The sequence below is a fragment of the Euzebyales bacterium genome, assembly GCA_035461305.1.
Lineage (GTDB): Bacteria > Actinomycetota > Nitriliruptoria > Euzebyales > JAHELV01 > JAHELV01.
This window is the reverse complement of sequence record DATHVN010000040.1, coordinates 1-55,614: the sequence shown is the minus strand read 5'-3', so window position 1 is coordinate 55,614 and position 55,614 is coordinate 1. Positions and strand designations below refer to the sequence as shown.

Genomic DNA, 55,614 nt, shown 5'->3' with positions numbered 1-55,614 from the left:
GGCCGAGGCGCAGTACGGCCCGGGCGTCACCTTCCACGTCGGCCGCATCTCGATGGTCGCCAACACCGGCACCTACGTCGACAGCCCGTGGCACCGCTACCCCGACGATGCCGATCTCGCGGGCCTGCGCCTCGACCAGATCGCGGACCTCGACGGGCTGGTCCTCGACGTCGCGAGCAGCGGCCGGCGAGCGGTCGACGTCGACGACCTGCGTGGCCTCGACGTCGGCGGTCGCGCGCTGCTCGTCCACACGGGCTGGGACCGTCACTGGCGGACCCCGGCGTACGGAGTCGACGCGCGGTTCGTCACGAGGCAGTCTGCCGAGTGGCTGGTCGACCAGAACGCCGCGCTGGTCGGCATCGACTCGGTCAACATCGACGACATGGAGGACCCCAGCCGGCCCGCGCACTCGCTGCTGCTGGCCGCGGACATCCCGGTGGTCGAGCACCTGCGCGGACTCGGGCAGCTCCCCGGCGCCGGCTTCCGCTTCCACGCGGTCCCGGCTCCGGTCGAACGGTTCGGCACCTTCCCCGTACGCGCCTACGCCGTGGTCGGGTGACGGGCATCGGAGGCATCCACCGCGTCGGACGCACCCTGCGCCTGCTCGGGCTGCCGCTCGGAACCGTCGCGCTGGCCGTTGAGGGCCTGGCCAGGCGCCGCATCGGTCAGGACGCCGAGCACGTGCGCCGCGAGCTGCGCCGCCGTAACGCCGAGCGCACGCGGCGGGTGCTGGGCGATCTCAAGGGTGGTGCGCTGAAGGCCGGCCAGCTGCTGGCCACCCTCGACGCGCTGTTCCCCGTCGATCCCGACGCCACATGGCAGCAGACGCTGGCGGACGTGCCTGAGCGCAACAGCGTCGTGCCCTTCGCCCGCCTCGAACCCGTGCTCGCCGCGGACCTCGGGCTCGAGTGGCGGCGACGGTTCGCCGCCATCGACGAGCAGGCGCCGATCGCCGCTTCGATCGGGCAGGTGCACCGCGCCACGCTGCCCGACGGCCGCCCGGTCGCGGTGAAGATCCAGTACCCCGACATCGCGGGCGCGTTGCGCTCGGACATGCGCGCGGTATCGGCGATGACGCGCGCCGCGGCGACGGTCGCACCGGGCCTCGCACTGCCGCCACTGGTCGCGGAGATGCGCACGCGGCTGGCCGAGGAGCTCGACTACCTGGCGGAGGCTGATGCCCAGCGCCGGTTCGCGGCCGCCTACCGCAACGATCCCGACGCTGTCGTCCCCGACGTGTTGATCGCGACGCCGCGGGTGCTGGTCACCGAGTGGCTCGATGGCACGCCGTTCGTCGAGGTCGCGGCGGTCGGCACGCAGGAGCAGCGCGACCGTGCGGCGGCGCTGTACATGCGGTTTCTGCTGTCGGGTCCCGAGTACACCGGGCTGCTGCACACCGACCCGCATGCCGGCAACTTCCGGCTCACGGCAGACGGGCGGCTCGGTGTGCTCGACTTCGGGTCGACGCTGGCGATGCCCGACGGCATGCCGCTGACGTTCGGCCGGCTGCTGACCGTGCTGCGGCGCGGGGACAGCGAAGAGATCGTCGCCGGCCTGCGCGAGGAGGGTTTCGTGCGACCCGGCGCGCGCGTCGACGCGGTCAAGCTGCGTGACTACCTCGCGCCGTTCACCGTGCCTGCGGGCCACGACACCTTCAGCTTCAGCCGTACGTGGCTGCGGAGCCAGTTCTCCCGCATCAACGATCCGCGCAACCCGGAGTTCGCCGTCGCGTTGCAGCTGACGATGCCGCCGGAGCATCTGTTCACCCATCGCGTGTGGCTCGGCTGCGTGGGTGTGCTGTGCCAGCTCGAGGCCACCGTCGCGGTCCGCCCGGTCATCGAGCGCTGGCTGCCGGGCTTCGAGGCCGGCTGACCGGACCCGGGGCGCGCCGCTGAGCCGTACGAGATGGCTCAGGCGAAGGCGATCGGCTCGTTCGAACGTCGAAGTGATGCGACGGGGCCCGTCGTCCGCGCACACCGGCGTCGACGACAGAATGGGTGTGATGACAGCCGACGAGCCGACCGTCGATGCGGCCGGCGCGCTCGCCGACGGCCGGTGGGCTGACGCGCGCGACGCGTTCGAGCGGATGCTGGCCAGCCGTGAGAGCGCCGAGGCCTGTTTCGGGTTGGCGATGGCGCTGTGGTGGCTGGGCGAGAACCACGCCTGCGTCGAGCGGTGCAGCCACGCGTACGTGCTGTTCCGGGAGTCAGGTGAAGTCGAGAGCGCGGCGCGGTGCGCGGTGTGGCTCGCGGTCATCCACAAGACGAACTTTGCCAAACCGTGCTGTGCCAGGTGGCCCTCATGTCTTCCTGACCGGGTCACGGCGCTCCGGGAGATGGCCCGCGTGGCGCCGCCGGGCGGCACGGTCGCGGTGCTGGTTCCGAGCAGTGTCGACGCCCAGCCTGCCTACGGACCATTCGTCGACATGGCCGCGCGCCACGCAGGGCCTGAGGCGCGATCCCTGCTCAGCACCTACTTCGCCTGCGGCGACGACCTCACCGGACTGTTCGAGCACGCTGGCCTCCCCGCGACCACCACCGGCACGCACCTCGGCACCGCACGCTTTCCGTCCGTCGACGCGGCCGTGACCACCGAAGTGGACAGCACGCCCTTGGGCGAGCGCATCACCACGGAGGTCTACGACCGGAGCCGCGATGGCGCCCGCGAGGTCCTCGCACCGTCCACACCCGCCGACGGCAGCCTCGAAGCTCCCTTCGAGGTGCACGTCGTAACGGCCCGCCGGCCATGAGCACGTCGACCGTCGCCGTCCATCCCGCTACCCACACGCCACTGCCGCGCTGCTGAGCGCCCGGCGTCAACCACCACCGAACGGGTTGAGGTCCTCGATCAGCTGCTGCAGCCGTTCGACGATGCCCTGGGTCACCTGCTGGTCCCTGGCGAGCTCGTCGATGCGCCGCTGGAGCTCGTCCAGGCGGCTGTCGCCGCCGCCTGATCCATCGCTGTTGCTCTGCAGGGCCTCCTCGAGCTCACGGCGGAGCTGGTCGATGCGCTCCCGGGTCGCCTCATCGGCGGTGCGGCCCCGCCTGAGCAGCTCCTCGAGCCGGTCGGCCCGTTCGTTCAGGCGGTCGATCAGGCTCTGATTGTCGTTGGCACCGTTGTTCTGGTCCTGCGTGTCGGGCGCCGGCTCGGGCGCCGGCTCGGCCGGCGCTTCGGTGACCACCGGGTCCTCCGCGGCGGTCTGTCGGTTGTTGTTGTCAGCCCAGGCCATTGCGAGGACGGCCAGCAGCAGGATCGCCGCGAGCGCGATCGCCACGGCACGGGCGGACAGCCCCCGGCGGCGCCGTCGTGGTTGCTCGTCGTCGTAGGGGCGCGTGTACTCCGGCGGCGGTGCGTCCTGCCACTCGTCGTCGAGCGCCATCGTGGGTTCCTGGGGCATCGCGCGCGTCGACGAGATGATGGTCGCGCCGGCCGGGGCGAGGCCGGCTTCGATGCGGGTCAGGTCCGCCCGCAGCGCCGCAGCTGAGTCATAGCGCTCGTCGGGGTCCTTGGCGAGCGCACGGGTGACGACCCGTTCGAGATCACGGGGGACGTCGGGCCGGAAGCGGGACAGCTCGGGGATCGGCGCATCGATGTGGGCCATCACGACGGCCGACGAGCTGTCACCCTCGTACGGTGGACGCCCGGCGAGCATCTCGAACAGCACGCAGCCCAGGGCGTACACGTCGCTGCGCCTGTCGGACTGACCCCCACGCGCCTGCTCGGGCGCGAGGTAGGGCGGCGAGCCCTGCACCGTGGTGATGTCGCTGCTGGCCGCGCGCGCGATGCCGAAGTCGGTGACCTTCAGCGAGCCGTCGCTGTCGAACAGCACGTTGCGCGGCTTGACGTCGTGGTGGACCAGCCCCCGGTCGTGCGCGGCCTGCAGCGCGTCGGCGATGTTGATCGCCGTGCGCGTCGCCTCTTCGAACGACAGGCGGCCCTCACGTTCGATGATGTCGGCCAGCGTCGGGCCCTCGACGAGCTCCATCACGATGGCGTGCGTGTCGCCCTCGTTGATGGCGTCGTAGACGTTGACGATGTTGGGATGGTTGAGCGATGCCGCGGCCCGGGCCTCCCGGTCGAACCGGTCGATCGAGCGCGCGTCCGACAGCAGGTGCGGCGCGAGCACCTTGACCGCGACCTCGCGATCGAGTCGACGATCGTGGGCGCGGAACACTTCGGCCATGCCGCCGCGACCGAGCCGGGAGTTCAGCTCATAGCGGTCGGCGAGCACGTCACCTGGAGCAGCCATGGGTCCCAATGATCACCCCTGCGACCGTGTGATGCCAACCGTCCACCCGTGAAGTGGCACGGCTGTTGCGGAGTCGTTACGCGGTTGTGTGCTGATCCCGCAGCCAGGCGTGACGCACCGCCACCGCCATGTCCGTGTGGTCGCTGAACACGCCGTCGACGCCCAGGTCGAAGAACCGTCGGTACTCGTCCGGTGCCAGACCCGTCGCGGTCGCGGCGAGCCCGTCGACGTCACCGGCCGCGGCGTGCAGGTCGGCCGGTAGGAAGGCGTGCTCGTTGCGGAACGTCCACGCGTGGACCACCAGGCCAACGGCGTGGGCGTCGTCGACGACCGTGGTCGGCGTGCCGGACGCGCCGTCGTCGCCGGTAGGGACCAGCACGGTCTTGTGCGGGCCGATGCCGTCGGCATACGTGGCGATCTCGGCCAGGCCGGCCACGGTCGCCATGTCGGGGTAGCTGAGATCGCCACCCGCTGCGACGACGTCCGGCGGCTGACCGTCCGACGACAGCAGTTGGACCAACGGCAGGTCGGTCATGGTCCGCAGGCGGCGCAGGTTGTCGACCTCGAACGACTGGATGTAGACGGGCGCGTCGCGGCCGGTGAACCCGGCGGCGTGCAGGGCCGCGACCAGCGGTTCCTCGAGCGCCAGGCCCAGCTCGGCGAAGTAGGTGGGGTTCTTCGTCTCGGGGTAGACGCCGACGTGCGCCGTCGTGGCGAGCGCGAGGACCTCGTCGAGCGTGGCGATCTGGAACATCCCGTCGAAGGCGGTGTTGGCCGGACGCACGTGCGGGATGCGTTCGCGGGCGCGCAGCGTCCTGACCTCGTCGAGCGTCAGGTCCTCGACGAACCAGCCGATCAGCTGCCGGCCGTCGACGGTCTTCGTCGTCTTCCGGTCGGCGAGCTCGGGGCGGTCGGCGACGTCGGTGGTGGCCGACAACTCGTTGTCGTGGCGGACCACCAACGCGCCGTCGCGTGTCGGCACGACGTCGGGCTCGATGAAGTCGGCACCCATCGCGATCGCCAGCTCGTACCCGGCGAGCGTGTGCTCCGGCCGGTGACCGCTGGCCCCGCGGTGGGCGATGATCACTGGTCGGGTCACGATCAGCTCGCTGCAGAGGAAGGTCGAGGATCGGCCAGCGATGCTAGTGCCTCCGGGCGTGGGGAGGCAGGTCACCGGTGTGGTGCGGTGGCTCCCCGGACGGCGGGCACGGGGCGGGTGTGGGGAGGCAGGCTACCGATGTGGTGCGGTGGCTCCCCGGAGGGTGGATCAGGTCCCGTCGGCGTCGCGGTCGATCGAGGCGCGGAAGTCGTCGAGCGTCACCGGGGGCTCGTGCTCGAAGGTGTCATCCAGGGTGTCGATGGACGTGATGCGGTCGACGCGGAAGCTGCGGTGGTCCTGACGCAGTTCGCACCACGCCCCGATGGTCCACTGGCGGCCCCAGAAGAACAGCGCGAGCGGTCGGATGACCCGCTTGGTCGTGTCACCGTCGCCGCGGGTGTAGCTGATGGCCAGCCGGCGCTGGCGGTCGATCGCTTCACGCACGATGCCAAGCGTCTCGCGCGGCTCGTCGGGCACCCAGAACGACACGGCGTACATCGCGGTGTCGGCCACGCGGTGGCGCTGGGTCGGCGGCAGCACGGCCTCGACCTTGCGTAGCGAACTGCGGGCCGCGGTGCGCAGCCGCGGGTCGCCCCAGGCCTCGACCATGCGGGCCCCTAGCACCAGTGCCTGGACCTCCGCCACGGTGAACATCAGCGGTGGGAGCTCGAAGTCGCCGCCCAGCCGGTAGCCGACGCCCGCCTCACCCTCGATCGGGATGCCGGCACCGATGAGGTCCGCGATGTCGCGGTACACCGTCCGCACCGACACCTCGAGGTGCTCACCGAGCTGCGCCGCCGTCGTGACCGGACGGCGGCGTAGCTCGAGGACGATGGAGAACAGCCGGTCAGCTCGACGCATCCTGTGCGGCATCCTCGGCGATGGCGTGGAAGAAATCCAACACCACCCCGTTGGGGTCGCGCAGGACGAAGCTGCGCCATCCCCACGGCTTGTCGGTTGCCTCCGGGGTGTCGACGCCCCGCGTGGCCAGGACCTCGCGGTACTTGTCGGCGTCGTCGACGGCGATCGACACGACCAGGCCACCTCTGAAGACCGGCACGCCGGCCATCGGGCCGCCCGGCGGGTCCGGTGCCATGAAGGCGAGCTCGCGGGTGTCGGGATCGTCGCCGAAGCGGATCTGCAGGTACGCGCCCTGCTCGATGACGACCGTGCAGCCGAGCTCGTCGACGTAGAAGTCGCGGGTCGCCGGCAGTGCCTCGGTGATCAGCAGGGGCACCATGTGGGGATGTGACATCGCGGGTCCTTTCGTGGTCCGTCTGTGCGATGTCGCCACCATCGCCGACCCCTGCTGCCACCTGTGTGGCAGGAGCCCCACCACTGCTGCCACCCTTCTGGCAGTAGCGTGTGGCAGCCGAGCCATGGAGGTGTGATGCGCGGGCTGGTCCTGGAGGGCGTGCGCCGGGTGGTCCACCGGACGAACCTGCCCGAGCCAACCGTGACGGCGCCGACCGACGCGGTCGTCGCAGTGCGCCGCGCCGGGCTGTGCGGCTCGGACCTGCACCCCTACGAGGGCCGCGAGTCGGTGCGCTTCGGCGTCGTGTGCGGGCACGAGCGGTGGGGGAGGTCGTGGCGACGGGCTCGGAGGTCGACGGGATCAGCGTCGGCGATCGTGTGCTGGTGCCCTTCACGACGTCCTGTGGAGCCTGCGGGCCCTGCCGCCGCGGCCTGACCGCCCGGTGCCTGCGGGGCGAGCTGTTCGGCTTCGGTCCCGCCGACGACCCCACCGTCCCAGCGTTGCACGGGTGCCAGGCGCAGTACGTCCGCGTGCCGCTGGCGGGGTCCACCCTCGTGCTGGTGCCCGACGACGTCGATGACACTGCCGCGGTGCTGCTGACCGACAACCTGCCGACCGGGTGGTCCGCCGTCGAGCGCACTGGGACCAAGGCCGGTGACGCGCTGGCCGTGGTGGGGCTCGGCGCGGTCGGTCTGTGCGCTGTCGCGGTTGCCACCGCGACGGGTGCCGGTCCCGTCCTGGCCATCGACCCGGTGGCGGAGCGTCGGGAGGCTGCGGCGCTGCTGGGTGCCGAGGTCGCGACGCCCGACGACGCCGTCGCGATCATGGCGGCGCTGGTGGCCGCCGAGGGTGCGCCGGCGGTCGTCGAGGCCGCTGGCACGACCGCTGCACAGGGCCTCGCGTGTGCCCTGGTCCGACCAGGCGGCACCCTGTCGGTGATCGCCGTCCAGACCGGCACCGCGTTCGGGTTCACGCCGGTCGCGGCCTATGACACGAACCTCACCGTCCGCTTCGGACGGGCGTCGGCGCGGTCGGCCCTCGACCGGGTGCTGCCGCGGGCGGACGACCTGCTGCCACGGGTCGCCGGTGCCGTGCTCACCGGGCCCGTCGTCGACCTCGTCGAGGGGCCGGATGCGTACGCTCGCTTCGCCCGCCACGACGCCGGCACGCCGAAGGTCGTGTTCTCGCCGTGAGGGTTCGGGGCCCCAGAGCTCCCGTCCTCCGCCCTGGGACCCCAGATCGTCAGACCTCATCGGGTCGCGCCGACGCCGACCATCGGTGTCACACCTCACCGGGTCGCGCCGGCGTTGACCATCGGGTGTTGCAGCCGGATCGCGGTCGCCGATGTGCGACGTGCGCGGGCCGACACGACCTCAGAGCACCGACGTGGGCTGCTGATACGTCCGCGGCCGGATCGTCACGTGGCCGGTGAGTCCCGCATCCGGGGAAGGCCGGCACCGCGATCGCAGGTGCTGCTCGCTGCCGGCAGCAGGTCGTGACCGCGTGACGATCTCAGACAGCGCGCCGGTCTGCTGCGCGTCTCGCCGGCGGCCGTCACGGGCCCAGCGAGGCGTTGTCCGACCAGGCGTGCCACCTCTCCCGCCCTGCGCGGGCGCCCAGCGCGTCAAGGTTGGTCGGAAGTGGCCGTCGTCGTCACCGACGGGTCGGGGACGCGGCCAAGTGTGCTATTCACGCGACCCTCAGTCGTCCTCGGGATTGCGAACGCACGGGACGTCAACGGCGCGTCAGATCCCGCGGGTCAGACGGCGTACCGCGTGTGGCCGGCCACGAACGTCGCCCGCACCGTCAGCGCGTCATCGAGCACGAGGAGGTCCGCCGCAGCGCCGGGCCGCAGCCTCCCCAGGTCACGCCGGCCGATGAGATTCGCCGGGACACGCGACGCGGCGTCGACGGCCGCGGGCAGAGGCACTCCCAGCGCGTGGAGGTTGCGCACCGCCTCGACCAGCGTCGCGGCTCCCCCCGCGAGCCCACCGTCGCCGCCCCGGACGACGCTCTCGGTGATGGTCACGGTCCCCTCGCCCAGCGAATAGGTGCCGTCGGCCATGCCAGTCGCCGCCGTGCCGTCGGACACCAGCGCGACCCGTTCCGCGGCTGCGCGCCAGATCAGCCGGACCATGTCGTCATCGAGGTGGTGGCCGTCGACGATCAGCTCGAACGTCACGCCCTCCGCCGTCAGCGCCACCCCGACCACGCCGGGTGACCGGTGGTGCAGTGGGCGCATCGCGTTGCACAGGTGCGTGACAGCGCGGGCGCCAGCCGCGAACGCGGCGCGTGCGTGTGCCGCGTCGGCGCCGGTGTGACCCACCGACACCGTGACGCCGCGGTCGGCGAGCAGGCGCACCAGATCGAGCCCACCCGGCAGCTCGGGCGCGATGGTCACCTCGCTCACCGGGCCGGCGTCGAGCAGCCGGAGCGCCAGTGCTGGGTCCGGATCACGCCGATGGCGCGGGTCGTGCGCACCCAGGTGCGCAGGGGACAGGAACGGCCCCTCCAGGTGGGCGCCCAGCAGACGCGGTCCGTCGGGCACCCGTGCCGCGGCCAGCTCGTCCAGCGCCGTGGCCACGACGGCCGGCGGCGAACAGACAAACGTCGGCTGGTAGGCGGTGACACCGGAGGCCAGCAGCGCGGGCGCCGCTGTCGTATGCCCCGCTGCGCCGTCGGCCAGGAAGTCCACGCCTGCGCATCCGTGGATGTGGAGGTCGACCAGGCCCGGCACGGCGAGCCCACCCCGTCCGGCGGGCCGCCGTCCGGTCGCCACGATCCGCCCGTCGGTGATCTCCACGTCGCCCGGCACGACCGCGCCGTCGACCAGGGCCGCCGCGACGCCCAACCGGTTCATGGCACCACGCCTCCCGACCGGGCCGCGGAGACAGCGTCTCGTCGAGCCGACGGCCGAGCAGCGCATGACCACGTCACGGTCGCGCGCTTGCGCATCCACTCGCCTCCCACGTCGACGCGCGCAGTCCTGCGACCCGGACCGTGATCACGTCGAGCATCACACGGCGGATGATCGCGATGCGCCCAACCCGCGCGGCGACGTGGCGTTGGCCAGCCGCGCCAGCGCCAGTGCGCCGAGCAGCAGCCCGACGTCGCGCAGCGCGATGTCGTAGTAGTCGCCGACCAGCAGCAGGTTGCCGATGATGCAGGCGAGCCAGGCGGCGACGACGTACCCGCCGATGCGCGGGCGGACTGCGACCAGGACGCCCGCGAGGATCTCGACGACGCCGACGAGAAGCATCACGTCGGTCGCGGTGCCGGGCAGCAGCTGATCGACACCGGACCACAGGTAGGCCGGCCAGTCGGCGAGCACGCCGGCAAACTTGTCGAGCCCGAACAGTATCGGCGCGACGGTGAATCCCACCCGCAGCAGCAGGAACGCCTGGCCGGCGGGTTCGGTGAGGTCGGCACGCGCGTCGGTGCGGTGGCTGGTCGTGGTCATGGTCATCTCGAGCACCTCCGGTCTATAATCAAGACGACCTTACTTTAGAGGCCTAGATCTCTAAAGTCAAGCTCTACTATTTTTAGAGGTGTACATGGCAGACGACGCGCTCGGCGTGCAGCTGGCACAAGTGTGCAGCCTGGACGACCAGACCCGGCGACGGCTCTACGACTTCGTGGTCGCACAGCCTGTCCCGGTCAGCCGCGACGAGATCTCGTCGGCGCTGGACATCGACCGGTCGCTGGCCGCCTACCACCTCGACAAGCTCGTCGATGCGGGCCTCCTGACGGCGTCGTTCGCGCGCCGCGACGGCCGTAGCGGCCCCGGCGCCGGGCGCCCGGCCAAGCACTACGCCCGCGCGGCGACCGAGGTCCATGTCAGCCTGCCCGCCCGCGACTACCGGCTGCTCGGCGAGCTGTTCGCCCGAGCCATGCGGGCCGACGGCGACGGCCCGGTGCGCGCAGCGGTCGAAGCCGTCGCGACCAGGTTCGGCCGCGAGCTGGGAACCGATGCGGCCGGCGATCTGACCACGACCCTGGCCCGCCGCGGATACGAGCCCTACCGCGACGGCGACGTGCTGCGCCTGCGCAACTGCCCCTTCCACGCCGTCGCCCGGGAGCACGCCGACCTGGTCTGCGGCATGAATCTCGCCCTCATGCGCGGACTCCTGTCAGCGTGCGACGGCGACGACACGCGCGCCGTGCTCGACCCGGCATCCGACCGCTGCTGTGTCGCCTTCGTCGACACATCGTGACCAGCGCTGCCGATCGCGGCGATCATGGGACCGGCGACATCGCGCGACCGTGACCGACCGGCACCCGGACGCGCCGCCGAGTGGAAGCGGACACGACCACGGAGGACCGATGACCATGGACGTCGGCGATCAGCTGCCATGGCTGCAGAACGTGATCGACGACAGCGGGCGACCGTTGAACTGGCGCGACACACGTCGCAACCGGGTTGTGTTCTTCACACACCCCGGTGAGTGCGCTGCATGTACGAGCTATGCGTGCGACCTGATGGAGCTCCGTGCCCGCCTGGCCACCTGGGACGGCGACGTATGGCTGGTCGGTAGGGCCGCTGATACCTCCAGCCCAGCGGCCGAGGACGTCGTCCGCATCACCGGTCAGGCCGATCACCGCCTCCGCACGCGCTGCGATCTGTCATCGACCGACGCCTGGGTCGCCGTGGCGGACCGGTGGGGTCAGATCTGGCAGACCGCGATGGCCGACGAACACCACACCCTGGTGGACCCCGCTGACGTGATCGAGACCACCAGGTTCATCGCGATCCAGTGCCCCGAGTGCGAGACGCTCGACCAGCCGGCCGCCGACTGGAGCGCTGTCCGCTGACACCTCGGCCAACGCTGACCTGTACGTGCATCCAACTCACCGCACCCTCTGACGGCATGAAAGCTCAACAGTCACTTGTAGCGTGGCTGCATGAGGAGTCACAGGGCGCGAAGGGCGAGGTGTCGAGGGATGGGTTGCGGTCCGTGGCGCGGCACACGCGCCGACCGACGCGCCGCGCCATGACCGCCAGGATCTGGCTCCGGCGCGCCTACGACCCGGCGACACGCAACGACGGCTACCGGGTGCTGGTCGACCGGATCTGGCCGCGTGGAGTGTCCAAGCAGGACGCAGCGATCGATGACTGGGCCCGCGACCTTGCACCCAGCGATGACCTGCGCCGCTGGTTCGACCATGAACCGCAGCGCTGGGACCAGTTCCAGCGTCGCTACCGCGCCGAGCTGGAAGAGCGCCGCGATGCTCTGGACGCATTGGTCGACCGCGTCAAGCAGGGCAGGGTCACCCTGGTGTACGGCGCACGCGATCAGCAGCACAACAACGCCGTCGTCCTCCGCGACGTGCTCGAGGAGCAGCGTGCACCGCGCTGAGCTGCCGCGGACCGGAGCGACGTATCGGCGAACTGATCGACGCCGACGGCACCACCCTGTGTGACCGAGCCACGAGGTGTCACCGCAACGACGATCGCGCCTGGATCGCCGCTGGCGGCCCACCTGCCAAGCTGGCGCCGGTGACCGACCGGGTGGTGTCGCCGACCGGAGGAGGCTGCCGTGCACATCCGACCCATGCGTCCCGACGATGCCGAGCAGGTGTTCGCACTGCGGGTCAACGCGTTCAGCGCCGCCACGCACGCGACCCACGACGCGGACGAGATCTACATCCCCGACGAGCACCGCCTCGTGGCGGTCGACGGAGACCGCGTCGTCGGCCACCTCGGCGCCTGGCCGTTCCACCAGGCGTTCCTCGACCGCGTGGTGCCGATGGGCGGTCTCGGCGCGGTGGCGGTCGCCTACGACCAGCGTGGCGCCGGCATCGGCTCGAGGCTGCTCGCCGCGGGGTTGGACCACATGGCCGACGCCGGCATGGTCATCTCGACGCTGTATCCGTCGACGCCCGTACCCTACCGCCGCTGGGGCTGGGAGTTCGCCGGTGAGCACGTGCGCCGCCGCCTCCCGACGCGAGCGCTGCTCGACGTGCCGGCACCCGCCACGAAGGTGCGCCTGCGCCCGTACGAACCCGACGACCTGGATGCGCTCGCCACGCTGCAGGACCAGGTCGCGGCAGGCGAGCCGGGTGGGCTGCTCGGCGGGCGCCGGTGGCTGGCCAGGGCACTGCAGGTCGACCCGGAGGAGCCGGAGCTGGCCGTGGTGGCCGTCCGTGACGGCCGTCCCGCTGGTCTGCTGCTCGCGGCGAAGACCCCGCCCGACGGCGGGATCTACGGCGTGCACGTGCTGCGCATGTTCGGCGTCGACCGTGACGTCGAGCGTGCGCTGCTGCGTTCGGTCGGCCACCACCACACGATTGCGGACACCACCGTGTTGCGGTCGCGCCCGGCCGACCCGCTGCTGTTCGAGCTGGACTCGCTGACGCGGTCCGAGCCCGGCAGCGAGCACTTCATGACCCGCCTGGTCGACGCGCCCCGGGCGATCGCCGCCCGTGGGTGGCCTCCCGTGTCGGTCACCGTCGAGCTGGAGATCACCGACGACCGGCGCCCGGCGAACCACGGCAGGTTCGTGCTGGAGGTCCACGATCGGGAGGCGTCGCTGACCCCCGGCGGTGCCGGGCGTGCGACGGTCGACGTGGGGGCGCTGGCCAGCCTGTACACCGGCTTCGCGACCGCCGGCGGCCTGATCCGGGCCGGGCGGCTGCGTGCCGGTGCCGACGACGCCACAGCGCTGACCGACGCGTTCACGGCACCTGCGCCGTTCATGCGCGACGCCTACTAGGGTCTGCACCTTGTCCCGGCCGGCATTCGGTCGATCTGCTCCCGGCTCGCGTCGTGGCGGCTCGCGCCGACACACGCCCGGTGTTCGTCGCTCGCGGCGCCCTGCGAGCCGGGCGCACCGGCCCTGGTCACCGTGCCGTACGGTCCCTGGGCCGTTGGGAGTCGAGCGTCAGCGAGACGACCAAGCGCACAACCGGTCCGGGAGACAGCCCCTGGAACCGTCCCGACGTCGTCGATGTCGGGGCCCTGGCTACGCGTTGCTCATCGCGCGACGCCATGTGATCCAGCCGTCGACCAGATCGTCGAGCACGCCGAGGGTGACCATGCCCGACCCGAGGACGGTGTCGTGGAACCCGCGGACGTCGAACGCGTCGCCGAGGGCGTCCTCGGCGTGCGCGCGCAGCCGGCGGAGCTCGAGCTGCCCCAGCTTGTAGGACAGGGCCTGGCCGGGGATTGCGATGTAGCGGTCGACCTCGACGTCGATCGTGTCGAATGGCAGCGGTGTATGGGTCCGCATGTAGTCGACGGCGTCGTCGCGGGACCAGCCTGTGGCGTGCAGGCCGGTGTCCACGACCAGGCGGGCCGCGCGGAACGCGTCGAGTGCGAGCATGCCCAGCAGGTCGCGCCGCTGGCTGTACAGGCCCATCTCGTAGGCCAGCCGCTCGGCGTACAGACCCCATCCCTCGGCGTAGGCCGTCTGCAGGGAGTGCTGCTGGAACGCCGGCACGCCCTCCAGCTCGCCGGCGATCGCGAGCTGCAGGTGGTGGCCGGGGATCGCCTCGTGGAACGCGGTCGCCTGGCCCTCGAAGCGGAACATCGACGACGCGTTGCGTGTGTTGAGGAAGTAGGTTCCGCCTCGGCTGCCATCCTGCGCCGGCTGGATGTAGTAGGCGGGCGGCGCGCTCGCCGCGAGGAACTCGGGCACCGGCCGGACCTCGCATCCCGCCGCGGGCAGGCGGCCGAACCACTGGTCCATCACCGACCGTGCCCGTGCCAGCGCGTCCTCGGCGTCGCGGACCATCTGCTCGCCCGACTGGTAGCGCAGGTCGTCGTCGGTGCGCATACGCTCGAAGATCGCGGCGACGTCGGTGGTGTCGAACAGCTCGCCGCCGAGGGCGGCGAACTCGTCGGCCAGCGGTCCGTCGATGTAGTCCCGTCCCACCGTGTGGACCTGCTCGGGTTCGATGTCGAGTGAGGTCGAGATGCGAGCGAGGTCACGGTACAGACGATCACCGCCGTCGAGCCAGCACAGTCCGGCGTGCTCGTCGTCCCGGCCGTACGGCAGCAGGTCTGCCTCGATCGCATCGCGGTAGCTGCGCATCGCCGGGCGGACGATGTCGGAGGCGACCCGGCGCAGGTCGTTGCGCCAGGCGTCCTCGCCCTCCCAGTCTGAGGGGCCGTTCATCGCCAGCAGCGGGTCGTCGTCGACCGACGACGCGAGGTAGCCGTCGACCTGGGCGAGGACATGTCGCAGGTTGCGGGTGACCGGGGTCAGCCCGCGTTCGAGCCCCTCACGGAACCGCTCGATGGCCTGCGCAAGGTAGGTGTCGGTGTGGCGGAACCGCTCGACCGCCGCGGTGGCCCACTGCGGCGTCGGGAAGGTCATCGACGCGGTCGCCTGGAGCAGCAGCAGGTGCGGCCCGTTCATCTGCGTGCACGACAGCAGCACGTGCGATGGCGCATCGCCGTCGACGCCGCCGAGAGACCGCAATCGGGAGTCGAGCTCGGCGCGCAGCATGCTGACCGTGACGCGGTCGGTGTGGGTGTCGGGTGCGAGCTGCTCGGTCCGCTCGACGAAGCCGGCGAACGCCGATCGCTGCGCCCGCTCGGCCTCGCGCGACAGGTCTTCGATCTCCGCGTCGTGGTCGTGGATGCCGAGCAGCGTCGCCCATGACGGCGCGATCGACAGCAGGTACGACCAGTACTCCTCGGACACGGTGGCGATCGACACGGGCGCTCCTGGCGACGGGAACCGCAGATGCTAGCGCTGCGGTCGGTCCCGACGCCGTCCCCCAGGACTGGGCGATGGCACCGGCGCGTGAGGCCGGTGCCATCGGATGTGCTGTGGGATCAGGCGGCCCTGCTGACGTCGGCGTCCGTGCCGGCTCGGACGTCGAGCTCGGTGACGTTGGCGGTCTGCGAGTCCTGCTCGGCCTGGCGGGCCTGGTAGGCCTGGACCAGCTTCGCGAGCTGCGCGGGAGAGATCATGATGGTTCCTCGTTGTCGAATGCCTGGTGTGGTGACGGGAGCGACGGTACGGCCATCACCGTGATCGCAGATCGGTGACGACCACCTACATTGAGGAGGAGGACGACCTACATCTGATACATCGCCCAACCCCTGTGGGCACCAACCCGCCGTGCCAGGATGGATGATCCGGTACGCGTCCCCGCTGGCACGGCGTGGCACGGTCGAGGAAGCACGGTCGATCCACATGACGGAAGAGCTGCGAGAGGACATCCAACGGCGGGTACGTGCGGTGCAGCAGCACTACCACGACGGCGGTCCGGCGCTGCGCGCCGTCTGGGTGGTGGTCGCGGTCGTCGTGATCGTCGCAGGACTGGCCATGACGGTGCTGCCGGGCCCGGCGACGATCGTGGTCCCGATCGGGCTCGCCATGTTGGCGGTGCGCTTCCGCTGGGCCCAGTGGGCGCTGCGCCAGATGATCGACCGCGGCGTGCGCCTGCAGCGCAGGTTCGTCAAGGCCAGCCCGCTGGTCCGGATGGCGTCGACCGGGCTGTTCCTCGGCGTCGTCGCCGTCCTCGCGTTGGTCGTGCTGCGCTGAGCAGCGGCCCCCGGCTCATCCGGTGACCACGTCCTTGAAGTCCGGCCAGCGTCCCTCGACCAGCAGCCTGCCCTGCGTCGGCCAGCTCGACGGGTCGTGGATCCGGTAACGCGGGCCCGCCCCGGCGAGCACCAGCTACAGGCGCTCGACGTCGGCCTCGGCCAGCGCCCGCCACGAGTCGATCCCGGCGTTGGCCAGCAGACCGGCGATCTTCGGGCCGACCCCCTCCACGAGGGTCCGGTCGTCGTCGGCTTCGGCGCGGGCCTGGTCGAGCTGGGTTGTCAGTCGCGCGCGGTCGTCGTCGGCCGCGGCGCGGGCCTGCTCGAGTGTCGCGGCCTGGGCACGCAGTTCGGTGATCTCGTGATCCCGGGCCTGCAGCTGATCGGCGAGCTCGTCTGCCTGGGTGCGCTGCTCATCCAGCTGGTATATCGATCACCACCCACGCTGGTACCCCACCGTCGACGTACGCCGACGCCGGACGGCCGGGTGGTCACGGCCCGGTCCGATGCCGGCCATGTGCCGCTGCACGGCAGCGGTGACGGCCGTCGAGTGCACCTCCGGAGTGGCGTGCGTACGATCCGGCGCGTGGGACGAGCAGCTGGCACCACTGGCCGTCGTCGTCGGGACGTGGACCCGGCAGGCTGATGCACGTCCGGGTGCTCGGGACGCTCGAGGTCGTCACCGACGACGGCGGACCGGTGCCGCTGCCGTCACCCAAGCTGCGCCGGCTGCTAGCGGCGCTCGTGATCGACGCCGGCTCGGTCGTGTCGGCCGACCGGCTCGCCGACGTGGTGTGGGGCGACGATCCCCCGAAGAACGCCACCGGCGCGCTGCACAACCTGGTCTCGCGCCTGCGCGGCCGGCTGCGTGCCGACGACGCCCGGCCGGTGACGGTGGAGACACGGGCGCCCGGCTACACGGTGACGCTGGCCCGTGACATGCTCGACGCCACGCGGTTCGCCGACCTCGTGGACCGTGCCCGCGCGGCCTCCGGTGACCCCGCGGCGGCCGCCGACCTGTACGACGAGGCGCTCGGCCTGTGGCGCGGGGACGCGTACGCGGAGTTCCGCGACGAGGAGTTCGCCAGAGCCGAGGCGGCGCGGCTCGGTGAGCTGCGGGTCACGGCGACCGAGGAGCGGATCGAGGCAGCGCTGGCGCTGGGACGGACCGACGACGCCGTCGCGCGGCTCGAGGTGCTGAACGACGCGCAGCCACTGCGAGAGCGCCCGCAGGCCCTGCTCATGGTGGCGCTGTACCGCGCCGGACGGCAGGCCGACGCGCTCGCCGCCTACCGCGACTACCGGGACCTGCTGGACAGGGAGCTGGGGCTCGAGCCCTCGGCCGCGCTGCGCTCCCTGGAACAGCAGATCCTGCGCGGCGACCCCCAGCTCGGTGGACCGTCGGTCGCGGCGGACCTGCCCGTCGCGACCGGGCGGAACGAGGACGAAGACGCGACCTCGCAGGGTCCAACGCCGCCCGTGCAGCCCGTGGGGCTGCCTCCCGCGCCGGACCTCGTGGGGCGCGACGATCTCGTCGCGCGGGTCTGCGCCGCGCTGGGAGCCGGCGGCCCCGTGACGCTGATCGGCCCGGGCGGCGTCGGCAAGACCAGCGTGGCGGTGCGTTCGACGATGCTCGTCGGCCCTGGCCACCGCGACGGTCCCTGGTGGTGCGAGCTGGCGTCGATCGACGCCGACGACGCGGTGGCCGAGGTCGTCATGACGGCTCTCGACGCCCAGCCCCGGGCGGGGATGACGACCGTGGAGGGCATCGTTGAGGTGCTGCGCCCGCGTCGCGGGCTGCTGGTGCTCGACAACGCCGAGCACGTGATCGATGGCGTGGTCGCGCTGGTCGGCGCGCTCGTCCGGTCGTGTCCGGGGATCGCGATGCTCGTGACCAGCCGGGAGCGGCTCGGCGTCACGACGGAACGGGTCGTCGAGGTGCCACCGCTGGCGGTGCCGCCCGCCGGCGGCGACAGTGCCACACCCGTGATGAGCCCGGCCGTGGAGCTGTTCGCCCGCCGCGCCGCCGCCGGGGGGCACTTCGCCCTGACGCCGGACAACCTCGCAGTGGTGACCGACATCTGCCGGCGGCTCGACGGCGTGCCGCTCGCGCTGGAGCTCGCGGCGACGCGCATGCGGTCGATGACACCCGCAGACCTGGCGTCACGGTTGTCGTGGCGGTTCCGTGTCCTGCGCGGCGGCCGTCGCGGCGGCGCGGCGCGGCACCGGACCCTGCGGGCCGTCGTCGACTGGTCCTACGGCCTGCTCGACGAGCGGGCGCGCGTGGTCTTCGACCGGCTGTCGGTGTTCGCCGGCACGTTCACGCTCGACGCCGCCGAGCACGTCGTCGCGCTTGGCACTGACGCCGACGTCGAGGCCCGCGACGTCGGTGGCCCTGGCGCGGCGGTTCCCGACGTCGACGTCCATGACGTCGCCGAGGTGGTCGCCGACCTGGTGGACGCTTCGATGGTCGTCGCACACACCGACGCCGACGTCGCGCGCTACGGGCTGCTCGACACCCTGCGTGCCTACGGCAGGGAACGTCTCGAGGCCCGCGCGGAGACACGGGCGGCCCGGCACGCGCACGCCGCCTACCACGTCGACCTCGCCGAGCACGTCACCGCCCGACTGTTCGACGCCGACGATCCGGTGTCCGCTGTCATCATCGACCGGGAGATCGACGAGCTGCGGGCCGCGCACGCGTGGAGCGTCGAGCACGACCTCGAGCTGGCACTGCGGCTGGTGTCGGCGCTGCCGGTCTACGTTGAGCAGCGCGCACTGGGCGAGGCGTTCGCCTGGGCGGAGCGGGTGATCGACGTGGCGGAGCAGGTCGGCATCGACTCGCCCTGGCTGCCGGGGGCGTACGGCGCCGCCGCGATGAGCGCGCGGTTCCGCGGCGACCTCCCCCGCGCCTTGAAGCTCGCCGAGCGCGGCCTCGCGCACGCCGACGGTCCAGACGATCCGGCCGGCTACGTCGCGCGCTACACGCTGTCGGACGTCGCGCTGTACGAGGGCCGCCTCGACGACGTGCTGCGGTTGGCCGACGACCTCGGACGGATGCCGGCGTACGGCCCGCAGCACCTCTTCGGCGTGTGGGTCCGCGCCAACCGGGCGCTGGCGCATGCCTACCGCGGCGAGACCGACGCGGCCGTCGCAGAGGCGGAGCGGTTGCTCGAGGCGGGCCAGCGGGCCAACGCGCCGACGACCATCGCGTGGGCCGCATACGGCCTGGCCGAGACGCTGGTCGAGACGGATCCGCAGCGGGCGCTGTCGCTGGCGGAGGACGCCCTGGCGCGCAGCCGCGCGCTCGACGACCGTTTCCTGACCGGCGTCGCTCTCGTCACGACGGCATCGCTGCTGGCGCGACACGGCGATGCGGCACGGGCCGTGCCGCTGTTCCGCGAGACCGTCGACCGCTGGCACCGCGCCGGTAACTGGACCCAGCAGTGGGTGACGACACGCAGCATCGTCGGCATGCTGCTGCGCCTGCGCGCCGACGAGGACGCCGCCGTGCTGCTCGGTGTGCTGTCGACCCGGACGACCGCGGCGGAGCCGTACGGCGCGGACGCCAGGCGGCTCGCCGAGGCCGCCGAGGAGCTCGGTGGCCGGCTGGGTGCGGAGCGGCTCGCGGCCGCCCGCGCCCGCGGTGCGGCGATGGATGACGATGCGGCGATCGTGTGGTTGCTCGACGTCCTCGCTGCGCTCGACGACGACGGCTGACGGCGACTGCTGACGCACGCGGACGCGGGCGGACCGTTGCGGCCGCCCGCATCCGCCCGGGGGGTCAGCGGTGCAGCTGGTAGAAGCGCCAGAACCCGAAGTCGTCGATCGGCAGCACCTCGACGTCGCGGAACCCCGCGGTCTGTGCGTAGTCCCGCAGGATCGGCGGACGGAACACCGTGCCGGTGCCGGCCGACGGCTGGTGGGACATGCCGTCGGGCAGACAGACCAGCATGCTCAGCCCGTACATGAGACGCTCGACGTCGTCGCCGGGTGCGGTGAAGTCGTCGCCGACGGCCTCGTCCATGACGACCACGACACCGTCGGGGCGAACGATGCGGTTGGCGGCGGCCAGCGCCTCGACGGGGTGGGGCATGTCGTGCAGGCACTCGAAGAAGCAGACCGCGTCGTACTCGCCATCGAGCGTCGCCACGTCGGCGTGGGTGAAGGTCACCCGGTCGTCGACCCCGGCGTCGACGGCGTTGCGGCGTGCCATCTCCACCGACGCGGCGTCGGTGTCGAAGCCCTCGACCGTGACCTGGGGGTAGGCACGTGCGATCGCGATGCTCGACCAGCCGGCGCCGAAGCCGACGTCGGCGACCGTGGCGCCCGGCCGGCGCAGCACCTCGTCGATCGCAGGGGTGGTGGCGAACGCCCTCGGCAGCTCGTGCTCGAACCAGGGCCGGTTCATGTCGGCCTGCGACTCACGGGCGTCCGCTCCGTACTGCTGCCACGACACGCCGCCGCCGGTGCGGTACGCCTCCAGCAGCTCGGGGACCTGCACGAACGCACCCAGCATCCGCGCGAGCGGCGCGAGGTAGAGCAGGCTCTGCTCGTCGGTCAGGACCTCCGCGGCTGCAGGCGACAGGTGGAAGCGACGCGTGTCGCCTTCGTCGGTCACGTCGACCCAGCCGATGACGGCCTGCTGCTCGAGCCACTCACGGGTGTAGCGGGGGTGCGTGTCGGTGCGCTGGGCCAGCTCGTCAGGCGTGGCGCTGGCCTCGGCCAGCGCCCGATACCATCCGAGCCGGTCGCCGATGTAGGCGCCCATGATCTCCAGCGCGTGGTTGGCCGCGCCGAACACGTGCTCGGCGAAGGTGTCGGCGTCGCTGGTGATCGATGGCGTGGTGGTCGTGGTCATGACGTGCTCCTTGCTCGTCTCGTGGTTCAGCGGTGCTGGGGGGACGGACTGGGGTATCGGGTGCGGTCCTCTCGTCACGAGGCCGGACGAGGGCGGTACCAGAGCGTGAAGCGGGTGATCGGCAGGAAGTCGAGGCGCTCGATGCCGGGGCGGCTGTCGTCGCTGAAGATGCCGCCAGCGAGCAGGTGTGGTGCGGCGAGCAGGCGTTCGCGCACGAGTGCGTACCAGGCACCGCGGCCACGGGCCTGAGGCGCGTCGTGGCCAGGGCGAGCTGGGCGATGCCGAGGTCGGTGAACAGGGTCCCGGCGGCCGCGGGGGCGCGGTGGTCGTATGCGACCCAGAACCGCCAGCGCGGGTCGTCGAGCAGGCGCTCGTCCACCAGGCGTGCGCCGGGCCGGTGCTGCAGCTCGCGCAGGGGGAATCCTGCGATCACGGTCCGCGTCCAGTCGTCGAACGTCGGCCGGTCGGTGACCTCGACGACGTCGATGGTGTCGACCGCGGCCGGCACGGGACCACTCGATGGGCGAACCAGCAGCGGGGGGTGACCCTCGAGGTGCCAGCTGCGCCGGCTCAGGTCCGGCGTCGGCCACGGGCTCCACAGCAGCACGGTGCCGGTGCCCGACGTAGCGTAGAAGGCCTCGACGTGGTCGAGCAGGTCATCCCAGCCGTCCGGTGGCGGGGGTCGCAGCAGCACCGCCGCGTTGAAGAACCCGGTCGGTCGGCCGCTGTCTGCGCAGAGGAGGTCGACGGTGCGCTCTACCCGGCCACCCGCGGCCTCGGCCGCTGAGGCGAGCTGGGCGGCAAGGTGCAGCACGTACTGCCGCAGCACGGTGTCGCCCGGCGCGACGTCGGGCTCCCATCCGGTCGTCAGATGGACGGTCGGGGCGGCGATGTCCTGCATGGGACAACCATGCGGGGGGCCGCTCCCATCCGCCTGTCATCCGCCTGTCACGGTCACGCCCGGCCTGTCAGGCGCGCCGGAGCGCCGGGTACGCTCGACGGCGACAGCGATGTCGCGGGAACCGAGCGTTCCACCGGGACGTCCAATCGACGGACGGCGGCGTCGACGGAGGGCACATGGCGCACAGGCGAGCGCAGACGATGGTGCGAACGATGGTCGTTGCGGCCTGCCTGCTGCTGGCCACCGCCTGCGGAGCGGCGCAGGAGGTCGGGGGCAGTGCGCAGGACGTCACGTCCGAGGACGTGGCGGTCGCGGCGACAGCACCTACCGAGCAGGACGCAGCTCCACGGTCCGACGATGCCGCGACACCCGACGATCTCGCGAACGCGGATGATGACGACCGTCCGGTGGAGCGCAGCCTGCGTCCGGTCGTGGACGAGGCTGTCCGGGACCTGTCCGAGCGCGCCGGCGTGCCGCCCGGTCGGATCGAGGTCGTGCTCGCGCAGCGCGTGACGTGGCCCGACGATGCCCTGGGTTGCCCGGTACACGGCGGCCGAGGGCTCGGTGACCCCCATCAGGGCACCCGCGTGCACCTGCGGGTCGACGACCAGCTCTACCGGTACCACACCGGTGGCGCGCAGGAGGAGCCGTTCCTTTGTGATCCGGCCGCCGTGAAGTCCGAGGAGTACGCGGACCGCATCGAGCCCTGACATCACGGCGCGTGGACGGTCGTGCGCCGACGTTTGTCGGTCGCGGTGGCGGATACGCGACGTGTGACCGCTGGACTCCCGAGCGTCGGAGGTGCGTCGCGAGCGTGGTGCGCCGCGGGGAACCGCCGGTCAGCAGATGCGGGGCAGTGGGTCGCCGACGAGCATGTCGATCATCCGGTGCCCGCCGAACGTCGTGCGACCCAGCACACGGCCCTCAGGTTCGTCGCGGACCTCGCCGATGATCGCCGCGTCCGCACCCGCGGGCTGCGACCGCATCGCTGCGAGCGCCGCGCCGGCCTGCTCGGGCGCCACGAACGCGATCAGCTTGCCCTCGTTGGCGACGTAGAGCGGGTCGATGCCCAGGATCTCGCCGGCGCCGACGACCTCGGGGCGTAGCGGCAGCCGCTGCTCGTCGATGACGATCCCTAGCCGCGTGGCCAGCGCGATCTCGTTGAGCACGGTCGCGACGCCGCCGCGGGTCGCGTCGCGCATGCAGTGGACCGCCTCCTCGCAGGCGTCCAGCGAGGCCGACACCAGCGGCCACAGCGACTGCGTGTCGCTGCGGACGTCGGCGTCGATGTCGAGCTCCCCGCGCGCCAGCATGATCGCGATACCGTGGTCGCCGATGGTCCCCGACACCAGCACCTTGTCGCCGGGCCGGACCAGTTCGGGGGCCAGGGCCGCCCCCGTTGCCCTGGCCCCCAGTCCCGCCGTGGTGATGTAGAGCTTGTCGGCCTTCCCGCGCTGGACGACCTTGGTGTCGCCGGTCACGACCGTCACGTCAGCGGTCTGCGCTGCCGTGGCCATCGCCTCGACCTCGGCGGTCAGCACGTCGGCGCCCAGGCCCTCCTCGAGGATGAGCGCGGCCGACAGCCACAGCGGTTGGGCGCCCGAGACCGCCAGGTCGTTGACGGTGCCGTTGACCGCGAGCTCGCCGATCGAGCCACCGGGGAAGCGGATGGGCTGCACGACGAACGAGTCGGTCGTGAACGCCAGCTGGACGCCCGCACCGTTGCCGGCACCGGCCCGGGCCGTGATCGCTGCCGCGTCGCCCAGCGGGGCCAGCGTCGGGTTGTCCAGCAGCGGGACGATCAGGCCCTCCACCAGCTGCCTCGACGCCTTGCCGCCGGCCCCGTGCGACATGGTGATGTGCTTGTCGATGAACCGTGGCCGCCGACGGCGCATGTCCTCTATGCGCTCGATGACCTCGTGCTCGGTGAACTGCTTCGGCATCGCGTCACACCTCGACGTGCAGGCGCTTCTTGGCGTAGCGCCCGTAGTTGTAGTACGCGGCGCACGCGCCCTCCGACGACACCATGCACGTGCCGATCGGCGTCTCGGGCGTGCAGGCGGTGCCGAACACCTTGCACTCCCAGGGCTTGAGCACGCCCTTGAGGACCTCGCCGCACTGGCACGACTTGGGATCGGCGACGCGCACGCCGGGCACCTCATAGCGCAGTTCGGTGTCGAAGTCGGCGTAGCGGTCCGAGACCTTCAGCGCCGAGTGTGAGATGAACCCAAGGCCCCGCCACTCGAAATGCGGGCGCAGCTCGAAGGTGTCGGCCATCACGCCCAGGGCCTGCGGGTTGCCGTCCCACGGCACGACCCGCGTGTACTGGTTCTCGACCTCGCAACGGCCGTCGGCGAACTGCTGCATGATCCAGGCGATCGACTCGAGCACGTCGAGCGGCTCGAACCCGGCGCACACGACCGGCTTGCCGTGGCGTGCAGGGACGAACTCGTACGGCCGGCAGCCGATCACGGTGGATACGTGGCCCGGACCGATGAACGCGTCGAGGCGCAGGTCCGGTGAGTCGAGGATCGCCTTGATCGCGGGGACGATCGTCACGTGGTTGCAGAACACGGAGAAGTTCGTGATGCGCTCACGCCTGGCCCGCACCAGCGTCAGCGCCGTCGACGGCGCCGTGGTCTCGAAACCGATCGCGTAGAAGATGACCTGCCGGTCAGGGTTGTCGCGGGCGATGCGCAGCGCGTCGAGCGGTGAGTAGACCATGCGGATGTCGGCACCGCGGGCGTTGGCGTCGAGGAACGACCCGGTGCTGCCCGGCACGCGCATCATGTCGCCGAAGCACGTCATGATCACGTCGTCGTTGGCCTCGGCGATCGCGATCGCGTCGTCGACGCGGCCCATCGGGATCACGCAGACCGGGCACCCGGGACCGTGGACCAGCTCGATGGTCTCGGGCAGGAAGTCGTGTACGCCGAAGCGGTAGATCGCGTGCGTGTGCCCGCCGCAGACCTCCATGATCTTGTAGTGGCGGCCCGGGTCGGCCAGTGACGCGATGCGCGCCGCCAGCGCCTGGGCCAGGTCGGGGTCGCGGTACTCATCGACGAAGCGCATCAGCGACGTCCCTCCACCGGTGCGAGGCGCTCGAGGGCGACCTTGGCGTGCACCAGCACCCGCTCACCCGGCGTCAGGGCACCGACGAGCTCGGTCGCGACCGTCTCGGTCCGGCCCTCGTCGTCACGGCACAACGCGTCGAACTTGCCGACCTCCTCCACCGTCAGGGCCACCGCGACGTCGCCGCACGTGATGCAGCCGTCGTCGTCGATCGCGCACGCCGCCCCGGTGTCGGGCACCGTCCGCGGCGGTGTGCCGAGCACCGGGAGCAGCGCGCCGGTGCCGGCCTCGACGTCAGTGGTGGCAAGGTCTCGGTCCGCCGTCACATCGTGCGAGGTCATTCGATCCTCGATCCCGCGATGTCGGCGACCTCGGTCTCGAACTGCTCGCCGAGCAGCCGGAGGCCCTCCATCGCCTTCGCGGCCTCGTCCTCGTCGATGATCGACATGGCGAAGCCAACGTGGATCAGCACCCAGTCGCCGATCTCCAGGCCTTCGTCCTTGACAAGCCCGATGTTGATGTTGCGCCGGACGCCGGTGACCTCGACCTTCGCGAGCTGGTCGGTCTCGTCGAGGAAGTCGACGACCCGTCCGGGGATCCCCAGGCACATAGGCGGTCCTCTCGTCACGTGGTCCGATAGCGGATGGATGTCAGCACCAGGTCGTCGCCGCCCGACCGTGCCACGCGGACGCTGTTGCAGTCCGGGCACGTTGGCAGGGGATCGTCGGAGTCGAAGGTCCCGCCGCACTGCTCACACCGACAGCTGACGGGGACGAGCTCCAGCTCGGGACGCGCACCGTCGGCGACGGTGCCGGCAGCGACGAGCTCGAACGACTGGGCGAAGGCCTCGGGCACGACCCGCAGCAACGTGCCGACGCGCACGGTGAACGCGTCGACCGAACGGCCGTCGGCGCGCCGCTCGACAGCGGCCAGCACGCTCTCGCAGATGCCGATCTCATGCACGTCAGCGTCCTTCCGCAGCCTTCGGGGTCTGCGCGCCCACGCCGCCGGCCCGTTCGGCCGCGAGTTGCAGGACCTGCTTGACGGTCGGATCGACGGCGGCCGCGACCTGCGGTGTCAGACCCATGCCCTCCGAGAGGTCGGCCGGCTCGCACCCGACAACCACGGTCGGTGGCGGCAGGCCGCCCAGCCCGCGCAGGCTGGCGAACACCGTGGCGGGGTCCATTGCGTGGCTGTCGACGGTCGACAGCAGGTCCTGGTCGGCCTGGACCTCGAGCAGCGACACCGTGCCCGGGGCGAGGTCCCGCGGCAGCGCATCGACGAGGATCAGCTGGTCGACGCCGGCGAGCAGATCGTAGGCCAGGTGGATGCCACCGATGCCGTAGTCGACGACCCGCACGCCGTCCGGCAGTGGCCGCGTGGCCAGGCGCTGCGCGACCTCCGAGCCGAAGCCGTCATCGCGCAGGAAGATGTTGCCGACGCCGGCGATCAGGACCTGCTGGGTCACCGGTCAGCCCCCCTGGTCACCGGGGGCGAGCAGCGGCATCGCCGGGTCGATCGGCGGCAACGGGTTGACCCCTGTCCAGCCGACAGGCCCCTCCTGGGACGAGTCGGGACGCCCGCTCACGTTGCGGGTCGGCACCGACCCCCGGTCACGGCTGCCGGCCGGGCCGCGCCGCTCCTGGGATTCGGCCTCGGCGAAGCGGCCCGCGGGGAACGGGTGGGCCCGCTCCAGCTCGTGCGGTTCGATGGTGGTGCCTCGGCGGTTCGGCATCGTCGACTCCTCGTCACATCTGGCGCATCTTGGCGTAGCGCTTGATGTCATCGACCGATGCGGCAACGGCCCAGATGCCGATGGCGAGCATCGCGGTGACCATGAAGCGCAGGATCCATTTCTCCACGGCTAGCCTCCTTGTGGCGTGGCGTGTCCGGCGCCCGCGTCGGACGCCGGTGGGGTGGATGGGGACGTCGGCGCATGGCCGGGCAGCGGCTCGACCTCGTCGACGCCGAAGTACTGGAAGCGCCCGTACCAGCGGTGCAGGGCGGCGGCGGGATCGTCGTCGACGGTGACGGCCAGGTACGTCTCGCCCTCGACGGTGCGCACGATCCGCTCGACGGACGCGACCCGCCCGTCGACGAACAGGTCGTGCGCGTCGGCACGGCGGCGTGGGCGCAGCCGGACCCGATCACCGACCTCGACGTCGTGTCCGCCGAGTGAGACTGCACGCAGCGGCTCCTCACCGACGCCGAGCAGGTCCCGGACCTCGTCGCTGACACCGACGGCCGGCTCGGGGGCCAGCGTCGTCGGCCCCCACTCGCGGATCGCGCCGTGCAGCCGCCCCTGCACCGCAGGTGGCAGGGTATCGGTGCGGTCGATCAGGGCCGCCGCGCGCGGGTCGGTGGCTCGGGCACGGCGCTTCTCGTCATCCGTCAGGCCCATGACCGCGAGCACGAGCAGTTCGTCGACCTCGGTCGCGTCGAACGACGGTCCGGGGCTCTCGGGAGCGATCTGCGGATCGTCGTACAGGATGATCGGCGCACCGAGCACGACGTCGTGGTTCTTGCCAATCAGAACTGGGTGCAGGCCGCGCTGGCGTAGGTCGTGTGCCGCCCAGTCGGGCGGGTCGATGACGGAGGCGAAGGCGCCGTCGTGTGTGTGGAGCACGACGTGGACGCCGATCAGTGAGTGGCGCAGCACGTCGTCGCGTGGGGCGCGGCGCTGGGACCACCGCGTGTCGTTGTGCACGGCCGTCCGCAATGTCCACACGCCGTCGCCGGCGGGCTCGGCCTCGACCCGCAGCGCACCGGTGACCCGCCATGTCGTGCGCACCGCGTGCCCCGTCGCCCCGAGCTGCTCGACGTCCTCCCCGGCCTCGAGCACGAACCGCTCCGTCGCGTGGCAGCCCGTGCCGGTCTCGCGGTGCTGGTTGCCACGGTCGGCGGGGGTGTGGCGGCTGGTGCCGGTGTCCCGGTGCTGGTTGCCACGCTCGGCGGGTGTGTGGCCGCTGGTGCCGGTGTCCCGGTGCTGGTTGCCACGGTCGGGGGTCGTGACCCGGACAGTGACCTCGTGCTCGAGGCCCTCTTCCCAGGTCGGGACGGGGGTGTCGTCGACGTCGAGCTCGTCGACAGGGGTGCCGCCGGCGTCGACGAGCTGGCGCAGCCGCAGGTGCAGGAACCGTGCGGTGACGTCGATCCGCGTGCCGGGCGCGCAGCGGACCTGGGTCTCGCACGACAGCGTCGAGGGCTCGGTCGCGCCCAGCTCGACCTGTGCCTGCGGGACTACCACGCCCCACTGCCACCGGTACCGGTTCTTCAGCGCCGACGCCCGGTAGGGGAACAGCACGTAGCCCTCGTAGAGGACCGCGTCGGCGATCCGGCGCGCCCGCGCGAGGACATCGGTCGTCGCGGTGCTCATGACGTGTGCCAACCGCGGACGTGACTGCAGCCCCGAGTATTCATGCGGACCGCCCACCCGTGTCGGCGTTCGGCACGTGCCGGCCGTTGCCGATCGGTGCGTTCGCGGTCGTCCCGTCCAGCAGCGCCGCGAGCGTGTCGTCCCAGGTCGACAGGCCGCGGCTGGTCTTGTAGGCATGCAGCGCGTCGATGGTGTCGCGGTGCAGCCGGAGCCAGCCGGTGCCCGGGTGGTGGGTGTCCAGCGCCGCCCGCCACACGTCGACCGGCAGGTCGAACGGCGCCTCGCGGTCCCACGGGATCTGTTCGACCTGCAGCCCCGTCTGGGTCTGATGGAACACGGTGCCGCTGAACAGCAGCAGGAGTGGGACGGCACCGTCGCGCAGGGCGTGCAGGTACTTGCCGACTGCGACCTCCAGGTCATAGCTGAGCTCGACCGGCAGATCGACTTCGGCCACGCCGGAGAACCCGCGGACCGGCAGGGTGACGTGGGTCAGCTGGAACGGCTTGAGCGTCTCGGCCCATCGGTGCGGCTCGCCGAACAGCTCGACCAGCCGCGCCTGCGTCGCCTCGTCGTAGCGCCGCCGGTCCGGCTCGATCCGCAGCTGGCAGCGCAGCAGGATCGACTGCACCTGCTGGTCCGGCGGCGCCGTGATGTGCAGCCCGAGCACCACGGTCGGCGCCGCGCCGGTCGGGTCCGCCCGTGCGCCGACCACCTCGAAGCGCAACCTGCTCACGATTCCACCTCGGACGGGCTTCGGGCCCGGGCGCTGATGGCGTCGAAGAACGCCGCGATCTGCTCACGCACCTCGGTCCCACCGTCGAAGCCGCGCCAGTGCAGCCGCATCGCGCCGACCAGCTCGTAGCAGCGGTCGACCGGCACCACGTGGCACGTCGGCTCGTCGCCGCCCGTGCGCAGCAGCACCGCCTCGACGTCGGGCTCGACCTCTGCCAGTGCCGGGTTCGCCGCGACGATGTCACCCCATGCGTCGAGCGGCAGCTCGGACTCGGTCGCGCCTCCCGGGCTGGGGTAGAACGCGACGGTGCGGTCCAGTTGGGTGTTGGCCACGACGAAGGCGACGCCGACGGGGATCTGCAGTGCCGCCCATGCGGGGCCGGGCAGGGTGAACGGCGTGATCTCGACGTAGCGGTCGGGCACCGTCCGGTACCGGCGCGGGTGCAGGCGGGTGTCAGCGAGCCGGCGGTCGGGGACCGGAGTGCCGCCGGCAGTGCGTTCGAACAGCAGCGCGCAGCCACGGCACACGCAGAGCAGCGACCGGCGTTCGAGGTCGACGACGTGGCGATGGTCGTCGGAGATGGCGACCGCGCACATCTCGCACGCCTCGCCGGGCGTCGGACGCGTGCGCGCACCCACGAACCGGGCCAGCGTCGGTGGGAGGTCCAGTTCATTGGTGGACGTGCTGGCGCCGGCCATGCCAGCCGCGCCGTCCGAGGCTCCCGCGTCCGGGCCCGGCGAGGGCCGGGTGAACCGTGCGAGGCCTCGTCGTGTCACCGCAGGGCTCCCACCGCGACGCGCACGTCCGCGCCGTCCGCCAGGAGGGGCACCGGGCTGAGTCCCGAGCCACCGTCGACTGCGGCGCCGGCATGGCGCACGTCGTAGGTGACGTCGCAGGTCGGACAGGCGAGCACCTCGCCGCGAAGCCTTCCGCCGGCCAGTGAGCCGCCGCAGGCCGGGCACAGGTCCCGGTAGGCGAAGAGCTGGGCATCGAGGCGAGCGACCGCGACCCGCGTGCCGTTGACGTCCCGCGTCGAAACGGTGTCGTCGTCGGCGGCGGACGGGTCGGGCAGCGGTTCCCACCCGGCATCGGCGACCCTGCGGCGCAGTGAGAGCGACTCGGCAGGGATCAGTCCGGTGCCACCGCTGCCCGTTCCGACCGCCCCCTCCACCTCGATGCGACCGATCTCCGGTGCGGCATCGAGCACGGCGCCCTCGACGGCGTGCTGCAGCGTGACCTGCGACGACCCGCAGCCGTCGCAGCTGCCCTCCAGCCGCAACCGGGCGACGTCGCCCGTGACCCCGAGCAGCTGCACGCCGCCGCCGTGCGACGCCAGGTACGGACGGACCTGCTCGAGTGCGCTCTCGACGCGGGCCGCGACATCGTCGGGGTGCAGGTCGTGCAGGACCAGCAGCCCGCCCACGAGAGGGTCGACCGTCAGCTCCCGCAGGGCGTCGGGTGCCGCCGCGGCCATGCGGTCCAGCACCCGTGCGAGCCCGGCACCGTACAGCCCCATGAGCTCACGCACGAGCTCCTCGGTGAGCTCGGCGGCGACCTCGTCGCGGCCGGCGATCTGGTCGAGCAGGTCCTCGACGCGCCGGCCGACGGCGTCGACGTTCACCGCTGGTCCGGGACCCCGGCGGGGGAGTGCAGCTCCTTGAGCATCTTGCCCTTCCCCAGGTACTGGTGGACGCCGCACGGCAGGCACGGGTCGAAGCTGCGGACCGTCCGCATGACGTCGATGCCCTTGAAGTTGTCGGGCTCGTTCTCCTCGAGGATCGGCTGGCCCTGCACCGCGTCCTCGTACGGTCCGGGCTGGCCGAACACGTCGCGCGGGCTGGCGTTCCACGGCGTCGGTGGGTACGGGTGGTAGTTGGCGATCTTGCCGTCGCGGATGACCACGTGGTGGCTGAGCACGCCGCGAACCGCCTCGTGGAACCCGCAGCCGATTGCCTCGTCGGGGACCTCGAAGGGCGTGAACGTGTCGGTCTCACCCGCACGCACCCCGTCGAGCGCCTGCTGAACGAAGTGCAGTGCACAGCCGGCGGCATAGGCCTGGAAGTAGCTGCGCGCCCGGTTGCGCTCCAAGGTGTTGGACCGCTCGGGGATGTGCCACTCGAGCGTCTGCGCCGGCATCGTCGCCGTCTTGGGGAAGTTGATCTTCACGCTGGACCCGGTGGCCTGGACGTAGTCGATGTCGACCAGGTTCGCCAGCGCGGTCACCCACAGCCGCGGGAGTGGTCCGCCGCCGGTGTCCATCACGAGGTGGTTCTCGCCGTCGTACCAGCGCGGCGACATGACCCACGTGTACTGGTCGGTGAAGTCGCGCTTGCGGGGCTTGGGGATGGTGTGCTGGTTCCACGGGTGCCGGCGGTCGACCGGGTTGCCCAGCGGGTCGTGGGTGACGAAGGTCTCGCCGTCCTCCCAGTCGTCGTAGTAGGACGAGCCGAGCAGGATGCGGATGCCCAGGTTGATGTCGACCAGGTTGGTCGTCAGCAGCTTGCCGTCGACCACGATGCCCGGCGTCACGAACATCTTGCGGCCCCAGTGCTCCATGGTCTCGTAGCGGAAGTCGCAGTGTTCGGGGTCCTGGAACGAGCCCCAGTTGCCGATGATGATCCGCCGGTTGCCGACCTCCTCGTACCCGGGGATCGCCTCGTAGAAGAAGTCGAACAGGTCGTCGTGCAGCGGTACGTTCTTCTTCATGAACTCGACGTAGCGCATCAGGCGCACCATGTAGTCCGTGAACAGCTGCACCGTCGCCTGGGTGCCGACGCCGCCCGGGTACAGCGTCGACGGGTGGACGTGGCGTCCCTCCATCAGCACGAACATCTCTCGGGTGTACCGCGACACCTGCAGCGCCTCGAGGTACAGCTCGCCCTCCAGCGGGTTGAGCGCCGTCATGATGTCGGCGATCGTGCGGTAGCCGTGCAGGGCCGCGTGCGGCGCCTCGGTCTGCTTGGCGCGCTCCCACACGCTGGGGTTGGTCTCGCGGACCATCCGCTCGCAGTAGTCCACGTCGACGAGGTTGGTCTGGAAGATGGCGTGGTCGAACATGTACTCGGCGGCCTCGCCGAGGTTCATGATCCACTCGCCCATGGGGGGTGGCCGCACGCCGTAGGCCATGTTCTGCGCGTACACCGAGCAGGCCGCGTGGTTGTCACCGCAGATGCCGCAGATGCGGCTGGTTATGAAGTGCGCGTCGCGCGGGTCCTTGCCCTTCATGAACACGCTGTAGCCACGGAAGACGTGGGAGCTCGAGTAGCACTCCTTCACGACCTTGTTCTTGAAGTCCATCTTGGTGTAGATCCCCAGGCTCCCGACGATGCGGGTGATGGGGTCCCACGCCATCTCGACGAGCCCCTCCTCCCTGACGCTGGTCATGCTCGGGGAGGTGACGTCCGCTGTGTGCGCCATGGATGGCTCCTAGTCCTGAGGACGCGTCAGGTGCGGTCGGTGGTCAGCGCCAGGGCGGCGTGTAGCCCGTCGTCAACGCCGTGCCCTTGCGGCGCCACGACGGTTCCTTGTCGGCGGTCTTCGCCGTGATCGAGCGCAGGCGGCGGATCATCCCGCCGTAGGCCTTGACGGCCCTGCTCGACACGGTCGCGCCGGGCGGCTCGTCCATGAACGGCATGAACTTGTCGGGGAAGCCCGGCATGGTGCACGCGATGCAGATGCCACCGACGTTGGGGCAGCCACCGATGCCGTTGATCCAGCCGCGCTTGGGGACGTTGCACTTCACGACCGGACCCCAGCAGCCGATCTTGACGAGGCACTTCTGGCTGTTGTAGTCCTCGGCGAACTCGCCCTGTTCGTAGTAGCCGGCGCGGTGGCAGCCCTCGTGGACGGTCGCGCCGAACAGCCACGTCGGGCGCAGCTTCTCGTCGAGTGGGATCATCGGCGCCTGCCCGGTCGCCTGGTACAGCAGGTAGAGGATCGTCTCGGAGAGATTGTCGGGGTGCGTCGGGCAGCCCGGCACGTTGACGATCGGGATGCCTGCCGGTGTGCGGAAGTCCCAGCCGAGCAGGTCGGCCACACCCATTGCGCCGGTCGGGTTGCCCTCCATGGCGTGGATGCCGCCGTAGGTGGCGCAGGTCCCGGCGGCGATGACCGCCAGCGCCTTGGGTGCCAGCCGCTCGACCCAGTCCGACGTGGGGATGGGGTCGCCGGTCTCCGGGTCGTTGCCGAACGCGGCCCAGTAGCCTTCGGATTTGATCTTCTCGTTGGGGATCGAGCCCTCGACCACCAGGACGAACGGCGCGTCGAGCTCGTCGTTGTACGCCTCGTGGAACCAGTGGATGAAGTCGTCACGGACGCCGACGGGTCCGTTCTCGTAGTCGATCAGCGGCCAGTGGACCGCGACTTCAGGCAGGCCCGGCAGCACGCCGAGCACGATGTCCTCGATGCTCGGCTGCGTCGCGGAGGTCAGTGCGACGGAGTCGCCGTCGCAGGACAGGCCCGCGTTGATCCAGAGGATGTGGACCTTCGCGTCCATCGTGTCCGGCTTGTCGCGCATGGTGGGCATGGTGGAGGCGGCGCTCATCTCGACCCTCCTCCGTCCCAGTGACGGGTGACCCGCGATGACGCTCGACACCGTTGCCATCCGGGACAACTGGGAACGGACTACGCACCATAAGACGACATGGGGCACGCTGTCGAGAACCAATTTCCATCTGGCCGTCGCGGACCATCACGGCATTACACAGTTAGGTGAGGTGAGCCTTCATCGACGGATCGCGCGAGGCGGCGCCGACGCGGATGAGCATCCGGATCACCGGTGTCGTGCAGGGTGTCGGGTTCCGTCCCTACGTCCACGGGCTGGCGGTCGAGCTCGGGCTGCGCGGGTTCGTCGGCAACGACGCCACGGGCGTGCTCGCCGAGGTCGAGGGGGACCCGGTCGCGGTCGACGCGTTCCTCGTCCGACTGCTGGACGAGGCTCCGGCGATGGCGGTCATCGAGGATGTCACCGCGACGCCGATCGATGTCCGTGGGGACCCGACGTTCGAGATCGTCGTCAGCGAGGCGCAGGGCGCCCGCCACGTGCCGGTCTCGCCCGACGTCGCGACGTGCGCCGACTGCCTCACGGAGCTGTGGGATCCCCGCGACCGGCGCTACCGGTACCCGTTCGTCAACTGCACCAACTGCGGACCGCGCTACACGATCGTGCGCGACGTCCCCTACGATCGCCGGACGACGACCATGGCCGGCTTCCCGCTGTGCGACGCCTGCGCCCGCGAGTACGCCGACCCGACCGATCGCCGGTTCCATGCGCAGCCCGTGTGCTGCCCGTCGTGCGGACCGCGGCTGTCGTTCGTCGGCGCCGCCGGTACGGCGCTCGACGGCGAGCCGATCGCGCGTGTGGCGGAGCTGCTGTGCGACGGGCGGATCGTCGCCGTCAAGGGCCTGGGCGGGTATCACCTCGCCGTCGACGCGACCGACGACGCCGCGGTCGCCCGGCTGCGGGCCCGCAAGCACCGCGAGGAGCGACCGCTGGCGGTGATGGTCGCCGATCTCGAGGTCGCGCGGGCGCTGTGTGAGGTCGGCCCGCACGAGCGGGCCCGGCTGACGGGTCCGACCGCGCCGATCGTGCTCCTGCGACGCCGGGACGATGCAGGGGGCCCTGACGTGCCGGTGATCGCGCCGTCGGTGGCGCCCGGCAACCGCTTCCTCGGCGTGATGCTGCCCTACACTCCGCTGCACCACCTGCTTGCCGATGCCGTTGGTCGCCCGTTCGTCCTGACGAGCGGCAACGTGTCCGACGAGCCCATCGCCTTCGACGACGGGGACGCGCTGGCGCGGCTCGCTGGGATCGCCGATGCGTTCCTGGCCCACGACCGACCCATCCACATCCGCGTCGACGACTCGGTCGTGCGGATGGTAGGGGACCGCCCGCTGCTGGTCCGCCGCTCGCGTGGGTACGCGCCCCAGCCGGTGCTGCTCGGCCGGCCCGTGCCGCGGCCCGTGCTCGCGGTGGGTGCGGAGCTCAAGAGCACGGTGTGCCTCGCCAAGGGCCGCCGCGCCTACCTGTCGCACCACATCGGCGACCTGGAGAACTACGAGACGTACCGGTCGTTCACCGGTGCGATCGCCCACCTGCGCCGGCTGTTCGACATCGAGCCGGTCATCGTCGCGTACGACCTGCACCCCGAGTACCTGTCGACGAAGTACGCGGTCGACCTCGACGGTGTCGACCTGGTCGGCGTGCAGCACCACCACGCGCACATCGCGTCGTGCATGGCCGACAATGGCACATCCGATCCGGTGATCGGCGTGGCGTTCGACGGCACCGGGTTCGGTGTCGACGGCACGATCTGGGGTGGTGAGGTCCTCGTCGCCGACCTGGTCTCGTTCGAGCGGGTCGGCCACGTCGAGACGGTGCCACTGGTGGGCGGTGCGGCCGCTATCCGCGAGCCCTGGCGCATGGCGGCGAGCTGGCTGCGCCGCGCCTACGGCGACGACATGCCGGACGGGCTGGAGGTCGTCGAGCGCAACGCGGACCGGTGGGCGCAGGTGCTGGCCGTGGCCGAGGCGAACGTCAACTCGCCACCGACGTCGAGCGCGGGCCGGCTGTTCGATGCCGTCGCCGCGCTGGTCGGCGTGCGCGACGCCGTCAGCTACGAGGGCGAGGCCGCGATCGAGCTGGAGCAGGTCGCGGATCCGGTGGAGCGTGGCGGCTACCGGGCCGTCCTGACCGACACCGAGCCGTTCGCGATCGCAGGGTCGGACCTCATCCGGTCGGTCGTCGACGACCTGTGCGCCGGGACGCCGGTCCCCGTGATCGCCGCGCGCTTCCACGGCGCGATGGTCACCGCGGCCGTCGACGCGTGCGCGCGGGTGCGCGACGCCACGGGCCTGACGATGGTCGCGCTGTCCGGTGGGGTGTTCCAGAACGTGCTGCTGGTGGAGCGGACGGTCGCCGCGCTCGAGGGCGCGGGCTTTCACGTGCTGACCCATGTCCGCGTGCCGCCCAACGACGGGGGCATCTGCCTCGGGCAGACCGCCGTCGCCGCCGCACGCGACCGCGCCGCCACGGGGTAGCCCGGCCAACTGCGGCGGTCCGGGCGGGTGCCGCACCCGCGTGGCGGTCCGGTCGCCGATGACCGGCTGCGCACCCGGGTGCGGTCGTGACGGCGACGTCGTCAGTCGAGCAGGCGCCGGAGCAGGCCCTTGCCGGTGGTGGGCGTGCGACGGCCGCGCGGGGTGCGCGTCCTCGTGCGGGGCCGACGGCTGCGTGGGGCGCGCGTGCGGGGTGCTGGACCGCCCGATAGCGCACGTCCGACCCGCTGCAGGACGTTGCCGGCGGTTCTCGTGGGTCGTGACCTGACCATGGGAGCTCCTCGGATCGGTGGACCCCCCACGTGTGCCCGTCGTGGCGTCGATACACACACGGGCACCGTCCGGATCCCGCGGCCCGGGGCTCCGCCGGTCGTAGCAGGCTGGGTCAGTCCCGCGCGTCTCGGCGGAAGCGGTAGCCGACGCCGCGCACCGTCTCGATCAAGTCGGCGTGCCGGTCGAGCTTGCGGCGGAGCCCGACGACGACGGCGTCGACGACGTTCGAACCGATGATGGTGTCGTAGCCCCAGATGTCTCCCAGCATCTCCTGACGAGAGACCGGTGTGCCCTCGCGTTCCCGCAGGTAGTGGACGACCTCGAACTCGAGGGGCGTAAGGTCCATGCGACCGCCGTCGAGCAGCAGCTGCCGTCGGCGGACGTCCAGAATGTCGTCCTCTGGCAGCCCCAGCTCCTCCGCGGCGATGGGTGAGCCATCCGTCGACGGACGAGGGGCCGAAGTCCAGGTACAGGCCGTGGTAGGCGATCCCGTCGATCTCGACCGCGTCGTCCGGGATCGCGCCACCGTGGAAGCTCGGTCCGCAGGTACGTCCAGCGTGCCGCCGCAGCAACCGATGACGGGTCGGCTCGGCCGCCCGGAGGTGGTTGGCGACCGCCTGCCGCAGTGACTCGTGGATCGCCAGGCCCTCGCCGGTCCGGTCGACGAACGGCAGCGCCGCGAGCGTCTCGAGGCCCTTCCACGCGTCGGTGTCCGGAAGCAGGGCGCCCAGCAGCGGTCGCGTGACGCGACGGACGACCGCCGCCGCCTCGAGCAGCTCACGCGTGTGCGGGTCCAGCTCGTCGAGGTAGACCAACGTGAACTCGTCGAGCAGCCGGTCGAGCGTGATGTCGCGGAGCGCGCGGGTGGGGGTGCTCACGTGCCGCGAGCGCGCCGAGCACCAGGGTGAGCGGATGTCCCCCGGCGAACCGGACGATCGTGTCGCGGGCGACGTCGTCGACGCCGAGCAGCGTCAGCAGCTCCGTGCTCTCGGCGGTCGACAGCGGACGAGTCGTCGGGTGTCGAACGTGCCGGCGGGCAGCCGCTTCCACGCCGTGTGTGGCTCCTCGCGGCCGGCGATGAGCAGTCGCACGTTCGCTGGCAGCGCTGGGACGACCTCGTGCCGCAGCCAGGTGTCGAGCAGGCGTAGCACCTCATACTGATCGAGGCAAATGACGACTCGGTCGGCGATCGTCCCGAGCCACGCGAAGCCGTCCTCGTCCGGGGTGCCACCGATGGCGCCCCGTAGCGCACTGCGGAAGCCGGCCTCGGTCGGCTCGATCTCCTGGCAGTCGAGCAGCACGAACCGCGACGCCGGTGGGTCGGTCCACCGGGCGGTCTGCCGGAGCAGCATCGACTTGCCCGTCCCGCTCATCCCATGGACGAACAGCACCCGACAGGCTGAGCCCTCCACGAGCCCACGGAGGCGTGCGATCTCGTCGTGGCGTCACGAACAGACCTCCACGCTGAGGATGACCCGTGACCGTCGACATCGGCCTCACCCCTCAGGCAGGCATGGATCAGCGTACCGGAGGCGGCCACGACCCTGTCAACGATCCTCATGAAGTCCTCATCCGACGCTCACCGTCGGAAGGTCCATCGTTCGTAGGGTGCCGGCACGACCCGACGACCGACGGGAGCCGACCCCGGCGGGCGATCACACGGAGGCACGCCATGATCAGTCCGGCCTATCTCGCACAGCTCATCAGGAACGCGAAGGCACGGGCGGCCGCGAGTCAGGAACCGCAGCCGGCGACAGACCAGCCCGCTGCGAGCGAGTACGCACGCGCAGCCTGACTCGCCGCGGTCGACGCCTACCGTTCCACGACCATGTGGGGGCCGTCATCCGGACGGTGCGGCCGTCGTGCGATGACGGCGTAGCGCTCCGCGTCCGGCGTGTAGGTGCTCGACACGGGGTCGAGCCCGGCGGTCCGCAGCTCGGCGGTCAGCTCGTCGTGCGTGAACGGCCAGAACGTCACACGCTCGCTGATCACGTCGACGACCCGGTGGCCGTCGAGCAGAGCGACGGCCACCTCGAGGTGGTGGGGTGCGTCCCACGCCTCGGGCAGCGACCACACGCGGATCGCCAGACCGGCACGGCCGGCGCGCCAGGTCACCTCGTCGGCGACATCGAGGCTGGGGCGCCGCGCCCGGAGCCGCTCCCAGTTGCGCGACGTGACCTCGAGCATGCCCCGGGGCGCCAGCACATCGGCCATCGCCGCGAGTGCGGCGCGGCGCCCGACCGCACCCTCGGCGTGGGTCAACGAGTTGCCGACGCAGAACACGGCCTCGAACGGTCCGCGAACCGCCTCACGGAGGTCCTCCCAGCAGCACACGACCGTTGTCAGATCCACGCCATGGGCGGCGGCGAACGCCCGGGTGCGCTCGACCATGCCGGCGCTGGCGTCGGACGCGACGACGTCGAACCCGCGGGCGGCGAGTCCGACCGCCAGCTGCCCGGTGCCGCACGCGCAGTCGAGCACGTGTGCACCCGCCGGCAGCTCGCCGATCGTGCCCCCGAACGCTGCGACGGCGCCGTCGGGCTCGAGCAACGCGTCCGGCACGAGCCAGTCGTAGACCGAGGCGAGCTCGTCGTACATCGTCACGGTCTGCTGGTCACATCGGTCCTCCGGTCGATGTCGCCATCGGACGGCGTCGACGCCTCGAGGCCCAGCGCCGTCAGCTCACGCAGCACGTGGTACAGCGTGGTCTGGACCTCCTGGATGCGGTGCACCGATGCGGACGGCACGACGAAGAGGTGGTCGATCGCATCGGACTCGGCCATCTGCCCGCCTTCGTTGCCGGCGAGCCCGACGGTGATCATGCCGAGGTCCCTGGCGGCCTCGAACGCGGCGATGACGTTCGGCGAGTTGCCGCTGGTCGACAGGCCCACGACGACGTCGCCCGGCCGGCCGAACGCCCGGACCTGCCGCGCGAACACCACGTCGAAGTCGACGTCGTTGGACAGGGCGGTGATCACCGCGACGTCGTTGGTCAGGCACAGCGCCGGCAGGGGCGTCATGTCGGGGTCCGCCGGATCGAGGAAGCTCTGCGCGACCTCCTGCGCGTCGGAGCTGGAGCCGCCGTTGCCGAAGGCGAGCAGCCTGCCGCCCGCGGCGAACGCGTCGGCCAGGTCGCCTGCGCATCCGGCCACGCGCCCGGCCTCCGCGTCGCCGACGGCCCGGCGCAGCGCGACGATGTCGCTGGCCTTCTCGGCCGTCGACCGCGCGACGTCGGCGAGGACGGCGTCGAGGTCCGAGCTGCCCTCGTACAGGAATGGGTAGAGCCCCTCGATACCCCCCGTGGAGGACTGTGCTCCCACCCCACCCGAGAGCAGACCCGGCTGCTCGAAGAACACATGCACCAGCTCCCAGAGCACGTGGTAGGCGGTGACGTGGACCTCCTTGACCACGTGCGGGTCGTCGGCGGGGACCACCAGGGCGTGGTCGACCGCTGGACTCGCCGCGATCCGGCCGCCGTCGCCGCCGAGCAGGGCGACGGTCAGCAGGCCGGCTCCGCGTGCAGCCTCCAGCCCACGCAGCACGTTGCGGTCGTTGCCGTCCGAGGAGATGCCCAGCGCGATGTCGTCGCCGGACCCGAGCACGCCGATCTGGTGGGCGAACACCTCGTCGAGCCCGGACCGACGTGCGACGCCCATCAGGGTCGCCGCATCGGTGACCAGCGACAGTGCCGGCAAGGCCCGCTTGCCGACGATGACGGGGTGGACGAACTCGACCGACACGTGCTGCGCGTCGGTCGACGGCCCGCCGTTGCCGAAGGCCAGCAGCGTGCCGCTGCGATGGAACCGGACGGCCATGTCGTGGCAGGCCTGCGCGATGTGCTCGGCCATGTCGGCCAGGGCGCGACCGGCCGGCTCACGGCGTTCGAACGCGGCGATCGTGGCGTCGTGCAGACGCCGGGTGAGTTGTACGTCGGTCATCGGCTGCTCCTCGGACGGACACCGTCGAGGCTACGCCTCACGTGCCGGGCGGGGAACCCCGGTGCGCGTCGCGGGCGGGCCGGGCTCAGCCGCGTGACGGATGGCCTCAGCGGTGCAGGCGGGTGGTGTCGCGACCCAGGTGGTCGCACCCGAGGCCGATGGCCAGCGCTTCGTAGCGCGGTGCCGGGACTCTGCGGGCGGGGGTGTCGCTCGGCGTGGGTGTTCCGGGACGCACGGACTGTGGCGGGCGACGCGGGCCGAACAGCTCGCGGAGCGTGCGTCGGATCGCGGGGGTGCGCAGCGGTGTCGTGGACATGGCGCCTCCTGAAGTACACAGATCGGTTTACACCGCCAGAGTACACCGATCGGTGTACGATTGCCACATGGATGCTGAGACAGTTGCGACCAAAGACGTGCACACGCGGATGCTGGACGCCGCCCAGCGCCGCTTCTACACCGAAGGCATCACGGCGACCGGCGTCGACGCGCTGGCCGAGGAGGCCGGTGTGTCGAAGCGCACGCTGTACAACCACTTCGGGAGCAAGGACGGCCTCGTCACGGCCTACCTGCACCGCCGGGAGGAGCGCTGGCGCCGCCGCGTGGCCGATCTGCTCGATCGGGCGGGGGACGATCCAATCGCACGCCTGTGCGCCTACGTCCGCGGGTACGGCGAGCGACCGGACGGCACCACGTTCCGTGGCTGCGCGTTCATCAACGCCGCGGCCGAGCTCGCCGACGACGGGCATCCCGCGCTGGGTGTCGTCCGTGGGTCGATCGACAACGTCGAGCGGGGTCTACGCCAGATCCTGGTCGATGCCGGGGTCGCCGACGCCGACGCGCTGGCCGCCCAGATCCTTCTGGTCCTCGAGGGCGCCATCGCGGTCGGAGGCATCCGCCGCAGCGAGGATGCGTTCGACGAGGCCGAGCGTCTGATCGCCCGGCTCGTGACGCCGCACCTGCCGTCGGCCATCGGTAGCTGATGGCCGCCGACAGCCTGCCGGTGCTCGGTCAGGCTGACAACCCCGGATCCGAACCGCGCAACTCGCCGCCGGGAAACCCGGCCGGTCCTGGGGAGTAGGTCGACCGATGTGGTGGGTTGGCTCCCCGGAGGTGCGGGTCGGGTGGGTCTGGGAGGCGGTCGACCGGTGTGGTCGGTGCGCTCCCCGGAATGGGGGTCCGTCAGCCGGTCGTGGCCACCGTGCGGGTGCGCAGGTCGGCGGTCATCTCGCGGGCGATCTCGATGAACCTGCTCGCCGTCGGCGACAAGGTGCGGCCGCGCCGCCAGCCGATCGACACGTGCCGCGGTGGGATCGGCGGGTCGAGGTCGCGGACCGCGACGCGTGTGTCATCCGGCTCGATCGCGAGCAGCGGCAGCACCGCCATGCCGATGTTCGCGCGCACCATGTTGATCACGGCCGCGTTGTCGTTGGCGCGGAACACGTAGTCGGGCTCGAGGCCCGCCGCGCGTAGCCCGTTGTCGACGCGACGCTGGCATTGGTTGTCCTGCTGCCCGATCAGCCCACGCCCGCGCAGATCGTCGACCGGCACCGGCCCGTCCCCGACGTCACCGGGCCGCGCGACCAGCACGAACGGGTCGATGAACAACTCGACCTGTTCGATCTCGGGCGGAGCCTCACCGGCGAGGAAGCTGATGTCCAGCTGCCCGTCCAGCACCCGGCGGACCAGCTCCTCCTCGTCGTCGATCTCGACCAGGCGGGCCTCGAGCTGGGGACGCTCGGCCCGCAGCGCGCCGATCAGCTGGGGGAGGAGGGCGGTCGACACGCTCTGGTAGGTGCCGATGTCGATGCGGCCGATGACCCCGGCGCGGAACCGTTCGATGTCGCGGGCGGCCGCGTCGGCCCGCTCGAGCATGTCGTGCGCGTGTCCGATGAGCATCTCCCCGAGCGGGGTCAGCTCCACCGGACGAGGGCCGCCTGGCCGGTCGAACAGCGGTGCACCGACGGCGCGTTCGAGCGCCGCGATCTGCTGGCTCACCGCCGACTGTGTGTAGCCGAGCTGTTCGGCCGCCCGACCGAAGGTGCCGGCGCGGGCGACGGCGTCGAACGCGATGAGGTGTCTGATCTCGAGGGCTCGTCCGGCGACCATGATCATCAGCTCCGCTTATCAATACGACTAGAGACTATCGCTAGTCATGATGCTCTGCCGAGCATAGCGTTGCCTGTGAAGGAGGAGATCATGAGCATCAACGACCGCTACCTGTACCGGATCGCCGACGACATCGACCGCCACGGCATGGGCGCGGTCGAGTGCGACGTCGAGACGATCGTCGACCACGCACACCGCTCCGGGATCACCGGCGCCGCGCTTTCCGTTGTCAGCGACACCCGCGAGCCGGAGGTGGCCCGTGCCCGCGCCTTCGGCATCGTCGCAACGCGCCTGTGGCAGCAGGGCCGCGAGTCCGCAGACCCCCTGCGCGTGCTGACCGCGATCCGCTGACCTTGGCGCCGCGAGCGCCGACGTGCACACGACCGGTGGCCACGCGCCACCGGTCGTCGCATGTCCTGACGGCGGCGGGGATACTGAGCTGCGTCCAGCCCTAGCGCAGCGGAGGTGGACCCATCAGCACCGTCGTCGTCACGGGCAGCACGCGGGGGATCGGGTTCGGGCTGGCGCGGGCGCTGCTGACCCGCGGGTGCGACGTGGCGCTGTGCGGCCGGTCACAGGCTCGCGTCGACGACGCGCTCGGCCGTCTCGGACGCGGGTCGGCGGCGCGCCTGCTGGGACGTCCGTGCGACGTCGCCGACCCCGCACAGGTGCAGGCGCTGTGGGACGCTGCGGTCGACCGCTTCGGCCGGGTCGACATCTGGATCAACAACGCCGGCATTTCGACGCGCGCAGCGCCGCTGTGGGAGCAGGATCCTGCCGACCTGTCCGCCGTGGTCGCCACCAACCTGACCGGTACGGTCCACGGCAGTCGGGTGGCGATCCACGGGATGCTCGCCCAGGGGGAGGGCCACGTCTACCTCATGGAGGGCCTTGGCAGCCGCGGTGAGGTGCGCCCGGGCACCGTGCCGTACGGCACCACGAAGTACGCCGTGCGGTACCTCGCGAAGGCGCTGGCACGTGAGACGAAGCACACACCCGTCAAGGTGAGCACGATCAGTCCCGGCATGGTTCGCACCGACCTGCTGCTGGGCAGCGTGACGCTCGACCGCGCCGACCGTGCCAAGCGGATCTTCGACGTCCTCGCCGACGACGTCGAGACGGTCGCGCCGTGGCTGGCCGATCAGGTGCTGGCCAACACGCGGTCGGGAAGGCGCATCGCCTGGCTCACCGCGCCGAAGGTCGTGGCACGGTTCGCGTCCTCGCTGTGGGACCGGAAGAAGTGAGCCCGGGCTGACAGCTCAACCGCCGGTCGCCGCGGCGACCCGGTCCGCGAGTGCAGGCAGCACGGCCGTCGCGGGCGCGCGCAGCGCCGCTCCGCCGGTCCTGCGTGCCAGGTCGCCGAACGGGTTGCCGTCGGTGTTGACGTCGATCGGTGTCGCGCCGACAGCCGCGGCCCGCTGGGCGACCAGGGTCGGCAGCGTGGTCGCACCCGACGTGCCGACAGTGATCAGCAGCGACGTGTCCGCTGCCGCCGCGAGCGCGCTGTCGAAACGGAAGCGCGGCTCGTCGTAGGTCTCGTCGAACCACAGGACGTGGGGTCGCAGCCACCCCGCGTTACAGGTCGCGGTGCTGCGCGGCGAGCTCGACGTAGTGCCGCGCGCCGCCGGCGATTAGCTCGCGCTCGGCGTCGGCGACCTGGCGGCGCACCTTGGCGGGTACGCCGGCGGCCAGTGAACCCGCGGGGATCTCGGTGTCCTGCGTGACCACGGCACCGGCGGCGATGAGCGACCCGCTGCCGACCGTCACGCCGTTCATGAGCACCGCACCCATGCCGACCAGTACGTCGTCGGCGATCCTGCAGCCGTGGATCACGACGCGGTGGCCCACGGTGACCCGGTCGCCGATCTCCAGGGGGTAGCCCTCGTCGGCGTGACCGACGCAGCTGTCCTGGATGTTGGTGTCCTCACCGATCGAGATGTCGGCGACGTCGCCGCGAAGCACCGTGCCGTACCACACCGACGACCGCGCGCCGACGCGGACCCGGCCGATGACCGTCGCGCCCGGGGCGACGAACGCGTCGGCGGCGATCTCGGGCGTGTGCCCGCCAAACGACGTGATCCGCGCTCCGGTCAGCTCCGTCTCCGCCTGCACAGCCGCTCCCCACATCCGACATCCGATGGCGGGTGGGATGCTAGCCCGTGTCAGTCGGCGTCGGCGACGCAGAGGCCGTGCAGCTCATCCAGGCAGGCGCGTCGCCCCCGGTCGCGTGACCGGTCCGGTCGTCAGCCACGTCGCGCTCGTCGACAGGTCAGGGCTGCCAGCCCAGGACCGTCGTGCCGTACCACAACACGCCGGCGATCGTCGCCCCGGTGACGAATGGGATGGCCAGCGCGACGGCGGGATCGGAGCGCCGGAGCCACCATGCGCCGAGCAGTCCGACCAGCCACAGCCCGTGGATGGTCAGCACACCCGCGCCCGGCGCGATCAGTCCGACGGGCAGGATCGGGACGAACAGCAGCAGCTGCAGGGTGAGTCCGGCGATCGCCATGGCCCGGTCGCGTGGCGCCGGTGGGCGGTTCACCGCCCGCGGGCGCGGCGTGACGCCGACCAGGACCGCGGCGACCACCAGCACCAGGCTCGGCAGGATCCGCGGAGGCGGCTTGAGGCCCATCAGGTCGGCGAGGTAGAGCACAAGGGCGGCGATCGCCAGCGCCCAGGCGACGAGGCGACGGGTGCGGCGGGGTGACATCGTCGCCAACCGCACCACCTGGGATCGTCCCGTGCCGTAGGAAGGGATCCCGGTCCGCTGTCGCTCAGGAGTGCATCGCGGTCCGGGCGTGCTCGGCTCCACCCTGCCACCGGTCGGGCGTGCCCGTCGTCAGGCTCCGCCCGATCGAGCCGCTGAGCGCCACCGCGCCTGCGAAGATGCCGACGCCGAGCGGCACGTGGATCGCGGTTGGCAGCGCGCCCGGGGCCCAACCGAGTCCGGCCTGCACCTGGAGCGCGACAGCCAGACCGACCGTCCCCCAGAGCGCGACGCGGGAGCGCTCACCGGCGATCCGGTGTGCGATCGCGACGACGAACAGCAGGAGGCCGGCGAGCTCCACGATCCCGCCCACGGCGCCGTGCGCGCCGAGCAGGTCGTTGAGCCCGCTGACGAACTGCCCCGCCAGGACCGCCTGCACGAGCACGGCAAGGGTGACGAGGTGGACGAGGCCGCGGTGGAGCGGCGACAGGAACGCGCGCATGTCAGGCCCCCTGCCCGACGGCGGCGACCACGGTCACGGTGCCGCGCATCCCGCCGTGCAGCGTGCAGTGGTAGGCGTAGGTCCCCTGCTCGCTGAAGGTGTGCTCGAACGTGCCGTCGCGCTGGACGGGGCTGGAGAAGCCGTCGCCAACGACGTTGTGGTCGCTGTCGCCCTCCCACTGCCACGTCAGGGTGTCGCCCACTGTGACCTCGGCGTCCGAGGGTTCGAAGTCGTTGTCGACCACCCGCACCGTCGACGTCGCAACGGGTGGGCCGGGCTCATCGGTGATCCCGGCCGCGACGGCGCCGCAGCCGGCGAGGAGGAGGACCGTCACGAGGACGGCGGTCAGCTGGAGGTACGGTGTCGTTCTCATGCTTGGCATGGTGAACGTTCAACCTGGTGAAGGATATGCGGGACGACCCCGAACCCGACCCCGACGAGGTAGGGGCAGATCAGGGATCACCGCCGGCGGGTGCCGGACGGCCGCTCGTCGTCGAGGTCGATCGTGCCTTCCGCGAGCTGTTCAGTGCGGTTGACACCGCACTCGACGCCGCCGCTGCGCACCTCGGGATCAACCGCACGGACCTGCGCTGCCTCGAGGTGCTCGACCGCCGCGGTCCGCTGACGGCCGGTGCACTGGCCGACGCCGTCGCGCTGTCGGCCGCCGCCGTGACGAAGGTCGTCGACCGCCTCGTCACGCTGGGTTATGTCGAGCGTTCACGCGATCCGGTCGACCGCCGCCGCGTCGTCGTGCAGACGACCGAACTGGAGCGGGCGCGCCGCCGCGAGGTGTTCATGCCGCTCGTGGTCGGCGGCATGCGCCTGCTCGGTGAGCACACCGACGACGACCTGCGCCTGCTGCGGGCGGTGCTCGAGCGTTCGACGGCGCTCAACCGTGCCCACGTGGCCCGGCTGACCGGGGATGCGTGACGCTACCCCCGCTGCTCCACGGGCCGGACGTCGACTGCCCGAACCGCTCGCCGCCACCCCGGTGCCGTCGCCGGCGCTCAGGGCCATCCGTCGGCCGGAGCCTGTGGACGGCGAACCGGTGGCCGCAGGATTCGGCGATGCGCAGCTGGTACGACAGCGTCGACTCAGGATCAGCGCCGCCAGCAGCCGGAGCGCAGGGACGAGTCGATCGCCTTGGGCCTCGAACCTGCGTCGGAACGACAGCGGTGGTCGCCGGTATCGCGCAGCTTGCCGAAGGCGATGCCACAGACGGCGAGGGTCGGGTCAGCGGCCGCTGAACCGGTCCGTCAGCGCCTGCAGACCGGCGTGGTAGACGGTCATGACCGTGTTGCAGACCTCGGCCTCGTCGGCGTCGGCGACGTCGAACTGCCCGACCCACTCGACGAACGTCGTCTCGTCGGCGGTGACCCTGCGCAGTCGCAGCTCCGACAGGTAGTTCGCCAGCGGGACCGGCCCCTCGGTGATCGTGAACGCGCACGAGTGGTCCAGGTCGCTCAGCGCGAGCAGCTGTTCGTGCTGGCTGCCGCCGTCGGGGAGCGGCAGCGTCCGCACGCAGCCGACCGTGTCGCCCCTCTGGTCGCCCTCGATCCTGCTCTCGGTCACCACCGGGTGCCACTCCGCGAAGCGGCCGAAGTCACGGATCAGGGCCCAGACCTCCTGCACCGGCGCCGGCACGATTGCGCTGCAGTACACCTTCGACATCGTGACCCTCCTGTTCGACGCGGCGATCAGCCTGACCGAGCGGGCGCCCGCGGTCAATGGACATCGCCACCCGTGCACGAAGATGCGGGATGGCGCCGTGGCGCATGGATGCGCGTGTCGTGAGGAGCGCCGACGACCTGTACGCTGCAGCATGCGGATCGACTCGGACCTGCTGCGCTGGCTGCGTGACGAGCGTGGGTTGTCGGTCAACAAGCTCGCCCGGATGTCGGGCGTCTCCGTCGACGTGATCACGGCGATCGAGGACGGGCGCTACCGCGGGAGTCCCGACTGCGCTCGCAAGCTGGCCGATGGGCTCAGCGGTGCCGGACACGGCGAGCCGGTGCTCGCCGACGACCTGTGGATGCACGAGGACGACCGGCTCTGAGTGACCGGCGTCGGCTGTCGAAGGCGATGGCCTACCATCTGCGGCATGGCGGGCACGTCACGCTGCTCCCCGGTGGGTGGGCGCGGGTCGACGCGCTGCTCGAGGTGCTGCGGTCTCCGGCGACGCGGGAGGCGATCGCCGCCGTCGTCGCGGCAGGTGAAAGACCGCGCTTCGAGTTGTCGGAGGACGGCGCGCTGATCCGCGCACGCTACGGCCACAGCCGCGAGGTCGACCTAGGCTACTGGCCGTCGCAGCCTCCTGACCTGCTGTTTCACGGTACCGCGGCGTCGACGGTGCCGCTGGCGCTGGCCGACGGCATCCTCCGCCGCGGGAGACGGTACGTCCACCTGTCGGAGACGGTCGCGGCCGCACGGGACGTTGGCGCGCGCCACGGCCGGCCCGCGGTGCTGCGTGTCGCCGCGGGGCGGATGGCGGCCGACGGTCAGCTGCTGTTCCGGGCCGCCGCGGGCATGTGGCTGACCGACGTCGTGCCGCCCGACTACCTGACGGTCGAGGAGTGAGCCGGCTCCGCGCACCTGTGGATAACCTGTGGATATCGTGCGGGCTCCGGGTCGGCGATGGGTGTCCATCCGCCCTCTAGGCTCACGGACATGACCGGGCCGATCAGGACGCTGACCGATCGTGAGCTCAACCGCGCCCTGCTGGCGCGTCAGCACCTGCTGCGGCGGTCAACGGCGTCGCTACCGGCGATGCTCGAGTCGGTGGGTGGGCTGCAGATGCAGTACGCGCCGAGCGGCTACGTCGGGTGCTGGTCCCGCCTTGAGGGCGTGACGCGGTCGCGCGTGACCCGGGCGCTGGAGCGTCGTCAGGTCGTGCAGGCCACTCTGCTGCGGTCGACGATCCACCTGGTCTCGGCCGCCGACTACCCGGTGCTGTTCGAGGCGACGCGTCAGAGCCGGCAGGACAACGGTGCGCGGGCGGCGCGGATGCGAAAGCTCGACGCGCTCGATTACGACGCGGTCGCCGCGCAGGTGCGCGGCTGGTTCGCCGACGGTCCGCTGGAACGCTCCGAGCTGCTCAACCGGCTCGAGGCGGAGGGCATCGACGCCGCCTACTGGGAGACGCTGAGCCAGTGGCTCGAACTGCTGCGGGTGCCGCCGCAGGGGACGTGGGAGCGGCGGCGCGCCCACCTGTACGGGCTGGCGCACCACGAGCTACCCGCGTGGTCCGCGCCGGTCGAGCACGACGCCGCCATGGCGCTGCTCGTCGAGCGCTACCTGGGCGGGTTCGGACCGGCGAGCCGCGACGACCTCGCCTCGTGGGCGGGCATGCCGGTCGGGGCGTTCGACGACGTGCTCGATCGGATGACGCTGCGGACGTTCGCCGACGAGGACGGTGGCGAGCTGCTCGACCTGCCACGCCGGCCCCTGCCCGACGGGTGCGTGCACGTCCCCGTCCGGTTCCTCGGCACGTGGGACGCCACCCTGCTCGTGCACGCGCGTCGCACCCAGCTCCTGCCGGAGGACCGTCGCGACAAGGTGTTCCACATCCGCCGGCCGCACTCGGTGAACACTGTGCTGGTCGACGGTCAGGTCGCCGGCACCTGGACCATCGAGAAGCGCGGCGTGGTCGTCGCTCCGTTCGTACCGATCCCCAGGCGGTTCCGTGACGAGCTGGAGGACGAGCAGGCCGCGCTGGAGGCGTTCGTCGGGTGACCGGCCAAGGGGCCAGCGCTGGGGCGTGACCGACACGTCCGCCCACGTCGGCGGATCGCCCCGCCGTGCTGCGCGCCTGCCGCGTGCTGCGATGCCGCAGCGCCGTCGACTCGACGGCAGCACGCGGTCCTCCCCGTGACCCGTCCTCTACACTGGGAGGGCAGTCGGCGAGGTGGGTGCGCAGATGACCACCGGGGGCGAAGCGCGGTTTGAGTTCCGTGTGTGGGGTGACCGTCTGGATGGCGTGAGCGACCGGTTGCGCGCGCTGGCGGAGGCCGGCGAGGGCCGTGAGAGCGCCGAGACCTACGTCGTGTCAACCGCGGTGCTCGATGTCAACCCGAAGGCGCGAGCCGACCTGCTCGACATCAAGCGGCTCGTCGACGTCCGGGACGGGTTCGAGCAGTGGACCGTGCATCGGAAGGTCGGGTTCCCGGTGGATGCCGGAGAGCTCGCGGATGACCTGTTCCCGCTGCTCGGGGTGGCGCCGTCGTCACTGGACCGGGAGGCCTACTCGCTGTCCGAGCTGGTCGACGAGGTGGTGGAGCCGCACCCGGACCTGGCCGCCGTCGACGTGACCAAACGCCGTCAGATGTACACGGTCGACCCGTGCGGCGCCGAGGTCTCGCAGGTCCGCATCAAAGGGCGTGCGATTCGGACCGTCGCGATCGAGTCGACCGATCTCGACGCGTTGCGCGAGGTTCGCCGGGAGCTCGGGCTGGAAACGAACGACAACGTCAGCTATCCGCGGGCGATCCGGGACATGCTCGGAGGGCGGTTCGCGGTCCGCTGACCACGGACCGGGAGGTTGTCGCGTGGGCACAGAGATCGAGCGCAAGTTCCTCGTCACCGACGACAGCTGGCGGGACCAGGGCACGTCGACGGTGATCCGCCAGGGGTACCTGTCGACGGTCATGGAGCGCACTGTCCGTGTCCGCGCGGCCGGCGACGAGGGCACGCTCACCATCAAGGGGATCACGGTCGGCGCGACCCGGACCGAGTTCGAGTACGAGATCCCCGTCGAGGATGCCAACACCATGCTCGACGAGCTGTGCGAGCAGCCCATCATCGCGAAGACCAGACACGTCGTCGAGGTCGACGGCACGATCTGGGAGATCGACGAGTTCGGGGGCGTCAACGAGGGGCTCATCGTCGCCGAGGTCGAGCTGGACAGCCCCGACGAGGAGTTCACACGTCCCGACTGGCTCGGCGACGAGGTCACCGACGACCCCCGCTACTTCAACGCCAACCTCATCGCCCACCCCTATACGGAGTGGTGAGCCCGCCGGGCCGTCCCTGCCCTACCAGCTCTGCCGCAACATTCGAGGATGGGCCGGTGGTCTTCGCACGCAACCTCACGCAGCGTGACCACCGGGCGTCGTTCGCAGTGGATCAGCGCGTGGGTACCTGCACGACGTCGTAGTCGATGGAGACAGGTGGGCCGCCGAGGATCGGTGGCGGTGCGACGTCGAACCGCGCGTTGACGACATAGAGGCGACTGCCGAACATGGCTGCCGTGGCGGGCACGCGGAACAGATCGCTCGTGATCGCATTGACGATCTGACCCGATGTGAGGTCCGGCCGAAGCTCCACGACCGCAACCGTGTTCAGGAAGTTCTGCACGACGTACAGCGTCCTGCCGTGCAGCACGATGCCGTCGCCGAAGGGCACGGCACCGCCGCCGAGGTCGATCTCGGTCGCCACTCCCGTGGCCGGGTTGATGCGGTAGAGGACCCCGAGCGTGGAGTGGACCGCGATCAGCGTCCTGCCATCGGCAGTGGCGTCGATGCCGTTGAGGTTGATCGGCAGGTCCCCCTCGGTGACGAACTGGAAGTCACCTGACAGGGGGATGGCGCGGGGTGCGCCGGCCGGGGCTCCCCGGTTGGTGAGCGGGACTGACCAGAGCTCGTCCGCCAGCGAGTCGGTGATGTAGACCGCGTCGCGGGCGACCACGAGGTCATTGATGAAGGCGCCGGGGATGGCGATCTCGTGGATCAGGTCGCCGGATGCTCCGTCGAACGCGAACAGCTTGGTGCCTTCGCCGTCACCGCCCACCGCCCAGAGCAGGCCGGAGCGGCGGTCGTACTTCAGTCCCGCGAGGAACCGTCCCTCGACGCCCGCTGCGAGCACGGCGCCCTCGCCGGTGCGAAGGTCGCCCTTGTACACCGCCCCGTCGAACAGGGACCCGACGTAGAAGTCATGGCCCGCGCCGACCTCGATGCCCTCCGGGTAGAAGCCGTCCGGCAGCGGAATCCGCTCCGGGTAGCTGGCCGCCGCGGCGGGACTGGCCGCAAGCACCAGGGCGGTCACGAGCATGGCGATGGCGAGCACTGGACGTCGCATGATGAAGCTCCCGCGCGGCTGTCATGCGATTGTGTGTCCTCTGCAGCGTGGCGTCAAGCACCGAGCGCGCCCGGGCACCGCGGAGCGATCCGCCCTGTTCCGCTGGGTTCGCTGTCCGCGCGTAAGACCCTCACATGCGCCGTGACCGTTGACGACACGAGCTCGACCGATGTCGACGGAGCCTGGTACGACACGCTCAGCTGCCGCCGCTGCCGTACGGCCTGGTCAGGATCTCGAGGAGGTGGCTTTCCGGGTCCTCGAAGTACACGCCGCGCCCGCCGTCGCGCGTGTTGATCTCACCGGCACGTCGCTGGCCGGGGTCGGCCCAGTGAGCCAGCCCACGTGCCGTGATGCGGTCGAAGATCTCGTCGAACTCGGCCTCGGTGACAAGGAAGGCGTAGTGCTGTGACGTGACCTCCTCGTCGGTGTGCATGAAGTCGAGCGACACGCCGTTGGCGGCCTCGACCACGATGAACGGCCCGTACCGTGTCGGCGCGGGAAGCCCGAGGATCCCAGCCATGAAGCTCGCCGACCCCTCCGGATCCCGGGCGGCGACGATCGTGTGGTTCAGCTCTGCGGGCATCACGGCTCCTTCTCATCCGCCCGACCGGGACCTGAGCTCACGCTACACGCGCGGGGCATCAGTCGCGGATGCTGATCAGCCACATGGCCAGCACGTTCATGACGACGCCGAACCCGGCGATGATCCCGATGGCCAGTGCGACGCTGATCTGCTGACCGCCGATCGACAACGCCACGCCGGACGCCGCCAGCCGGTCCATCACCGCGTCTGGCAGGCCCTGGGCCTCGAGGATCAGTCGCCGCAGCGGATCGACGGCGTAGCTCACCGGGTTGATGCGGACCAGGACGTTCATCCACGCCGGCAGGCCCTGCAGCGGGAAGAAGATCCCCGACAGGAAGATCAGCGGGAACATGACGAACTGGTTGATCATCTGGAACGACTCGATGGAGCGCATGCGCGCGGCGATCGCCACGCCCATCGACGACAGCGCGAAGGCGCCCAGGAACATGATCGGCCAGAGTTGCAGCACCAGCAGTGGGCTCAGCCGCACGCCCACGAGCGGCGCGAACGCGAAGACGACGGTGCCCTGCAGCGTAGCGACCGTGGCCCCACCGAGCGTCTTGCCGAACGCGACCGCTGCCCGGCTGACGGGTGCGACCAGCATCTCCTTGAGGATCCCGAACTCGCGGTCGTACACCAACGAGACGGCGTTGAACAGCGCCGCAAAGAACACCGACATCGCGATGATCCCGGGGAAGATGAACTGCTCGAAGTTGACGGCCTGCGCACCGCCGCCGATCAGGCTGCCCATCGCTCCGGACAGCCCGCTGCCGAAGACGAGCAGGAAGATCAGCGGAAAGCCCGTCGAGCTGATGATGCGGGGCTTGTCACGCCACCAGTGCAGCATCTCCCGCTTCCAGATGATGCCGATCGCACCCGCGATCATCGCGTGGCGGCCTGACTGGGCGCTGGCGTCGGTCAGCGGTGTGCGCGCGTCGCGGATGGAACCGGGTTCGGCGGCGGGGCTCATCGACGCCTCCGCGTGGTCATGAATCGCCGCATCCGGTCGCGCGCGACGTCGCCGGCGTCCAGTTCGGTTTCGCGGATGGTGCGCCCGGTCAGCTTGAGGAACACATCGTCAAGGGTGGGCCGACGAAGGCTGGCGCCGTCGATCTCGCCGGGGAACCCGCGGACCAGCTTGGGGATGAACCGCGCGCCGTCGTCGACCTCGACGCGGACCTCGGAGTTGCGCCGGCTCGGCTCGAGGGCCTGGTCGCTCAGGTAGTCGACCAGCGCCTGCGGCTCGGGGGCGGTGACCACCACGACGTCACCGCCCACCAGGTGCTTCAGGCCCTCGGGCGTGTCCAGCGCGACGATGCGGCCGTGGTCGATGATCGCGATGCGGTCACAGAACTCGGCCTCTTCCATGTAGTGGGTGGTCATGAACACGGTCACACCCGTCTGCTCGCGGAGGCTACGGAGGTGCTGCCAGACCGAGCGCCGTGACTGGGGGTCCAGGCCGAGCGTCGGCTCGTCGAGGAACAGCACCGCGGGGACGTGCAACAGGCCGCGGGCGATCTCCAGTCGGCGTCGCATGCCGCCCGAGAACTTCTCGACGATGCTGTCAGCCCGGTCCTCGAGGTCGACCAGGCGCAGCGCGCTGTCGATCCGTCGTGCGCGTTCGGCCCGCGGCATGCCGTACAGCACGGCGTGGAACTCCAGGTTCTCCCGGGCCGTCAGCCGCTCGTCGAGGCTGGGCTCCTGGAACACGATGCCGATCGCCTGCCGGACCTGCGCGTCGTCGTGGTCGACGTCGTGCCCGGCGACCCGCGCGCTGCCCTCGGTCGGTCGTAGCAGGGTCGTCAGCATCGAGATCGTGGTCGTCTTGCCGGCGCCGTTCGGTCCGAGGAACCCGAACACCTCGCCCTGCCCGACCGCGAAGTTCACATGATCCACGGCGACGAAGTCGCCGAAGCGGCGGGTGAGGTCCTCGACGACGATCGCCGGTCCAGTGTCGGCAGCCATCGACGTACATCCTATGGACGTCGACGGCCGCTGAGCTCTGCTCGTGCTTCGCGGATCCTGCCGGCATGCGTTGTGCTCGGCGTGAGCGTGATCCACGTACCTGACGCGATCCTCGACGAACCCTTCTCGACCCTCCACGCCCGCAGCCGAACATTGACGTGCTACGACGAGCGCGGTGTAGGGTCGACGGACCCTCATCTCGAGGGAGGATGGAGTGAGTTGTGCCGAGCATCGCGGCTGCTGTCAGCACCCGAGGCCGTCGTTCGACCATCGGAGCGGCGGTCCTTGTGGTACTCCTCGTCGCGGCGAGTGCGTCGGCGGCGCTGGCGCAGACGACGCAGCTCGGGGGGAAGCTGCGCGCGGGCGAACAGATCCTGATCTTGGAAGGTGAGGTCTTCGAGGGCGACCTCTACGCGTCCGGCGGGACTGTGCGCATCGAGGGCACCGTGACCGGAGACCTGATCGCTTCGGCCGCGCAGGTCGACGTCACGGGACGGGTGGGCGGTGACCTGATGGTCGCCGCGGGTCAGGTTGACCTCGCCGGCGAGGTCGGCGGCGACGTCCGGGCGGCGGGCGGGCAACTCAACGTGCCCGGGACGATCGGAGAGGATCTGTTCGTCGCCGGTGGTCGTGTGACGCTGTCCGGTGACGTCGGTGAGGATCTGGTCTTCGGAACGGGCCAGATGGTGTTGAACGGCAGTGTCGGCGGCGACGTCCTGGGGTCCGCCGGTGCCTACACGCGAAACGGGACCATCGGTGGGACCGAGAACGTCACCATTGTCGAACCCGAAGAGCGTGCGCCGACGGTCGCCGACCGGGTACTCGCCGCCCTGCAGCGGTACGTGAGCATCCTGGCGCTGGCGGCGCTCGCGCTGATGTTTGCGCCGCGCGTGATCACGGATCCCGTCCGCACCCTGCGGCAGCGGCCTCTCACGAGCCTCGGCCTTGGAGTGCTGGCACTGGCCGGCGTCCTCGTCGCGGTGGCCATCCTCATCCTGATCGTGACCCTTCTCGCGATCATCCTTGGGTTCCTCGGGCTGGGTGACCTGCTCGCCGCGCTCATCTTCGCGGTGGTCGTCATGCTGGTCGTCTTGAGCTTCCTGCTGTTCCTGGCCGTGGCGTTCGGCGCTCCCGCCATCGTCGGCATGACGTTCGGCGACCTGGTGATCGGCTCGACCTCCACCGGGCGACGTTGGTGGTCGCTGATCATCGGCCTGCTGCTGGTCGTGGTCGCGACCTCGCTACCGATCGTCGGCGGCTGGCTGGCCTTCTTCGTCGTTGTGTTCGGATTGGGCGCGATCCTGCTCGCGCCGTTCTCGCAGACGACCCAGGAGAGCCGCCAGCCGGTCGAAACGCCCTGACGATCGCGC

At 71.2% G+C, this 55,614-nt stretch carries 61 protein-coding genes (1 of these 61 only partly in view); 23 read left to right on the top strand and 38 right to left on the bottom strand.

Features of this window, described 5'->3' with window-relative positions; all coding sequences use genetic code 11:
• The 3 genes from VK923_03980 to VK923_03970 all read left to right on the top strand — a co-directional run.
• On the top strand, positions 1-559 hold the 3' portion of the coding sequence (locus tag VK923_03980) for a cyclase family protein (GenBank protein HSJ43825.1). 110 nt of this gene lie to the left of the window's left edge; only the last 559 of its 669 coding nucleotides appear in the window; its start codon lies beyond the left edge, outside the window; the stop codon is at positions 557-559.
• On the top strand, positions 556-1,872 hold the full coding sequence (locus VK923_03975; GenBank protein ID HSJ43824.1) for an AarF/ABC1/UbiB kinase family protein: 1,317 nt from the start codon (positions 556-558) through the stop codon (positions 1,870-1,872). Before VK923_03980 ends, VK923_03975 begins: the two co-directional genes overlap by 4 nt.
• A gap of 130 nt (positions 1,873-2,002) precedes the next feature.
• Positions 2,003-2,749 (top strand): hypothetical protein, encoded by a 747-nt coding sequence (locus VK923_03970; GenBank protein ID HSJ43823.1) that lies wholly within the window; start codon positions 2,003-2,005, stop codon positions 2,747-2,749.
• Between the two features lie 66 nt (positions 2,750-2,815).
• Here the strand turns inward: VK923_03970 and VK923_03965 are convergent, their stop codons facing one another.
• The 4 genes from VK923_03965 to VK923_03950 all read right to left on the bottom strand — a co-directional run bounded on the left by VK923_03965 (position 2,816) and on the right by VK923_03950 (position 6,603).
• Complete coding sequence (locus VK923_03965; GenBank protein ID HSJ43822.1) at positions 2,816-4,249, bottom strand: protein kinase; 1,434 nt, start codon at positions 4,247-4,249, stop codon at positions 2,816-2,818.
• A gap of 76 nt (positions 4,250-4,325) precedes the next feature.
• Positions 4,326-5,348, bottom strand: a complete 1,023-nt coding sequence (locus tag VK923_03960; GenBank protein ID HSJ43821.1) for a glycerophosphodiester phosphodiesterase — start codon at positions 5,346-5,348, stop codon at positions 4,326-4,328.
• Between the two features lie 168 nt (positions 5,349-5,516).
• The gene (locus tag VK923_03955) at positions 5,517-6,209 is read right to left on the bottom strand and encodes a YafY family protein (GenBank protein ID HSJ43820.1); all 693 of its coding nucleotides are present in this window, start codon (positions 6,207-6,209) and stop codon (positions 5,517-5,519) included.
• Positions 6,196-6,603, bottom strand: a complete 408-nt coding sequence (locus tag VK923_03950) for a VOC family protein (GenBank protein ID HSJ43819.1) — start codon at positions 6,601-6,603, stop codon at positions 6,196-6,198. Before VK923_03950 ends, VK923_03955 begins: the two co-directional genes overlap by 14 nt.
• Before the next feature lie 110 nt (positions 6,604-6,713).
• Here VK923_03950 and VK923_03945 point away from each other — a divergent pair, with 110 nt between their 5' ends.
• Positions 6,714-7,796 carry a zinc-binding dehydrogenase gene (locus tag VK923_03945; protein ID HSJ43818.1) on the top strand — a complete coding sequence of 361 codons (1,083 nt, stop codon included), beginning with the start codon at positions 6,714-6,716 and terminating at the stop codon, positions 7,794-7,796.
• A gap of 566 nt (positions 7,797-8,362) precedes the next feature.
• On the opposite strand, the gene nagA is transcribed toward VK923_03945, so the two are convergent.
• Positions 8,363-9,463, bottom strand: coding sequence for an N-acetylglucosamine-6-phosphate deacetylase (nagA, locus tag VK923_03940; protein ID HSJ43817.1), 1,101 nt, complete (start codon positions 9,461-9,463; stop codon positions 8,363-8,365).
• Between the two features lie 156 nt (positions 9,464-9,619).
• Positions 9,620-10,069, bottom strand: coding sequence for a hypothetical protein (locus VK923_03935; GenBank protein HSJ43816.1), 450 nt, complete (start codon positions 10,067-10,069; stop codon positions 9,620-9,622).
• A gap of 88 nt (positions 10,070-10,157) precedes the next feature.
• Between VK923_03935 and VK923_03930 the strand changes: the two genes are divergently transcribed.
• From VK923_03930 to VK923_03915, 4 genes are all read left to right on the top strand, one after another.
• Positions 10,158-10,817 (top strand): helix-turn-helix domain-containing protein, encoded by a 660-nt coding sequence (locus VK923_03930; protein HSJ43815.1) that lies wholly within the window; start codon positions 10,158-10,160, stop codon positions 10,815-10,817.
• A 109-nt stretch (positions 10,818-10,926) separates the two neighbouring features.
• A complete protein-coding gene (locus VK923_03925) occupies positions 10,927-11,415 on the top strand; it encodes a hypothetical protein (protein HSJ43814.1) in 489 nt (162 codons plus the stop codon).
• Between the two features lie 179 nt (positions 11,416-11,594).
• Complete coding sequence (locus VK923_03920; GenBank protein HSJ43813.1) at positions 11,595-11,960, top strand: DUF488 family protein; 366 nt, start codon at positions 11,595-11,597, stop codon at positions 11,958-11,960.
• A gap of 180 nt (positions 11,961-12,140) precedes the next feature.
• Positions 12,141-13,316: a GNAT family N-acetyltransferase gene (locus VK923_03915; GenBank protein HSJ43812.1), complete on the top strand. Its 1,176-nt coding sequence runs from the start codon at positions 12,141-12,143 to the stop codon at positions 13,314-13,316.
• 249 nt (positions 13,317-13,565) lie between these two features.
• Here VK923_03915 and VK923_03910 read toward each other — a convergent pair whose 3' ends face one another.
• Positions 13,566-15,266, bottom strand: a complete 1,701-nt coding sequence (locus tag VK923_03910; protein ID HSJ43811.1) for a DUF885 domain-containing protein — start codon at positions 15,264-15,266, stop codon at positions 13,566-13,568.
• A 119-nt stretch (positions 15,267-15,385) separates the two neighbouring features.
• On the bottom strand, positions 15,386-15,523 hold the full coding sequence (locus tag VK923_03905) for a hypothetical protein (protein ID HSJ43810.1): 138 nt from the start codon (positions 15,521-15,523) through the stop codon (positions 15,386-15,388).
• A 226-nt stretch (positions 15,524-15,749) separates the two neighbouring features.
• Here VK923_03905 and VK923_03900 point away from each other — a divergent pair, with 226 nt between their 5' ends.
• The 3 genes from VK923_03900 to VK923_03890 all read left to right on the top strand — a co-directional run bounded on the left by VK923_03900 (position 15,750) and on the right by VK923_03890 (position 19,819).
• Positions 15,750-16,100 (top strand): PGPGW domain-containing protein, encoded by a 351-nt coding sequence (locus VK923_03900; GenBank protein ID HSJ43809.1) that lies wholly within the window; start codon positions 15,750-15,752, stop codon positions 16,098-16,100.
• Positions 16,101-16,196: 96 nt separating this feature from the next.
• A complete protein-coding gene (locus VK923_03895) occupies positions 16,197-16,745 on the top strand; it encodes a hypothetical protein (GenBank protein HSJ43808.1) in 549 nt (182 codons plus the stop codon).
• Positions 16,745-19,819 (top strand): BTAD domain-containing putative transcriptional regulator, encoded by a 3,075-nt coding sequence (locus tag VK923_03890; GenBank protein ID HSJ43807.1) that lies wholly within the window; start codon positions 16,745-16,747, stop codon positions 19,817-19,819. The genes VK923_03895 and VK923_03890 overlap by 1 nt, the downstream gene beginning before the upstream one ends.
• 64 nt (positions 19,820-19,883) lie before the next feature.
• On the opposite strand, the gene VK923_03885 is transcribed toward VK923_03890, so the two are convergent.
• Together VK923_03885 and VK923_03880 are read right to left on the bottom strand one after the other, a co-directional pair.
• Positions 19,884-20,960 carry a methyltransferase domain-containing protein gene (locus VK923_03885; GenBank protein ID HSJ43806.1) on the bottom strand — a complete coding sequence of 359 codons (1,077 nt, stop codon included), beginning with the start codon at positions 20,958-20,960 and terminating at the stop codon, positions 19,884-19,886.
• A gap of 74 nt (positions 20,961-21,034) precedes the next feature.
• Positions 21,035-21,175 (bottom strand): hypothetical protein, encoded by a 141-nt coding sequence (locus VK923_03880; protein HSJ43805.1) that lies wholly within the window; start codon positions 21,173-21,175, stop codon positions 21,035-21,037.
• Positions 21,176-22,073: 898 nt separating this feature from the next.
• On the opposite strand from VK923_03880, the gene VK923_03875 reads away from it, so the two are divergent.
• Positions 22,074-22,571, top strand: a complete 498-nt coding sequence (locus tag VK923_03875) for a hypothetical protein (protein ID HSJ43804.1) — start codon at positions 22,074-22,076, stop codon at positions 22,569-22,571.
• 129 nt (positions 22,572-22,700) lie between these two features.
• Here VK923_03875 and hypE read toward each other — a convergent pair whose 3' ends face one another.
• The 13 genes from hypE to VK923_03810 all read right to left on the bottom strand — a co-directional run bounded on the left by hypE (position 22,701) and on the right by VK923_03810 (position 33,585).
• On the bottom strand, positions 22,701-23,804 hold the full coding sequence (hypE, locus tag VK923_03870; GenBank protein HSJ43803.1) for a hydrogenase expression/formation protein HypE: 1,104 nt from the start codon (positions 23,802-23,804) through the stop codon (positions 22,701-22,703).
• A 4-nt stretch (positions 23,805-23,808) separates the two neighbouring features.
• The gene (gene hypD / locus VK923_03865) at positions 23,809-24,933 is read right to left on the bottom strand and encodes a hydrogenase formation protein HypD (protein HSJ43802.1); all 1,125 of its coding nucleotides are present in this window, start codon (positions 24,931-24,933) and stop codon (positions 23,809-23,811) included.
• Positions 24,933-25,274: a HypC/HybG/HupF family hydrogenase formation chaperone gene (locus VK923_03860; protein ID HSJ43801.1), complete on the bottom strand. Its 342-nt coding sequence runs from the start codon at positions 25,272-25,274 to the stop codon at positions 24,933-24,935. The genes hypD and VK923_03860 overlap by 1 nt, the downstream gene beginning before the upstream one ends.
• Positions 25,271-25,543, bottom strand: coding sequence for a HypC/HybG/HupF family hydrogenase formation chaperone (gene hypC, locus VK923_03855; GenBank protein ID HSJ43800.1), 273 nt, complete (start codon positions 25,541-25,543; stop codon positions 25,271-25,273). The genes VK923_03860 and hypC overlap by 4 nt, the downstream gene beginning before the upstream one ends.
• Before the next feature lie 14 nt (positions 25,544-25,557).
• Positions 25,558-25,896: a hydrogenase maturation nickel metallochaperone HypA gene (locus VK923_03850; protein ID HSJ43799.1), complete on the bottom strand. Its 339-nt coding sequence runs from the start codon at positions 25,894-25,896 to the stop codon at positions 25,558-25,560.
• 1 nt (position 25,897) lies between these two features.
• Positions 25,898-26,401 carry a hydrogenase maturation protease gene (locus VK923_03845; protein HSJ43798.1) on the bottom strand — a complete coding sequence of 168 codons (504 nt, stop codon included), beginning with the start codon at positions 26,399-26,401 and terminating at the stop codon, positions 25,898-25,900.
• Positions 26,402-26,404: 3 nt separating this feature from the next.
• Complete coding sequence (locus VK923_03840; protein HSJ43797.1) at positions 26,405-26,668, bottom strand: hypothetical protein; 264 nt, start codon at positions 26,666-26,668, stop codon at positions 26,405-26,407.
• Positions 26,669-26,797: 129 nt separating this feature from the next.
• Positions 26,798-28,309, bottom strand: a complete 1,512-nt coding sequence (locus VK923_03835) for a hypothetical protein (GenBank protein ID HSJ43796.1) — start codon at positions 28,307-28,309, stop codon at positions 26,798-26,800.
• A gap of 40 nt (positions 28,310-28,349) precedes the next feature.
• On the bottom strand, positions 28,350-29,042 hold the full coding sequence (locus tag VK923_03830) for a DUF6084 family protein (protein HSJ43795.1): 693 nt from the start codon (positions 29,040-29,042) through the stop codon (positions 28,350-28,352).
• Complete coding sequence (locus VK923_03825; GenBank protein ID HSJ43794.1) at positions 29,039-29,818, bottom strand: DUF5947 family protein; 780 nt, start codon at positions 29,816-29,818, stop codon at positions 29,039-29,041. Before VK923_03825 ends, VK923_03830 begins: the two co-directional genes overlap by 4 nt.
• On the bottom strand, positions 29,815-30,663 hold the full coding sequence (locus VK923_03820; protein HSJ43793.1) for a NifU family protein: 849 nt from the start codon (positions 30,661-30,663) through the stop codon (positions 29,815-29,817). The genes VK923_03825 and VK923_03820 overlap by 4 nt, the downstream gene beginning before the upstream one ends.
• Positions 30,660-32,459, bottom strand: coding sequence for a nickel-dependent hydrogenase large subunit (locus tag VK923_03815; protein HSJ43792.1), 1,800 nt, complete (start codon positions 32,457-32,459; stop codon positions 30,660-30,662). The genes VK923_03820 and VK923_03815 overlap by 4 nt, the downstream gene beginning before the upstream one ends.
• Positions 32,460-32,502: 43 nt before the next feature.
• Positions 32,503-33,585: a hypothetical protein gene (locus VK923_03810; protein ID HSJ43791.1), complete on the bottom strand. Its 1,083-nt coding sequence runs from the start codon at positions 33,583-33,585 to the stop codon at positions 32,503-32,505.
• Between the two features lie 215 nt (positions 33,586-33,800).
• Between VK923_03810 and hypF the strand changes: the two genes are divergently transcribed.
• Positions 33,801-36,080 carry a carbamoyltransferase HypF gene (gene hypF, locus VK923_03805; GenBank protein HSJ43790.1) on the top strand — a complete coding sequence of 760 codons (2,280 nt, stop codon included), beginning with the start codon at positions 33,801-33,803 and terminating at the stop codon, positions 36,078-36,080.
• Positions 36,081-36,483: 403 nt separating this feature from the next.
• Here hypF and VK923_03800 read toward each other — a convergent pair whose 3' ends face one another.
• The 5 genes from VK923_03800 to VK923_03780 form a co-directional block, all read right to left on the bottom strand.
• A complete protein-coding gene (locus VK923_03800; protein ID HSJ43789.1) occupies positions 36,484-36,717 on the bottom strand; it encodes a winged helix-turn-helix domain-containing protein in 234 nt (77 codons plus the stop codon).
• 625 nt (positions 36,718-37,342) lie between these two features.
• Positions 37,343-37,762, bottom strand: coding sequence for an ATP-binding protein (locus tag VK923_03795; protein ID HSJ43788.1), 420 nt, complete (start codon positions 37,760-37,762; stop codon positions 37,343-37,345).
• Between the two features lie 421 nt (positions 37,763-38,183).
• The gene (locus VK923_03790; GenBank protein ID HSJ43787.1) at positions 38,184-38,969 is read right to left on the bottom strand and encodes a class I SAM-dependent methyltransferase; all 786 of its coding nucleotides are present in this window, start codon (positions 38,967-38,969) and stop codon (positions 38,184-38,186) included.
• Positions 38,970-38,971: 2 nt separating this feature from the next.
• Entirely contained in the window at positions 38,972-40,309 is a 1,338-nt protein-coding gene (locus tag VK923_03785) for an SIS domain-containing protein (GenBank protein ID HSJ43786.1), read from the bottom strand.
• Between the two features lie 106 nt (positions 40,310-40,415).
• On the bottom strand, positions 40,416-40,625 hold the full coding sequence (locus VK923_03780; GenBank protein HSJ43785.1) for a hypothetical protein: 210 nt from the start codon (positions 40,623-40,625) through the stop codon (positions 40,416-40,418).
• Positions 40,626-40,692: 67 nt separating this feature from the next.
• Here VK923_03780 and VK923_03775 point away from each other — a divergent pair, with 67 nt between their 5' ends.
• On the top strand, positions 40,693-41,289 hold the full coding sequence (locus VK923_03775; protein HSJ43784.1) for a TetR/AcrR family transcriptional regulator: 597 nt from the start codon (positions 40,693-40,695) through the stop codon (positions 41,287-41,289).
• A 199-nt stretch (positions 41,290-41,488) separates the two neighbouring features.
• Here the strand turns inward: VK923_03775 and VK923_03770 are convergent, their stop codons facing one another.
• Positions 41,489-42,415 (bottom strand): LysR family transcriptional regulator, encoded by a 927-nt coding sequence (locus VK923_03770; GenBank protein HSJ43783.1) that lies wholly within the window; start codon positions 42,413-42,415, stop codon positions 41,489-41,491.
• 90 nt (positions 42,416-42,505) lie between these two features.
• Here VK923_03770 and VK923_03765 point away from each other — a divergent pair, with 90 nt between their 5' ends.
• Positions 42,506-42,766, top strand: coding sequence for a hypothetical protein (locus VK923_03765; GenBank protein HSJ43782.1), 261 nt, complete (start codon positions 42,506-42,508; stop codon positions 42,764-42,766).
• Between the two features lie 122 nt (positions 42,767-42,888).
• Positions 42,889-43,659, top strand: a complete 771-nt coding sequence (locus VK923_03760) for an SDR family oxidoreductase (protein ID HSJ43781.1) — start codon at positions 42,889-42,891, stop codon at positions 43,657-43,659.
• Between the two features lie 331 nt (positions 43,660-43,990).
• Here VK923_03760 and VK923_03755 read toward each other — a convergent pair whose 3' ends face one another.
• From VK923_03755 to VK923_03740, 4 genes are all read right to left on the bottom strand, one after another.
• Complete coding sequence (locus tag VK923_03755) at positions 43,991-44,527, bottom strand: gamma carbonic anhydrase family protein (GenBank protein HSJ43780.1); 537 nt, start codon at positions 44,525-44,527, stop codon at positions 43,991-43,993.
• Between the two features lie 157 nt (positions 44,528-44,684).
• On the bottom strand, positions 44,685-45,134 hold the full coding sequence (locus VK923_03750) for a hypothetical protein (GenBank protein HSJ43779.1): 450 nt from the start codon (positions 45,132-45,134) through the stop codon (positions 44,685-44,687).
• A gap of 55 nt (positions 45,135-45,189) precedes the next feature.
• Positions 45,190-45,624 (bottom strand): hypothetical protein, encoded by a 435-nt coding sequence (locus VK923_03745; protein ID HSJ43778.1) that lies wholly within the window; start codon positions 45,622-45,624, stop codon positions 45,190-45,192.
• Position 45,625: 1 nt separating this feature from the next.
• Entirely contained in the window at positions 45,626-45,997 is a 372-nt protein-coding gene (locus tag VK923_03740) for a plastocyanin/azurin family copper-binding protein (protein ID HSJ43777.1), read from the bottom strand.
• A 35-nt stretch (positions 45,998-46,032) separates the two neighbouring features.
• On the opposite strand from VK923_03740, the gene VK923_03735 reads away from it, so the two are divergent.
• The gene (locus VK923_03735; GenBank protein ID HSJ43776.1) at positions 46,033-46,554 is read left to right on the top strand and encodes a MarR family winged helix-turn-helix transcriptional regulator; all 522 of its coding nucleotides are present in this window, start codon (positions 46,033-46,035) and stop codon (positions 46,552-46,554) included.
• A gap of 303 nt (positions 46,555-46,857) precedes the next feature.
• On the opposite strand, the gene VK923_03730 is transcribed toward VK923_03735, so the two are convergent.
• Complete coding sequence (locus VK923_03730) at positions 46,858-47,295, bottom strand: SRPBCC family protein (GenBank protein ID HSJ43775.1); 438 nt, start codon at positions 47,293-47,295, stop codon at positions 46,858-46,860.
• Positions 47,296-47,446: 151 nt separating this feature from the next.
• Here VK923_03730 and VK923_03725 point away from each other — a divergent pair, with 151 nt between their 5' ends.
• The 5 genes from VK923_03725 (at position 47,447) to VK923_03705 (ending at position 50,633) form a co-directional block, all read left to right on the top strand.
• Entirely contained in the window at positions 47,447-47,680 is a 234-nt protein-coding gene (locus VK923_03725; protein ID HSJ43774.1) for a helix-turn-helix transcriptional regulator, read from the top strand.
• Positions 47,653-48,201 carry an RNA 2'-phosphotransferase gene (locus VK923_03720; GenBank protein HSJ43773.1) on the top strand — a complete coding sequence of 183 codons (549 nt, stop codon included), beginning with the start codon at positions 47,653-47,655 and terminating at the stop codon, positions 48,199-48,201. Before VK923_03725 ends, VK923_03720 begins: the two co-directional genes overlap by 28 nt.
• Positions 48,202-48,291: 90 nt before the next feature.
• On the top strand, positions 48,292-49,356 hold the full coding sequence (locus tag VK923_03715; GenBank protein ID HSJ43772.1) for a winged helix DNA-binding domain-containing protein: 1,065 nt from the start codon (positions 48,292-48,294) through the stop codon (positions 49,354-49,356).
• 184 nt (positions 49,357-49,540) lie between these two features.
• Positions 49,541-50,146 carry a hypothetical protein gene (locus VK923_03710; GenBank protein ID HSJ43771.1) on the top strand — a complete coding sequence of 202 codons (606 nt, stop codon included), beginning with the start codon at positions 49,541-49,543 and terminating at the stop codon, positions 50,144-50,146.
• Positions 50,147-50,168: 22 nt separating this feature from the next.
• A complete protein-coding gene (locus VK923_03705; protein HSJ43770.1) occupies positions 50,169-50,633 on the top strand; it encodes a CYTH domain-containing protein in 465 nt (154 codons plus the stop codon).
• A 112-nt stretch (positions 50,634-50,745) separates the two neighbouring features.
• Here VK923_03705 and VK923_03700 read toward each other — a convergent pair whose 3' ends face one another.
• From VK923_03700 to VK923_03685, 4 genes are all read right to left on the bottom strand, one after another.
• A complete protein-coding gene (locus VK923_03700; protein HSJ43769.1) occupies positions 50,746-51,696 on the bottom strand; it encodes a hypothetical protein in 951 nt (316 codons plus the stop codon).
• Positions 51,697-51,892: 196 nt separating this feature from the next.
• Positions 51,893-52,279, bottom strand: coding sequence for a VOC family protein (locus VK923_03695; protein ID HSJ43768.1), 387 nt, complete (start codon positions 52,277-52,279; stop codon positions 51,893-51,895).
• A 58-nt stretch (positions 52,280-52,337) separates the two neighbouring features.
• Positions 52,338-53,249: an ABC transporter permease gene (locus tag VK923_03690; protein HSJ43767.1), complete on the bottom strand. Its 912-nt coding sequence runs from the start codon at positions 53,247-53,249 to the stop codon at positions 52,338-52,340.
• Positions 53,246-54,244, bottom strand: coding sequence for an ATP-binding cassette domain-containing protein (locus VK923_03685; protein ID HSJ43766.1), 999 nt, complete (start codon positions 54,242-54,244; stop codon positions 53,246-53,248). The genes VK923_03690 and VK923_03685 overlap by 4 nt, the downstream gene beginning before the upstream one ends.
• 287 nt (positions 54,245-54,531) lie before the next feature.
• On the opposite strand from VK923_03685, the gene VK923_03680 reads away from it, so the two are divergent.
• Positions 54,532-55,605, top strand: a complete 1,074-nt coding sequence (locus VK923_03680; GenBank protein HSJ43765.1) for a polymer-forming cytoskeletal protein — start codon at positions 54,532-54,534, stop codon at positions 55,603-55,605.
• Positions 55,606-55,614: the final 9 nt, after the last annotated feature.

Excerpts from the sequence above, each read along its gene's own strand:
- VK923_03970 (HSJ43823.1), top strand. The coding sequence starts at position 2,003 with ATGACAGCCGACGAGCCGACCGTCGATGCGGCCGGCGCGCTCGCCGAC.
- VK923_03965 (HSJ43822.1), bottom strand. The coding sequence starts at position 4,249 with ATGGCTGCTCCAGGTGACGTGCTCGCCGACCGCTATGAGCTGAACTCC.
- VK923_03955 (HSJ43820.1), bottom strand. The coding sequence starts at position 6,209 with ATGCGTCGAGCTGACCGGCTGTTCTCCATCGTCCTCGAGCTACGCCGC.
- VK923_03950 (HSJ43819.1), bottom strand. The coding sequence starts at position 6,603 with ATGTCACATCCCCACATGGTGCCCCTGCTGATCACCGAGGCACTGCCG.
- nagA (HSJ43817.1), bottom strand. The coding sequence starts at position 9,463 with ATGAACCGGTTGGGCGTCGCGGCGGCCCTGGTCGACGGCGCGGTCGTG.
- VK923_03935 (HSJ43816.1), bottom strand. The coding sequence starts at position 10,069 with ATGACCATGACCACGACCAGCCACCGCACCGACGCGCGTGCCGACCTC.
- VK923_03930 (HSJ43815.1), top strand. The coding sequence starts at position 10,158 with ATGGCAGACGACGCGCTCGGCGTGCAGCTGGCACAAGTGTGCAGCCTG.
- VK923_03925 (HSJ43814.1), top strand. The coding sequence starts at position 10,927 with ATGACCATGGACGTCGGCGATCAGCTGCCATGGCTGCAGAACGTGATC.
- VK923_03920 (HSJ43813.1), top strand. The coding sequence starts at position 11,595 with ATGACCGCCAGGATCTGGCTCCGGCGCGCCTACGACCCGGCGACACGC.
- VK923_03905 (HSJ43810.1), bottom strand. The coding sequence starts at position 15,523 with ATGATCTCTCCCGCGCAGCTCGCGAAGCTGGTCCAGGCCTACCAGGCC.
- VK923_03900 (HSJ43809.1), top strand. The coding sequence starts at position 15,750 with ATGACGGAAGAGCTGCGAGAGGACATCCAACGGCGGGTACGTGCGGTG.
- VK923_03890 (HSJ43807.1), top strand. The coding sequence starts at position 16,745 with ATGCACGTCCGGGTGCTCGGGACGCTCGAGGTCGTCACCGACGACGGC.
- VK923_03885 (HSJ43806.1), bottom strand. The coding sequence starts at position 20,960 with ATGACCACGACCACCACGCCATCGATCACCAGCGACGCCGACACCTTC.
- VK923_03875 (HSJ43804.1), top strand. The coding sequence starts at position 22,074 with ATGGTCGTTGCGGCCTGCCTGCTGCTGGCCACCGCCTGCGGAGCGGCG.
- hypE (HSJ43803.1), bottom strand. The coding sequence starts at position 23,804 with ATGCCGAAGCAGTTCACCGAGCACGAGGTCATCGAGCGCATAGAGGAC.
- hypD (HSJ43802.1), bottom strand. The coding sequence starts at position 24,933 with ATGCGCTTCGTCGATGAGTACCGCGACCCCGACCTGGCCCAGGCGCTG.
- VK923_03860 (HSJ43801.1), bottom strand. The coding sequence starts at position 25,274 with ATGACCTCGCACGATGTGACGGCGGACCGAGACCTTGCCACCACTGAC.
- hypC (HSJ43800.1), bottom strand. The coding sequence starts at position 25,543 with ATGTGCCTGGGGATCCCCGGACGGGTCGTCGACTTCCTCGACGAGACC.
- VK923_03840 (HSJ43797.1), bottom strand. The coding sequence starts at position 26,668 with ATGCCGAACCGCCGAGGCACCACCATCGAACCGCACGAGCTGGAGCGG.
- VK923_03835 (HSJ43796.1), bottom strand. The coding sequence starts at position 28,309 with ATGAGCACCGCGACGACCGATGTCCTCGCGCGGGCGCGCCGGATCGCC.
- VK923_03815 (HSJ43792.1), bottom strand. The coding sequence starts at position 32,459 with ATGGCGCACACAGCGGACGTCACCTCCCCGAGCATGACCAGCGTCAGG.
- VK923_03810 (HSJ43791.1), bottom strand. The coding sequence starts at position 33,585 with ATGAGCGCCGCCTCCACCATGCCCACCATGCGCGACAAGCCGGACACG.
- hypF (HSJ43790.1), top strand. The coding sequence starts at position 33,801 with ATGAGCATCCGGATCACCGGTGTCGTGCAGGGTGTCGGGTTCCGTCCC.
- VK923_03800 (HSJ43789.1), bottom strand. The coding sequence starts at position 36,717 with ATGGACCTTACGCCCCTCGAGTTCGAGGTCGTCCACTACCTGCGGGAA.
- VK923_03790 (HSJ43787.1), bottom strand. The coding sequence starts at position 38,969 with ATGTACGACGAGCTCGCCTCGGTCTACGACTGGCTCGTGCCGGACGCG.
- VK923_03785 (HSJ43786.1), bottom strand. The coding sequence starts at position 40,309 with ATGACCGACGTACAACTCACCCGGCGTCTGCACGACGCCACGATCGCC.
- VK923_03780 (HSJ43785.1), bottom strand. The coding sequence starts at position 40,625 with ATGTCCACGACACCGCTGCGCACCCCCGCGATCCGACGCACGCTCCGC.
- VK923_03775 (HSJ43784.1), top strand. The coding sequence starts at position 40,693 with ATGGATGCTGAGACAGTTGCGACCAAAGACGTGCACACGCGGATGCTG.
- VK923_03770 (HSJ43783.1), bottom strand. The coding sequence starts at position 42,415 with ATGGTCGCCGGACGAGCCCTCGAGATCAGACACCTCATCGCGTTCGAC.
- VK923_03765 (HSJ43782.1), top strand. The coding sequence starts at position 42,506 with ATGAGCATCAACGACCGCTACCTGTACCGGATCGCCGACGACATCGAC.
- VK923_03745 (HSJ43778.1), bottom strand. The coding sequence starts at position 45,624 with ATGCGCGCGTTCCTGTCGCCGCTCCACCGCGGCCTCGTCCACCTCGTC.
- VK923_03740 (HSJ43777.1), bottom strand. The coding sequence starts at position 45,997 with ATGAGAACGACACCGTACCTCCAGCTGACCGCCGTCCTCGTGACGGTC.
- VK923_03735 (HSJ43776.1), top strand. The coding sequence starts at position 46,033 with ATGCGGGACGACCCCGAACCCGACCCCGACGAGGTAGGGGCAGATCAG.
- VK923_03730 (HSJ43775.1), bottom strand. The coding sequence starts at position 47,295 with ATGTCGAAGGTGTACTGCAGCGCAATCGTGCCGGCGCCGGTGCAGGAG.
- VK923_03725 (HSJ43774.1), top strand. The coding sequence starts at position 47,447 with ATGCGGATCGACTCGGACCTGCTGCGCTGGCTGCGTGACGAGCGTGGG.
- VK923_03715 (HSJ43772.1), top strand. The coding sequence starts at position 48,292 with ATGACCGGGCCGATCAGGACGCTGACCGATCGTGAGCTCAACCGCGCC.
- VK923_03710 (HSJ43771.1), top strand. The coding sequence starts at position 49,541 with ATGACCACCGGGGGCGAAGCGCGGTTTGAGTTCCGTGTGTGGGGTGAC.
- VK923_03700 (HSJ43769.1), bottom strand. The coding sequence starts at position 51,696 with ATGCGACGTCCAGTGCTCGCCATCGCCATGCTCGTGACCGCCCTGGTG.
- VK923_03695 (HSJ43768.1), bottom strand. The coding sequence starts at position 52,279 with ATGCCCGCAGAGCTGAACCACACGATCGTCGCCGCCCGGGATCCGGAG.
- VK923_03690 (HSJ43767.1), bottom strand. The coding sequence starts at position 53,249 with ATGAGCCCCGCCGCCGAACCCGGTTCCATCCGCGACGCGCGCACACCG.
- VK923_03685 (HSJ43766.1), bottom strand. The coding sequence starts at position 54,244 with ATGGCTGCCGACACTGGACCGGCGATCGTCGTCGAGGACCTCACCCGC.